Here is a 56,221-nt window from a genome sequence, read left to right on the forward strand (position 1 = left end):
CCGCCGCGATCGTCGTGCTGCTGCTCGGTACCGTCCGCAGCATCGGACGGCGTCTCCTCGACGGCATCGAGCCGGAGCTGACCGACAGGCTGGAGCACGCGCTCGAGGAGACGCCGGGCGTGGCCGAGGTGGCCCGCATCCAGTTGCGGTGGATCGGCCACCGCCTGCACGGCAGCGCTCATCTCGTCGTGGACGCGACCAGCCTCAGCGACGCCCAGCGGATCGCCGCCGCGGCGAGATCACAGGCGCGCGAGCACCTGCCGAATCTCGACGAGCTGCAGGTGGAGCTGGTCCGTCCGGCGGGTCGGTAGCGGTTTCCGCGCGCGGAGTACTCTTGCCTCCTCAGGAAGGGGGTGGCGAGGGATGCGCCTGGCCTCACGCAGACGGTCGAGCGTCGCGCGCCGCGCCGGGATCGTGGCCATCTGCGCGGTGATCGCAGCCGTGGCCGTCGTCGTCGCCCCGTCGCGCGGGTCGGCGTCCACTGTGCGGGTGCTCAACACCCTCGCCCACCTCGAGGGCGCAGCTCTGGACGCCTTCCTCACCGCGCATCCCGACAAGCTGCTCGAACTCACGAACTCCGACCCCAAGCACTTCCGCAGCGGCTGGTATGCACTGCCCGCCTCACAAAGGCGCGGACTCGAGCGGGTGATCCCGGCGTTCGTCGGAAATGCGGACGGGCTGCCGTATTCGTTGCGGGACAAGGCCAACCGTCGGCAACTCGCCACCGAGCTCGCGTCGGCCGAGCACGACGTGCGCACACATCCGCGGGATCGGGGAGCGGCCGTTCGCGCCAGCTCATACGTGGCCATCCGCAACGCGTTGCGGGCGAGCGGGGGCGCCCACCGCTACCTCGTCGAGTTCGTCCCTGACGTTCAGCCGACCGCGGCGATCGCGGTCGGCAACCCGGACACCGCCGATGTGGTCACCTGGGCTGTGCCAGGGATGGGAACGTACACGACGGACATGCAGCTCTGGACGCTGGCGGCGCAGAACATCTGGAACGCACAGGGGGAGGCCGGCGCATCCGACCACAGGTCGGTGATCGCGTGGATGGGGTACGCCGCGCCTCCCGTGGGAATCGACGCCGCGCTCGGGGACTACGCAGCGAACGGAGCGCCGCTGCTGATCGAAGCGATCAGGGGTCTGAGCGCCGCGCGGTTCGGGCACGTTCCGACGCTCAACGTCGTCGCGCACTCGTACGGGACGACGATGGCCGCCGACGCCCTCGCAGACGCCGACCTGGGCGTCACCGCCTTCGTGATGCTCGGGTCTGCCGGGATCGAGGAGCGCATCCCGACCGCGGGCGACCTCCACGCCCGCGCCGTCTACGCGGCGGAGGCGGCCTCGGACATGGAGGCGCGACTGGGCCGCGCGAGCAGGTTCGACCCCCGGGCGCCCGGCTTCGGCGCCCGGGTGCTGCCTGCCGATGGCAACGCCAAGACGGGCCTGCTGCCGGTGACCGGCCACGCGCCCATCCTGCACTCCTCCTGGAACGACGACATCACCTCCACCGCGTGGAGCAGGATCGTGCCGGAGCGGGTGCGGGCCGAGCTCTACCGCGATCACATGGCCCAGCACGGCTACCTGGATGCGGGAACGCAGTCTCTCGCCGAGGTGGCGGTCGCGACGACCGTGCCTCCCTTGTCCGTGCTCTACACGATGGCGTCCCGCTGATCGGTCGAGGGGGTCTTGACGTGCCACTTGTTTTTTGCAAGTGTTAGCACTGTTCCGACACCACACCGACGCAAGGAGACCACCATGACCGGGATGTTCGTCAACCTGCCCGTGACCGACCTGGAGCGCGCGAAGGCGTTCTACGAGGCCATCGGGTTCCGCATCAACCCGCTGTTCACCGACCACAACGCCGCGTGCGTCGTCGTCGAAGAGGACCACAGCTACTTCATGATCCTGGTGCGCGACTACTTCCAGACCTTCACCGACCTGCCGATCGGCAACCCGGCCGAGGCCCCGTCGGTCTCGACCGCGATCTTCCTCGACAGCCGCGCCGAGGTCGACAAGGCGGTCGAAGACGGGCTCGCCGCCGGAGGCTCAGAGGGCCGCCCCGCTGCCGACTACGGCTTCATGTACCAGCGCCAGCTCTCCGACCCGGACGGCAACCTCCTCGAGTTCGGCTGGATGGATCCCGTCGCCGCCAGCCAGGGCCCAGAGGCGTTCGCGAACCAGCAGCAGGCCTGAGGTCCGATGGCCGCGCGCGACTACGGACAGTACTGCAGCGTCACCCGCGCCCTGGAGCTTATCGGCGAGCGCTGGGCTCTGCTGATCGTCCGCGACCTGCTGGTCGGGCCGCGGCGCTACGGCGAACTGGCCGCCGGTCTTCCGCGCATCCCGAGCAACGTGCTCGCCGCGCGGCTCAAGGAGCTGCAGGAGGCCGGGATCATCCGCCGGGCGCCGCGGTCGCGCATCATCGTCTACGAGCTGACGCCGTACGGCCGCGAGCTCGAACCGGTGGTGCTCGCCCTCAGCGCCTGGGGGTTCAAGGCGATGGGCGACCCGCGCGAGGAGCAGATCGTGACGCCGGACTCGATGACCATCACGCTCCGCACGGCGTTCCGCCCCTCGGTGGCGGAGAGCCTGCCGGCGACGGGATACGCGGCCAGGTTCGGTCAGGCCGAACTGCTCATCCGCGTGGACGGATCCGCCCTCGACGTGCGGCGCGGGGACGGACCTGCCGACCTCGCGTTCGCGGCCGGTCCCGACATCCACCGCCTGATCTCGGGCGAGCTGCGCCCCGAGCTGGCCATCGCCACGGGCGTCGTCGAGGTGCTGCGCGGGCCGGGCGACCTCCTCGACCGCTTCGCGGACACGTTCCATCTGGCGGCCTGACCGAGGTCGTGGTCATCCCGAGCCGCGGCGACTACACCCGCACCGTGGGCGGCAACGCGCTGCTGGTCACGGCGGAGACGCGCGCCGACAGCGCCGGGTATCGGAGGGCGCTGGGCGCGTTCGGCTGACTGGGATGCGGTGCAAGCGCGACGCTGCCGCTCACGTCAACCCCGGTAGGCTTTCGGGAAGCTTGCAACTGGGGAGGCCGGATGGTGGATCGCACAGGGACGAACCTGCCCGCCGTCGGCGAGTACAACCAGACCGTCGTGCTCGACGCCATCCGCCGGCGGCCGGAGGGCATCACGCGTTCCGAGCTGGCGTCGCTCACCGGCCTCAGCGGCATGACCGTCACCAAGGTGTGCCGACGGCTGCTGGATGCGGGACTCGTCGATGAGCACGGCACCCGGATGAGCGGGCCAGGCAAACCGGCCGCCGTCGTCAAGCTGAACCCGGGAGGCGGGTTCGCGGTCGGCGTGCACATCGACCCGGCCGCCGTCACGTACGTGCTCGTGGACCTGTCGGGCGCCATCCGCGACCACTCGCGCACCGGCACCCCGACCGCCGGCGACGCGAGTGCTGTGATCAGCGAGATGGCGGAGGCGATCGAGGCGCTCATCGCCGGGTCTGCGGTCGACCGTTCGCGCATCCTCGGCATCGGGATCGCGTCGCCGGGGCCGATCAACGTCGAGGACGGCGTGGTCCTGAACCCGCCCATGATGCCCAACTGGCATCGCGTCGCCCTGCGGCGCTCGCTCTCGGAGGCGACGGGACTGCCGGTGCTGCTCGAAAAGGACGCCACAGCGGCCGTCGTCGCCGAGCTGTGGTTCGCCGAGCCGGGCAGCAGCAGGGACTTCGCGTTCATGTACTACGGAACCGGTCTCGGCACAGGTCTGTCGGTGTCCGGCGAGGTCGTGCGCGGCATCAGCTCGAATGCGGGAGACGCCGGGCACATTACGGTCGACCCTGACGGCCCGATCTGCACCTGCGGGCGGCGCGGTTGCGTCGGCTACATCACCGTGCCGCGCGCCCTAGTGGAACGCGCGGTGCTGGACGGCGTCCTCTCGGCCGACGAAGCGGGCGATCCGGACGACATGGACGACGTGGATGCGGCGTTCACCCGCCTGGCCACCCTCGCCTCCACGGGGAACGACGACGCGGAGGCGATCCTGACCGACGCAGCCCGTTCGCTGGCGCGCGCCGTCGTGGTGATCGTGAACCTGCTCGACATCGACGAGATCATCTTCGGCGGCCCGTTCTGGGCTCGCATCTCGCCGACCATCCTGGCTGCGCTCCCGGATGCGGTGCGCTCCGATCCTGCGCTGATTCCCCCGCATCCTCTGCGGTTCGCGCAATCGGCGATCCCTGTGGACGTGGCGGCGGTGGGAGCGGCGACTCTGGTGCTCGACAACACGTTCTCTCCTCGTCCTTCCGCGCTGCTGCTGGCAGCCGACTGAGTCCAGGATGTTTGTCCTCACATAGTGTTGCGGGCAATTAGAAAATATGATTTGCTAATTCCTGCCGCGGCGATCGGCTCTCGATCCACCCGCCGGTGATACCCGTCCATTCCAACCCGAAGGCACTCTCCGAACCCCCGTGCCCGAGGGGTCAATGTCGACCCGTCCAGCGGTGCCGCTGGACGTTTTCTGGAAGGAAAACATGAGCAACACAGTCAGGCGCATCCGCTTCGCGGGTGCCGTCGTCGCGGCGGCGGCCAGCATCGCCGTCCTCGCCGCGTGCTCGTCCCCCGCACCGTCCGGTGACGCCTCCGCCGCCTCCTGCGAACCGGCGAAGGGCAAGGTCACCATCCAGTACTGGAACACGGTTCCCGGCATGGACCAGGTGGTCGCCCTCTGGAACAAGAAGAACCCGGACATCCAGGTCCAGACCAAGAACATCTCCAACGACCAGTACGGCACCCTCGGCAACGCGCTCAAGGCCGGCAAGGCGCCAGAGCTCGCGCAGGTCGGCTACGACGAACTGCCGGACCTGCGCACGCAGGACGCCTTCGTCGACGTCTCGTCGTGCAAGGCGGCTGTGGATGCGAAGGACAAGTTCGTGCCGTGGACCTGGTCGCAGGCGAGCTTCGGCGGCACCGGCGTCTTCGCCTTCCCGCAGGACACCGGCCCGATGGCGCTCTACGTGCGCAGCGACATCTTCAGCCAGCACGGCCTTGAGATCCCGAAGACCTGGGACGAGTACGCGGCCGACGCGCAGAAGCTGCACGCAGCAGACCCGAACCTCAGCATCACGTTCTTCGACCCGAACAACGCCGAGTGGTTCAACGGCCTGCTCTGGCAGAACAGTGCCGACATGTACAAGTACTCCGGCGACAAATGGCACGTGACGGTCGAGTCGGACAAGAGCAAGCAGGTCGCCGACTACTGGCAGAAGCTCATCGACGCCAAACTCGTCCGCACTGACCTCGCCAACGGCTCCACGCCGATGTACGCCGCGTACCAGCAGAATCAGGTCGCCAGCTACGTCGGCGCTGCCTGGGGCTACAGCATGTTCCGCGACAACCTGCCCGACCAGGCGGGCAAGTGGTCGATCGTGCCGATGCCGACCTGGGGCTCGAGCCCCGCATCCGGTGACTGGGGCGGCTCGACCGTCGCGTTCATGAAGGGCAACACGCACCTCTACGAGTCGGTCAAATTCAACGAATGGCTGAACTCCGACCCCGAGGCGCTCGCCCTCGAGAACAAGCTCGGCGGCCTCTACCCCGCGGCCGTCGCCGGCTCGAAGCTCCCGGCCCTGTCCGAAGGCGTCCCGTACTACAACAACGAGAAGATCTTCGACGTGTTCGCCGACTCCTCGAAGAACATCGACACCAGCTTCACCTGGGGACCGACCCAGAAGACCGTGAACCTGGCACTGCAGGATGCGATGGCCAAGGCCGCCGCGGGCAGCGGCACGCTGAACGACGCGCTCGCCTCCGCCCAGTCCGCAGCACTCAAGTCCATGAAGGACCAGGCGATCCCGGCTGTGGCGGGCAACTGAACATCGCATGACTGACATCGCAACCCGCGCGACCCGCGTGGTGGCAGCATCCGGGAGCCGTCGCCGTCCCAACGGCGGCGGCCCCCGGGTGGGCACCATCGTCGCGTTCCTCGTCCCGTTCTTCCTGCCGTTCGTGCTGTTCTACCTCGTGCCGATCTGTTACGCGATCTGGCAGAGCTTCCTCGTCGTCCGCCGCACCGGCGGCCAGTACGGCACGTCGTACACCACCTTCGGCGGCTTCGAGCAGTACATCCAGGTCTTCCAGAACACCGAGTTCTGGGCGAGCATCGGGCGCATCGCGCTGTTCGGCATCGTGCAGGTGCCCGTGATGCTGTTCGTGGCGCTCATCATGGCGCTGCTGCTCGACACCCCGCTCCTCAAACTGAAGTCGTTCTTCCGCATTTCGGCGTTCATGCCGTACGCGGTGCCCGGCGTCATCGCGGCGATCATGTGGTCGTTCCTGTACTCGCCGCAGCTCAGCCCTATCGTGGACATGCTCAAGGCGATCGGTCTCCAGCCCGACTTCCTCGGCCCCGGCGCCGTGCTCTGGTCGGCGGCGAACGTCTCCACCTGGCTGTGGACCGGATACAACATGCTCATCATGTTCTCCGCCCTGCAGTCCATCCCGCAGGAGCTCTACGAGGCCGCGAAGCTCGACGGCGCTTCCAACTGGGCCATCGCCTGGCAGATCAAGGTGCCGATCATCGCGCCCTCGATCATCCTGACCACCGTGTTCTCGATCATCGGAACGCTCCAGTTGTATGCAGAGCCCGCCGTGCTGCGGCAGATCTCCTCCAACATCTCCAGCACCTTCACCCCGAACATGCTCGCCTACGCGGTCGCCTCAGGGAACAACTATCAGCAGGCTGCGGCGATCTCCGTCGTGATCGCCCTCATCACCTTCGTCTTGAGCTTCGGCTTCATGCGACTGACCTCGAAGAAGGCGGGACTGTGAGCACACCGACCTCGATCCGCGAAAGCCGCGTCAGCCGCACGGCGGCGATGGCGCTGATGTTCCTCCTCGCCATCTACTTCCTGCTGCCGATCTACTTCCTGATCGTCGCAGCGACCAAACCCCAGGGCGACCTCGCCTCCACCTTCGGCCTATGGTTCTCCCACTTCGACCTCTTCACGAACCTCGGGACCCTGTTCGGGCGCAGCAACGGGATCTTCGGGCAGTGGGCGATCAACAGCGTCATCTACGCGGTGCTCGGCGCAGCGGTCGGCACGCTGATCTCGGCGCTCTGCGGGTATGCGCTCGCCAAGTTCCGGTTCCGCGGTCGCGAGTTCCTGTTCTCGGTGATCCTCGGCGGCGTGCTCGTGCCGACGACCGCGCTTGCGCTCCCCCTGTTCCTGCTGTTCTCCGCCACCGGAATCGTGAACACATACCTGGCGGTGTTCCTGCCGAGCATCGTCAGCCCGTTCGGCGTCTACCTGGCCAGGATCTTCACGGCAGCCGCCGTGCCGGAGGAGATCATCGAGTCTGCGCGTCTCGACGGCGCCGGCGAGTTCCGCACCTTCTTCTCCGTTGCGTTCAAGCTGATGACGCCGTCACTCGTGACCATCTTCCTGTTCCAGTTCGTCGGAATCTGGAACAACTTCTTCCTGCCGATGGTCATGCTGCAGAAGGAGTCGCTCTTCCCGATCACCCTCGGCCTCTACGAGTGGAACGGGCAGACCGCCCGCGTCTCGCTCCTCCAGGAGTCCGTCATCACAGGATCGCTCGTGTCGATCATCCCCGTGATCATCGTATTCATCCTGCTCCAGCGGTTCTGGCGCACCGGCCTCGCCTCCGGCTCCCTCAAGTAGCGCAGAACCTCCCGCTCGTCCCCCGTCTCCTCTCGCACCAGAAGGTCCCCCATCGCTATGCAGAACTCCGCCGTCTTCGTTCCCCATTTCCACTGGGACCGGGAGTGGTACGAGCCGTTCCAGGTGTTCCGTCACCGGCTCGTCGCCGCGCTCGACACGGTGCTGGAGACAGCAGAGGCGGATGCGGGCTTCCGCTTCACGGTCGACGGCCAGATGGCGGCCATCGAGGACTACCTGGAGATGCGCCCGGAGAACCGCGGGCGCGTCACCGCCCTCGTCGCTAACGGTCAGCTCGCGATCGGGCCCTGGCTCATCCTGCTCGACGAATTCCTCTGCTCCGGCGAGACCATCGTGCGCAACCTGCAGATGGGATGGGCGGCAGCGAGCGACCTCGGCGGCTCTATGCCCATCGGCTATCTGCCCGACATGTTCGGGCACGTTGCCCAGATGCCGCAGATCCTCGCGCGCGCCGGCATCGAGCACGCTGCCCTGTGGCGCGGCGTCCCCGGGTCGGTCGACGGGCACGCCTTCCGCTGGAGGGCGCCGGACGGGTCGGAGGTGCGGACCGAGTTCCTGTTCGACGGCTACGACAACGGGCTCGACGTGCTGCTCGTCCCCGACCAGATCGGACGGGCGCTCGGCGACTATGCGGAGATGACCGTCGAGCGCTGGGGCAACGACCCTGTGCTCGCGATGGCGGGCACGGACCACAACGCACCGGACCCGCAGCTCGCCGCGTGGCTTCGCCGCGCATCCAGCCAGGAGCGGGCGATCACCGTCGCGACGCTGGACGAGTACATCCGCAGCCACGTACGCGACGAGGTCTCGGCCGTCGTTGACGGCGAACTGCGCAGCCACGTTCGCGGGAACATCCTGCCCGGCGTGCTCTCGGTGCGGCTCGCGCTCAAGCAGCGGATGGCCGTGGCGGAGCGCACGATCGACCACGCGGAGCGCATCAACGCGCTGTGGTCGGAGCGCGACGACGCCCCGTTCCTGTCGCTCGCCTGGCACAAGATCATCGAGTCGACCGCGCACGACTCCGTCGTCGGCTCCGGCACCGACGAGACGTCTGACCAGGTCGAGGCCAGGCTCTCCGAGGCGACGCACGCGGCACGCGCCGTCCGGGATGCGGCCATCGCGCGGCCTGCAGCGGCCGTCCCGAGCGACGGCTATCTCGTCGCGAACACGCTGCCGACGCCGCGCAGCGCGCTGGTCGAGGTCGACGTGATCGCACCGGCGGACGGGTCGGTGCTCACCGCGACCGCGGCCGACGGGTCCGTTCATCCGGTGCAGGTGACGTCGGAGGCGCCGACGGTGCTCAGCGACGAGTTCATGGATGCGAGCCAGCTCGAGCGCGTGCTCCGCCGCATCCACCGCCGCGAGCTGTTCGGCCGGCTGATTGACCACTACGACCTCAGCGCGGGCTCGCTCGTCTTCCACCTCGCCGAGGTGCCGGCCACCGCCGAGTTCGATCTGCTGGTGCTTCGCAAAGAGGTCGCTGCGGCGGCCGCAGCGCACCCAGGCGAGTGGCGCGTGCTGACCCTGGAGGAGGCGCGGGCCACCGCGCTGGTGCCGGTCAGCGTTCCGGCGTCAGGGCTGGCCTCCTTCCGCATCGTCCAGAGCGCGGAGGACGCCGCTCCTGCTCCGACCAGACCCGCGACCGCCACCGGAGCGACGCTCTCGAACGGCATCGTCTCGGTGACCGTCGCCATCGACGGCACTCTGGAGGTCGTCGGAATCGACGGCACCGTGCTGCGCGGTGTCGGTCGCCTGGTCGACGGCGGCGACCGCGGGGACAGCTACAACTACGCCCCGCCCGCGCACGATCTCCTGGTCGACACCCCCTCCGAGCTCTCCGTCGAGCGGATCGAGGACGGCCCCCTGCGCTCCCGGATGCTCGTGACCCGCGTGTACCACTGGCCAACTGCGCTCTCGTCCGACCGCGACCACCGTGACGAATCGGCGGAGCCGACCACGGTCGAGACCCTGGTCGAGGTGCGCGCGGGCGAGCCGTTCGTGCGTGTCTCCACCTCGTTCCTGAACCGGTCGGCCGACCACCGGCTGCGTTTCCACGTCCCGCTGCCGGAGACCGTGGCATCGTCATCGTCAGCCGGGCAGTTCTCGGTCACCGAGCGCGGTCTCACGGCGGAGGGCGGCTGGGGCGAGTTCCCGATTCCCACCTTCCCGGCGAGCGAGTTCGTGTCGGCGGGCTCCGCCACCGTGCTGCTAGATCACGCCTCGGAGTACGAGGTCGTCGGCGGCGGAACGGAGCTCGCGATCACCCTGCTGCGCGCCGTCGGCTCGATCAGCGTCAACATCCATCCACTGCGCGACGAACCGGCCGCCACCGAGATCGCGGCCCCCGGCGCGCAGGACCTCGGCGTGCGCATCCAGAACCGTTTCGCGATCGCGCCGTCCGCATCCGGCTGGAACGGCGTGGATGCGGTCGCGCTGGCCGATGCGTTCCGCAACGACGTGCTCGTGACGCGGGGCACGGCTCCTGCGGGGTCGGAGCTTCCCACGGTCGCCTCGGGCATCGCGGTCGACGGCGCCGGTGTGCAGGTGTCGAGCATCCGCCGGGTGGATGGCGGCACGGAGGTTCGGCTCGTCGCGATGTCGAACGCGGGCGCGACGGCCGTGGTGTCCGGGACGTTCTCCGACGTCACGACGGTCGACCTGCTCGGTCGGGTCCTCTCCACCACGACGGTCTCCGGCACGGTCGAGCTCGCGCTCGGTCCGTGGGAGCTGCGCACCATCGTCGTCCGCTGACCAGCGAAAGCAGCATCACCGTGACCACTCCCCTGTATCTGTCCGACACCGCGCCGGGTCGTGGTGCGCGTTCCGCACCCCGGTCGTGGCTGCACACCGACGCGCCGATGCTCTCGCTCGACGGCGACTGGGCGTTCCGGCTCTCCCCCACCGCCGCCGTCTCCGAGGACGTCGCCGCTCCCGGCTACGACGACACCGGCTGGGACACCCTGCCGGTGCCGTCGCACTGGGTGCTGCACGGCGACGGCGCGTACGGGCGGCCGATCTACACGAACGTGCAGTACCCGTTCCCGATCGACCCGCCGCACGTCCCGGACGAGAACCCGACCGGGGACCACCGCCGCCGGTTCACCCTGCCCGACACGTTCGCCGCAGCCGACCGGGTGCTGCTGCGCTTCGACGGGGTCGAGTCGATGTACAAGGTGTGGGTCAACGGCGCCGAGGCCGGCGTGGGCGCCGGGTCGCGCCCGGCGCAGGAGTTCGACGTCACCGGCCTCGTGCATCCCGGCGAGAACCTGATCGTGGTGCGCGTGCACCAGTGGTCGGCCGCCTCCTACCTGGAAGACCAGGACCAGTGGTGGCTGCCCGGCATCTTCCGCAGCGTCACCCTGCTCGCCCGTCCCGCCGGCGGCATCGACGACGTCTGGCTGCGCACCGGGTGGAACGGTGGCCTCGGCACCATCCGCCCGGAACTGACCGCGGACGCCTCCGCGTATCCGGTGACCCTGCGCATCCCCGAGCTGGGGGTGGAGACCGTCTGGGCGACTCCCGACGACCTGGTGGAGTCGGTGGTGGATGCGGCGGAGCCCTGGTCGGCCGAGCTGCCACGCCTCTACGACGCGACGGTGTCCAACGCCGCGGAGAAGATCAGCCTCCGCCTCGGGTTCCGCACGGTGGAGATCGTCGGGGACCGGTTCCTGGTCAACGGCCGACGCGTCGTGTTCCACGGCATGAACCGGCACGAGACCCACCCCGTCCGCGGCCGCGTCTTCGACGAGGAGCACGCCCGCGCCGACCTCGCCAGGATGAAGCGGTTCAACGTCAACGCCATCCGCACCAGCCACTACCCACCGCACCCCCGCCTCCTCGACCTCGCCGACGAACTCGGCTTCTGGGTCATCGACGAGTGCGACCTCGAGACCCACGGCTTCGACAAGCTCGGCTGGGCGGGCAATCCGAGCGACGATCCGCGCTGGCGCGACGCATACCTCGACCGCATCCAGCGCACCGTCGAGCGCGACAAGAACCACCCCAGCATCGTGATCTGGTCGCTCGGCAACGAAGCGGGCACCGGCAGCAACCTCGCCGCGATGGCCGCCTGGGTGCACGATCGCGACCCCGGCCGCCCGGTGCACTACGAGGGCGACCATGCCGGGGAGTACACCGACGTGTATTCCCGCATGTACTCGTCGATCGCCGAGACCACCGCGATCGGCACCGACGGGTCGCACGCGCCGCTCCTGAACTGCACGCCAGGCGAAGGCGCGCGCCAGCGGACCAAGCCGTTCCTGCTCTGCGAGTACGCGCACGCGATGGGCAACGGCCCTGGCGCCCTCGACCAGTACGAAGCGCTCACCCGCGACTTCCCGCGCCTGCACGGCGGTTTCGTCTGGGAGTGGCGGGACCACGGCATCCTCACCACCACCGACGACGGCACGCCGTACTACGGATACGGCGGCGACTTCGGCGAGGTCATCCACGACGGCAACTTCGTCATGGACGGCATGATCCTCAGCGACGACACCCCGATGCCGAGCCTGCACGAGTTCGCCGCTGTGGTGCAGCCGATCCGCTTCGAGTTCGACGGCGACACGCTCGCCATCGAGAACGCGCGGCACTCGGCCGACACGTCCGACCTGCGCTTCCTCTGGCGAGCGGAGCACGACGGCCGGGTCATCGCATCCGGTGTTCTCCCTGTCGATCCCATCGCCGCGGGCGAGACGACCGTGCTGCCGCTACCCACCATTCAGGCCGCCGCGAACGCGGAGACCTGGGTGACGGTGGAGGCCGCGCTCTCCTCCGCGACCAGGTGGGCGCCGGAAGGACACACGGTGGCCTTCGCGCAGGTGGACAGATCGCGCCCCCGCCGGCGTCCACTCGCCGTCCCGCCGACGCGCCGAGCAGCGCAGTGGCGGCCGAGCGCCGGGACGCTGAGCCTCGGCCAAGCAGACTTCGAGAACGGCGCCCTGGTCCGCCTGGCGGGACGCGCGCTCTCCGGCCCTGCGCTCGAACTGTTCCGCGCTCCGACCGACAACGACGAAGGCGGCTCCGACGACGTCGACGGCAGTGACGCGAGCATCCCCGGCGTCTCGAACGCCGAGCTGTGGCGCCGCCAGGGACTCGACCGCCTGACCACGCGCATCCAGGCGGTGGAGGCGGCGGACGGTGCGCTGCGCACCATCTCCCGCGTCGCGCCGGCGGACTCCGCCCGCTGGGTGACGGTGGAAACCACCTGGACCATCGCCGACGACGGCGTCGACCTCCGCGTCGAGATCGAGCCGTCACGGGGCTGGGACACGGTGTGGCCGCGCATCGGGGTGGGCTTCGACCTGCCGGATGCCGCCGCGCCGATCGACGGCGCCGACTGGTTCGGCCTCGGCCCGCTGGAGTCCTACCCGGATAGCTTGGCCGCCGGCAGGGTCGGCCGCTTCTCCGCGACCGTCGACGAGCTGAACGTCGCATACGCCCGACCGCAGGAGACCGGCCACCGCTCCGCGTTCCGACGGCTGACCCTGACGGTGGCGGGCAACCCCCTCCTGAACCTGACGGCGATCCCGGATGCCGCCGGCCGCCTCCCCGGCTTCACTCTGAGCAGGCACACGCCGCAGCAGCTCGCCACAGCACGGCACCCCCACGAGCTGCCGGTGACGACGAGTGCGCGGCTGATCGTGGACGCTGCACAGCACGGGCTGGGCTCGCGCGCGTGCGGGCCGGACGTGTGGCCCGCGCACGCGCTGCGCCCCGAGGCGCGGACGATCAGGCTGCGGCTGCGGGATGCGCGGTGGCTCCGAGCATCCATCTAGGCTGATCCCCATGCCACACCGCGACTCCGGACACCTCCGCCTCGTCGGGGCCGACCTCTACTACGAGATCGACGGGGATGGCGACGGAGCACCCGTGCTCTTCCTGCACGGCGGCTTCTGCTCGCTCGAGTCGCTGCGCGCCCCGTCCGACGCGCTGGCGGCCGACCACCTGGTGCACGCGTTCGAGCGTCCCGGCCACGGTCGCTCGGCCGACATCGACGAGGAGTACAGCTATGAGCGCGGCGTCGCCGAAGCGGTCGCCTACCTCGACGCGCACGGCCTTTCCGCGGTGGATGTGGTCGGCTACAGCGACGGCGCGATCATCGGGCTCATGCTCGCGATGGCGCATCCGGAGCGCGTGCGTTCGCTCGTGGCCATCAGCGCCAACCTGGACCCGACCGGTTTCGCCACGGCGCCGGAGAGCGAAGGCATCCCGGTGCTGTCGGCGCTCGAGACCGATGCCGGGCCGGACGTGGAACGCGAGCATTACGACCGCCTGTCGCCGGACGGCCCTGAGCACGCGGACGCGGTGCTGGCCAAGCTCTTCCGGCTCTGGACCAGCGAGCCGCATCTGCGCCCGGCCGACCTGGCGGGCATCAGGGCGCGCGTGCTGGTCGTGGCGGGCGACCGCGACTCCATCCGGCCGGACCACAGCGTGCTGATCGCGTCGTCGATCCCCGGCGCCCAGCTCTGCATCGTGCCAGGCGCGAGCCACGGGCTCATCGCCGAGAAGCCGGCGTTCGTCAGCGCGGTCGTGCGCGACTTCCTCGGCTGAGGAACCAGGAGCGGCGCTGCCTCACACCCGGGATCGCCGCAGCAGCCACACGAAGTACGGCGCACCGACCAGCGCGATCATGAGGCCGGCCGGAAGCTGCGACGGCGCGATCAGCGTGCGCCCCAGCGTGTCAGCGACGCACACCAGCAGCCCGCCGATCACCATCGAGACCGGGATGCTCCTGCCGTGCCTCGCCCCGACCAGCGAGCGCGCGAGGTGGGGCGCGATCAGGCCGACGAACCCCACGACGCCGACCGCGACGACGCTGACGGCGGCGAGCACGGCGGCGATGGCGAGCACGAACAGCCTGGTGCGTTCCAGCCGGACGCCCAGGATGCGCGGGGTGTCGTCGTCCACGGCCAGCAGGTCGAGCCTGTGCCGGAACGCGAAGAGCACGGGGACAGCCAGCACGAGCACGACGGCGACGGGCAGGACGTCCGGCAGGGTGCGCCCGTACGTCGTCCCGGAGAGCCAGGTGAGGATGCGCGGCGTCTCCCAGGGGTCGGAGCGCAGCAGCAGGAAGGTGGTGATCGCGCTCAGCCCGTAGCCGCAGCCGATACCGACCAGCACGAACCGATCCGGCAGGAGGCCGCCGCGCCAGGCCAGGCCGGCGACCAGCGCGAACGTCCCCAGCCCCAGCGCGACCGCCATCGCGATCAGCAGCGGTCGGCCGCCGGAGATGCCCGAGGTCACCACGATCACCGCGCCCAGCCCCGCTCCCGCAGTGATGCCCAGGATGCCCGGCTCTGCCAGCGGGTTGCGGACGGTGCCCTGCACCACGCATCCGGCCAGGGCGAGCGCCGCCCCGGCGAGCACGGCGGAGAGCACGCGCGGAATGCGCTCGTCGAACGCCCGGCCGATGAGGTCGGGGGCGACCCCCTGCATCCACTGGATCACGTCGCCCGTGCGCAGCCACAGGCTGCCTGCGAGCAGACCGACCACGGCGGCCACGACGACCAGCACCGCGCCGATGGTCAGCACGAGGACGAAGCGGCGGCGGGTGCGCATCGCGACGTGCGCGTGCTGCGGCTGGCGCACCGAGCCGGAGTCGCGAAGCCGCAGGGCGAGCACGACGATCAGCACGGCGCCGAGCACCGCGGTCGGCACACCCGTGGGGATGGCCGCGGCGCCCTCCGCACCCAGCAGCGCGCGCAGCCCGGCGTCGGCGAGCAGGATGAGGAGTGCGCCGACCAGCCCGGAGACCGGCAGGAGCAGGGCGTGACGATTCACGGCGCGCACCCGTCCGGCGATCAGCCGCGCGAGCACTGGAGCCCCGAGACCGACGAACGCGATAGGACCGGCGAGGGTCACGGACACACTCGTCAGCACGACGGCGAACAGGACGGCGCCGATCCTCGTCGAACGGACGGGGACGCCGAGGGAGGCGGCGGTGTCGTCGCCGAGACGGAGTGCATCCAGTCGGCGGGAGAGCAGCAGGGCGGCGGCCAGGACCACCACGATCAGCGGCGCAGCGCGCACGGACGCGTCCAGGTTCAACTGCGCGAGCGAGCCGCTGCCCCAGGCGAACAGGCCGGTGGTGTTCTCCTTGAAGAGGATGAGCAGCATGGCGGTCGCCGCATCCAGGGCCATCGCGATCGCGGAGCCCGCCAGGATGAGCCGCGTTGTCGACGTTCCGGATGCGCGCCCGGCGAGCCCGAGGACCACCGCAGCAGCGACCAGCCCTCCCACGAACGCGACTCCGCCGGACGCCCACAGCGGTACGGCGAGCCCGAACGCCGCCACGAGCGACAGTGCGAAGTACGAACCGGCCGTGACGGCGAGCGTGTCCGGCGAGGCGAGCACGTTGCGGGTGACGGACTGCAGCAGCGCGCCCGCCACGCCCAGCGCGAAGCCGACGGCCACCCCCGCGAACAGCCTGGGCAGTCGCGATCCGGTCAGGACGTCACCGACCGCGACGCCGCCGACCGTCTCTCGGGCTCCGGCGGCGTAGCGGAGCAGGTCCCCGACGCCGACGCCGGACGTCCCCTGGGTGAGGTGCCACATCCCCACGAGCACGACGACGAGCAGCAGGACGACGAGCACGACCGCGCCGGAGACGCCGCCCAGGACGCCGCCGCCGCGGACGCCGCGGCCGGGGAGGTGTCGCTCCCCGGCCGCATCCCGTGCCGCGCCGCTCTGTGCCGCGCCGCGCTGTGCCGCGTCGGCCTGTGCCGCCTCGCTCACCCCGCGATGGCGTCGACGTACGCGTCGATGGCCTGCTCGTTCGAGAGCGGTCCTCCTGCGCCCCAGACGCCGGACGGGAACGCGTGCGCCCTGCCCTCCTTCACCGCAGGGAGCGAGGTCCAAATGGCGCTCTTGTCGAGTTCCTTCACGTAGCTGTCCGCGGTGTCGTCGTTCGAGTAGAACAGGTTGGCGTCTCCCACAGCGGTCAGTCCCTCGATGTCGGTCTGAGCCAGGCCGTACGCCGGGTCGACGCCGCCATTGCCGTACGTCTTGTCGATCTCGTCCGTCCAGGCGGCGGTCATCCCCAACTGCTCGCCGAGCGCTGTGAAGAGGGCGCCCTTCCCGTACGGCCGGATGGCGACGTTTCCGCCTTCGATCCAGCCGTCGAAGAACAGGAATTTCTTCGTCGACAGGTCGGCGCCCGCCACCTTCTTCTTGGCCTCCGCCAGGTGCTCGTCGAACTGCTTCAGCACCGCGTCCGCGCGCTCGGTGCGGCCGGTGGCCTCCGCGATCATCGAGAACACGCTCTTCATGTTCCCGATCGGGTCGGCGGCGTTCGCGCCGAGGGTGGCCAGCACGGGAACGTCGCGCTTCTCGAGCTGGGCGATGAGGTCGTCGGCGGCGCTGAACGCCTCGACGATGATCAGGTCGGGCTTCGCCGCGTACAGAGTGTCGAGGTCCGGTTCTCCCCGCTCGCCGATGTCGGTGACGCCCTTCGGGAGCTTCTCGGCGCTGACGTACGTGCTGTATCCCGCGCTGTCGGAGACCGCAACGGGAGCCACGCACAGCGTGAGCGCATCCTCGATCTGCTGCCATTCGAGCACGGCGACGCGCGAGGCCGGCTTGTCGAGCGTGACCGTCCTGCCGACGCCGTCCGTCAGCGACACCGGGCCTGTCGCCGTCTTCGTGGTGTCGGCGGCGCAGCTCTGCGAACTCGCGGCGGGTGCCGTGCCCTCCGCCTCCGGGATGCTCGTGGTGCCGCAGGCGGTGAGCGTGAGCGCTGCGACGGCGAGCGTCGCGGCGACGGTCGCGATGCGTTGGGCGCGGATCATGGGTGGTCCTCTCTGATGGTGGATGCGGGAGCTGACGTGGATGCGGCGCCCCCAGTGGATGCGGTCAGCCGCCTCCCCGAGTGCCGCCCGAGCGGATCGATGCGCAGGCGGCCGGTGCGCTCGTCGACGTGCACGTCCACCGGAAGGTCGTACACCTCTCCGATGTTCTCCGAGGTCAGCACGGAGACGGCGTCTCCCGCCGAGTGGATGCGGCCGGCTGCCAGGAGCAGCACGGTGTCGGCGATGCGGGCGGCGTGGTCGAGGTCGTGCAGGACGATGCCGACTGTGACGCCGTGGTCGTCTGCGAGGTCGCGCACGAGGTCGAGGATCTCGGTCTGGTAGCGCAGGTCGAGATGGTTCGTCGGTTCGTCCAGGAGCACGACCCCGGTGTCCTGGGCGAGGCAGGCGGCGAGCCAGACGCGCTGCATCTCACCCCCGGAGAGCTCCCCCGCCGCACGGTCGGCCATCGTCCGGACGCCCGTCAACTCCATCGCGTGGGCGATCGCGCGGCGGTCCTCCGCGGAGTGACCGGAGAAGCGGCGGCGGTACGGGTGCCGCCCGAAAGCGACGACCTCCTGCACGCTCATCCCCTGCGGCGCCGGCCGCGACTGGCTGAACAGCGTAACCTCCTGCGCGAACTCGCGCGAGCTGAGCAGCGAGGCCGCCCGTTGACGCTCAGGGCCGCCGATGGTCACGTGGCCGTCGCCGATCGGATGCAGCCGGGCGAGGGAGCGCAGCAGGGTGGACTTGCCGCTGCCGTTCGGTCCCACCAGCGCGGTGACGCGGCCGGGCTCGAGTGTCAGCGTCATGCCGTGGACGACGGTCGTCGTGCCGAAGCGCAGGGTGAGGTCCTCCCCGCGCATGGCGGTCGCGGCGCGGGCGGAAGAAGGCGTGGGCATAGAGGGGGTTCCGAGTTAGGTAAGGGTTACCTAACTCAGACTAGGTGGGTCGGCGCCTGTCTGCAATCCGGCGCGGAAGACACCCGATACGGTTTTCCGGACACGCGGAGGCCGATGCGGTGCCGGGTGCGCTGTCAGGATGCGGTGCGCGGGTACGCGCCCGGCGTCGTGCCCATCACGCGCCGGAAGGCCTCGATGAACGTGCTCGACTGCGCATACCCGAGCAGTTCGGAGGTGGTCTGCACATCGTGCCCCTCCGCCAGCAGCGACAGCGCCAGGTGCACCCGGAGCGACTGCTTCCACTGCACGAAGGACAGCCCGGTGGTGCTCCGGAACGCGCGCGTGATCGTGCGCTCGCTGACCCCGAGCGCCGTCGCCCACTCCTTCAGGCCGCGTGCGTCCGCGGGGTCGGCGAGCAGCGCCTCGGCTATCGGGTCGATCCGCGGATCGCCAGGAACCCGCAGCACCAGCGCACGCTCCGACGTCTCGAGCACATCGAAGACGACGGCTTCGCCGCGAGCGCGGGCACCCGCATCCAGGTCGGTGCGCTGCAGGTACTCCAGCAGGGATGCGAGCACCGGGCTCAGGACGATCGCGGTCGGCTCCTCGAACCGCACAGGCGTGCGCTCCGGCTCGAAGAACGCGTCGAAGAACTCGGAACCGGCCGTGAGCCTTCCGGAGTGCACCTGCCCGGCCGGCAGCCACAGCGCCGCCCCCTCGGAGACCGTGAAGACGCGGTCGCCGACGCGCGTGGTCAACGTCCCGCCCCGAATCCAGACCAGCTCGTGATAATCGTGCGCGTGCGGCTCCCACTCCAGCGGAGCCGTCACCCCCTCCGACTCTGCGAGCACGACCGGAGACCCGTCCCTGACCTCCGGCATTCTGCCCGTCCTGCGCACCACAGTGCTCGGCTCGCGCCGCCAGGAGCCAGAGCCGCCCGAGCCGCCGGAGCCGCCCGAGCCGCCCGAGCCGCCGGCCCCGCCAGCGGCGGGCGGCGGCGACGGACGGCGGGGCATGAGAGGAGCATACGGGCTACGAATCGACGCGGGACCGTCTGCGCAGCGCGACAGCGCGAACCAGGATCGGCACGACGGAGACCACCACGATCCCGATCAGGATCACGTCCAGGTAGGTCGACACGAAGTCGGCGACGCCGGGGATGTGCCCGAGGCCGTAGCCGAGCAGGATGACGGCGGCCGCCCAGATCGCAGCGCCGACGACGTTGAACAGCGTGAACAGACCCCACCGCATCCGGCCGACACCGGCAGCGACGGGCGCGAACGTGCGGACGACCGGCACGAAGCGGGCGACCGTCACCGCCGCGCCTCCGAACCGGTCGAAGAACCGTTGCGTCCGCTCCACGCTCGCCCTGCTGAAGAAACCGGACTCCTTGCGCTCGAACACACGCGGGCCGCCCCTCCGCCCGATCGCGTAGCCGAGCTGGTCGCCCAGGAACGCGGCGACGATCACCGCGACGATGACCAGCCAGAGCGGCTCACCGATGTGACCGGTGAGGGTCAGCACGCCCGTGAAGAACAGCAGCGTGTCTCCCGGCAGAAAGAACCCGACGAGAAGCCCCGTCTCGGCGAACACGATCGCGCAGACCCCGAGAAGTGCCCACGGCCCTGCGGCGTCGATGATCCCCTGCGGGTCGAGGAGGCCGGAATGCGCGATCATGAAGTCCCATCTGGTGCGGCGCCGTCTCGTCTGGACGGCGATCGTGTCCAGTCAACCCGGCGCCTCCCCAGAAAGGTCCAAGAGTGGCCGACGCGCGAGCGCCCGATCAGGCCCCGCCCGCCAGCAGCCCCAGGTCGCGCAGGCTCTCCGCGGTCTGAACGATCGTCTCGACGGCGGGGCGCGGGCGCCAGCCCAGCTCGCGCTTCGCCCGCTCGTTGTGGATGGTGAGCGGCGTCGGCTCGTCGCCCGGAAGCTCCGCGGTGGGCACGCGGGAGGCGAGCGCGCCGAGTTCGGAGCGGAGCGTGGTCGCGACGTCGAGGAACGTCATGGTGGGGCCGTCCGCGAGCACGAGATAGCGCTTGCCTGCGGCGGCCGGGGTCGTCATCGCCGCGATGTGGGCCGCCGCGACATCGCGCACGTCCGCGATCCCGAAGCGCTGTCTGGGCACAGCCGGGATGGTGCCGTCGAGCATCCCCGTGAAGAACTGCAGCGACGACCGGGCGGATGCGGTCAGAGTGGGACCTGCGATCCAGGTCGGGTTGATCACGACGAGCTCCAGCCCGTCGCCCTCCCGCTCCACGAAGTCCCACGCTGCGCGTTCGGCGACCGCCTTCGACAGCGGGTATGCGGGGAGCCCGGGGGTCGCAGGGTCGGTCCAGTCGGTCTCGTCGTACTCGCGCACCGGCTTCGGCGTGTACCCGACGGCCGCGAACGACGACGTGAGCACGACGCGGCGAGCGCCGGCGTCCCTGGCGGCCCTGAGCACGCGCAGCGATCCGTCGCGGGCGGGCACGACGACCTCGTCCGGCTCGGTCGACTGGATCATGGGCGATGCGACGTGGTAGACGTCCGCGATCCCGTCCAGCGCCTCCGGCCAGCCGCCGTCGTCGGTGAGGGTGGCGACGACGAACGACAGTCCCGCGTCGTCCGCTCCCGCCCTGCGGACGGCCTCGCGCACCTCGTCGGCGCGATCGAGCGTGCGGACCGTGGTGCGCACGGCCACACCGGAGGCGAGCAGGTCGGCGATGAGGCGCGTTGCGAGGTATCCGGTCCCTCCGGTCACCAGGGTGGCGGCCGAGGAGGGGACGGGCGAGGAGGGGACGGACGGGGTGGATGCGGTGGGTTCGGTGGTCATCGGAAGGTCTCCTCGAGTCGGGGAAGGATGGATTCGAGCTCGACCCTGGCGTCCGCTTCCGCGGCGGTGTCGCCGCGGTCGCGAGCATCCCAGAGGGCGGCTTTCACCCTCAGGTAGTCGAGGTGGACGCGCAGGGTCGCGATCTGCTCGTCGACGCGCGCGGCGTGCCTGAGCAGGATGTCGCGCTGCTCGCCTGCCGCCGCGTGGCCGAGCAGCCTGTTCGCCTGGTAGGTGCGCATGTCTTCGATGCCGACGCCCATCGCGCGCAGGCAGGCGAGCACCTGGGCGGCGTCGAGGTCACCGTCGCGGTAACGGCGGTGGCCGCTGCTCTGGTCTCTGGCGATCGGGCCGAGGAGGCCGACGTCCTCGTAGTAGCGCAGGGTCGGCTCGCTGAGCCCGCTCTGCCTGGACACCTCCTGGATGGTCATCGTGGTCATGCAGACCATGAGAACAGACTTCAAGCGCTTGAAGTCAAGAACAGAGAAAACTTTCGTCATTGATTAATAACTCTCTGAGTTTTATATTTACAGCACCCGCCTTCGCGGCGGGATCGTGGTCGCACAGATGAGACAGCACGTGGCGGCCTGACCGAGCCGTCGACCTGGGCGGCACAGCACACGACAAGGGGTTTCAATGAAGAAACATGTACTGAGGGCCGGGCTCGCCGTGACGGCGGCCGCCGCTCTGATCGCACTCGCAGGCTGCTCCGGCGGCGGCACCGAGGGGGCATCTGCCACCGCGGACCCGAAGGCTAAAGTCACCATCACGGTCGGCGACGAGCCGACGGCGGACAAGAAGGCCGACAGGGAGAACTTCCTGAAGAAGGTCGACGACTTCCAGAAGCTCTACCCGAACATCACCGTGAAGCCCTCCACCGAGTACTGGCAGGCGCAGACCTTCCAGGCCAAGCTCGCCGGAGGCACCCTCCCCACCACGATGAACGTCTCGCTGACGTACAGCAAGCAGCTCATCGCCAACAAGCAGCTCCCGAACATGACGCCGTACCTCAAGCAGATCGGCCTGCTCGACAAGCTCAACCCGCTCGCCCTCGCCAACGTGAAGGACGACAAGGGCGACGTCTACACCGTTCCGTACAACCTGTTCTCCGTCGGCATCGCATACAACCGCGCGATCTTCCAGCAGGCCGGCCTCGACCCGGACAAGCCGCCGACCACCTGGGACGAGGTGCAGCAGTACGCCAAGACCATCGCCCAGAAGGTGCCGAATGTCGCCGGATATTCGCAGCTCACCACCAACAACACCGGCGGCTGGATGCTCACCACCATGACGTACAGCATGGGCGGCACCGTCACAGACACCTCGGGCAAGAAGACCACCATGGGCGCGCCCACCGAGAAGGCCCTGCAGCTCCTGCACGACATGCGTTGGAAGGACAACTCCATGGGGAGCCAGTTCCTCTACAACCAGGACGACATCCGCAAGGCCTTCGCCGCCGGCAAGATCGGCATGGTGCTGCAGGCTCCGGATGCGTTCGACCAGGCCATCCACAACTACGGGATGAAGCCGGCCGACTACGGCCAGGGCGCACTCCCGCAAGCGGACGGAGAGCACGGCACCCTCACCGGTGGCACGATCGCCATGTTCAACGCGAAGGCGTCGCCGAACGAGTTGCTCGCCGCATCCCGCTGGGTCGAGTTCATGAACTTCCAGAAGTACTTCGACCAGGACTTCGCCGTCGCCTCGGCGAAGGCGGACGCCGCATCCAACACCGCGGTGGGCACACCGGGTCTTCCGCCCGTCAGCCAGTCCGTCTACGACACGTACCTCGGCTGGATCAAGGACGAGATCAACGTGCCGCGCGACCAGTTCACGGGATACATCGACTCGAAGCTGAAGCTCATCCCAGAGCCGGCGGACGCCCAGAACACCTACGCGACGCTCGACCCGCTGGTGCAGAAGGTCCTCACCGACCAGAACGCCGACATCAAGCAGCTCGTGACGCAGGCGTCGACCGCAATCGACAGGAACCTGGCCCAGCAGCGCTGAGCCAGGACGGCGGCGGGGCGGACGAACACTCCGCCCCGCCGCCCCAACGAAAGCGAGCGACACCATGACACAGACTCTCGAACGACCGACGACGGGCACCTCCCGTCCAGGGCGCCCTCCACGGCGCAAGCGCCGACTCACCTTCACCGGCTGGTTCCGCTCCGGCGGTTTCGTGGCCGTGCTCTTCGCCGTCCCGATCGTGCTGACGTTCCTGTACTTCAGTTGGGGACCGGTCGTCAGCGGCCTGGTGATGAGCTTCCAGCGCACGAACCTCGTGGCAGCGCCCGTCTGGGTCGGCCTGAACAACTTCGCGTTCGTGCTCACCGACCCCGAGCTCCCGCAGGCCGCGCTCAACACCGTGTACTACGCGGCGCTCGGCCTGATTCTCGGCTTCCCCGTGCCGATCATCCTGGCGGTGTTCATCAACGAGCTCCGCAGGGGGAGCTGGGCGTACAACCTGCTCGCCTACCTCCCGGCCGTCGTGCCGCCCGTCGCGGGCATCCTGCTCTGGAAGTTCTTCTACGACCCGTCCAGCGACGGCATCTTCAACTCCATCCTGAGCTGGGTCGGCCTCGGCCCCTTCCCGTGGCTCAACTCGGAGGCGATGGCGATGCCGTCGCTCGTGCTCTACACGACCTGGGCGGGCGCCGGGGCAACGGCCATCATCTATCTGGCGGCCATCGGCGGCATCAACACTGAGCTCTACGAGGCGGCGGAGATCGACGGCGCAGGGATCTGGTCCCGGCTCTGGCACGTCACGCTGCCCCAGTTGCGCAACATCATCTTCATCATGATGCTGTTGCAGCTCATCGGCACGTTCCAGCTCTTCACGGAGCCGTTCCTGTTCACAGGGGGCGGCCCGAACAACGCGACACAGACGGTGATGCTGAAGATCTACAAGTACGCCTTCGTGAACGGCGACTACGGATCGGCCACGGCACTGAGCGTGATCCTCGCGCTCTTCCTCTGCCTGCTCTCCGTCGTCTACTACTACGTCACCAGGAGGTGGAGCCCATCATGAGCGTCATCGGAACAGGGGTCATCGTCGACCCCATCGACGATCAGCAGCCGGAAGGGCAGCCGCGTCGCCGGGGCCGTGCCAAACTGCGCGAGGAACGCGAGCGCGGTGCGATCTCGGCGACCGACCGCAAGCGCCCCGTCGTCCGGGCCTGGATGTGGGTGCTCCAGATCGTCATGCTGGTCGGCCTGCTCTTCGCCGGGCTCGGGCCGCTCGCCTGGTCGGCGCGCGCATCCGTCTCCACCAGTCAGGACATCCTCCGCGACCCGATGAACATCTGGCTGAAGCCCTTCCAGTGGGGCAACATCGGCCAGGCGTGGGACGGCGCCCAGATCGGCTCGTCCCTCGGCAACACGGTCATCGTCGCCCTGGGCAGCACCGTTGCGACGTTGTTCGTCAGCACGACGGGCGCATACCTGCTGAGCGCCCTTCGACCGAAGTGGGGGCCGATCCTCTCCGGCGCCGTCCTCGCCACGCTGTTCCTCCCCGGCGTGATCTCGCTCGTCCCGCTGTATCTGACCATCCTCAAGATGCCGGTCATCGGGGTGAACCTGCAGAACACTTTCTGGGGCGTCTGGCTCCCTGCCGGCGCGAGCGCCTTCAACGTGATCGTGCTCAAACGCTTCTTCGACTCAATCCCGCGGGAGCTGATCGAAGCCGCCCGGATCGACGGAGCCGGTGCCGTGCGCGTGTTCACGACCCTGATCCTTCCGCTGTCCCGCCCGATCATCGGCGTCGTCGCGCTGCTGACGATCGTGGCGTCGTGGAAGGACTACTTGTGGCCGATGCTCGTGCTGTCGTCTCCCAACCTGCAACCGGTGTCGGTGACGCTCGCGAACATGCCCAACGGCGCGATGCCGTTCTCCGTGCAGATGGCGGCCGTGTTCCTGACCATCATCATCCCCGTCATCCTGTTCGTGATCTTCCAGAAGCAGTTCCTGCGCGGGGTCAGCTCCGCCTCCGGGCTCAAGGGATGAGCGCGCTGGACGGGCGCCGCATCCTGATCACGGGTGCGGCGGGCAGGATCGGCCGGGTCGCCACGGCGCACCTGGCCGGCCTCGGCGCCGCGGTGACGGCGATGTCGCTCGACGGCGACGCGGTGGACGGCGCATCCCGTGTCGTCGCCGGAGACGCCCGCTCGCCGGAGGACGTCGCGGTCGCCCTCGACGGAGTGGATGCGGTGGTCCACCTGGCCGCGCTGGCGCACAGGGACATCGCCCCCGCATACGACGTGTACAGCACCAACGTCGTCTCGACCTTCGCCGTGCTCACCCAGGCGGCGGAGCGCGGAGTCCGCAGGGCCGTGGTCGCCGGCAGCATCAACCGGTACGGCCTGCCGCAGGGCATCGACAGCACCGCACTCCCCGCCTACCTCCCGCTGGACACCGACATTCCCGCCGATGTCTCCGACTGGTACTCGCTTTCGAAGCTGAACGATGAGAACACCTCCCGGATGGTGTGGCGCCGCTGGGGGATGGATGTGGTCACGCTGCGCCTTCCCCACACCAACACCGTGGACGTGCTGAAGAAGCTGTCCGCGGAGCTGACTGCAGACCCGCGGCCCACTCTCACCGAGGGCTGGTCGTACCTGGATGTACGGGACGCCGCCGTCGCGATCGAGCTCGGACTGACAGCGAGGGTCAGCGGAGCGCACGCCTTCTACCTGGCCGCGCCGACCACCATCGTGCCGTACCGCACGGACGAACTGCTCGACCGCTACGCCCCTGGGGTGCTGCGCACGCGCGCGTTCGCCGGGCGCGAGGTCCCGATCGACCTCACGACGGCGGAGCGCACGATCGGCTTCCGCGCTGCGCACGAGCTCGACCTGCCCACCACCGATCTGCCACCTCTCGACCCGGCCTGACCGCCGACCCGACCCGACCGCCACCACGACCCCTGGAGCCACTGTGACCGACACTTTCGCCAACCCCTGGACACCGCGCGAGGACATCCGTATCACCTCCGTCCGCGCCATCACGACCGCCCCGGAGGGCACGGCGCTGGTCGTCGTGAAGGTGGAGACCAACGTGCCAGGACTCTACGGTCTCGGCTGCGCGACGTTCACCCAGCGCTGGAAAGCGGTGGAGACGTTCGTCAACGAGCACGTCGCGCACCTGCTGATCGGCCGCTACCCCGGCGACATCGGCGACCTCACCCGGCTGATCGCGTTCACCGGGTACTGGCGCGGAGGCCCCGTCACCAACAACGCGATCTCCGGCATCGACCAGGCGCTCTGGGACATCGCGGGCAAGCGGGCGGGGATGCCCGTCTACGAGCTGCTCGGCGGCAAGGTGCGCGCCGCGGCCGACACCTACCTGCACGCGTCCGGCCGCACGATCGAGGAGACCCTCGACCACGCCGAGCGCCTGATCGAAGAGGGGCAGCGATTCGTGCGGCTGCAGCAGTCGACGCCGGGCGGCGGCGGCTACGGCGCGCCCCGCGTGCCCACCGAGTACCCGGATGCGCCGTACCGCGACGGCTGGAGCGCCCGCGACTACCTGCGCCGAACGCCGGAGCTGTTCGAGGCGGCTCGCGACCGGCTTCCCGCCAACATCGAGCTGCTGCACGACGTCCACTCGCGGTTGACCCCGAAGGACGCGATCTGGCTGGCACGCGCCCTCGAGCCGTACCGCCTGTTCTTCCTCGAGGATGTGCTCCCTCCCGAGCACTGGGACCGCCTGCCGGAGGTACGGGCCGCGTCCCCGCTTCCCATCGCAGTGGGCGAGCTGACGACCTCGTTCACCGATGCGGCCCGGCTCATCAGCGGAGGAGGGGTGGACCTCATCCGGAGCCACGTCTCCGACATCGGCGGTCTCACCCCGGCGAAGAAGCTCGCGGACCTGGCCGAGGTGTTCGGCGTGCGGACGGCCTGGCACGGCCCGGGCGACACCTCCCCCATCGGCGCTGCGGCCAACGTGACGCTCGACGTCGTCTCCCCCGCCTTCGGCATCCAGGAAGGCCACGTCTACAACGAGGCCACGCACGACGTGTTCCCGGGTACGCTTCGAATCGTGGACGGATGGCTCACTCCCAACGACGCTCCTGGCTGGGGCATCGACCTCGACGAGGTCGCAGCGGCGCGCTACCCGGCAGAGCTGTCCGGCCACGACGCGTGGGCCGCGGGCGTCCGCCGTCCTGACGGTGCACTGGAGGCCCCGTGACCGACCTCCTCGACAGTCAGGCGGCCGCCGCGCGACCGCCGCAACGCACCCGCATCCAGCACGCGGGATCCGGTCCACGGCCCGGCGCCAACCAGTACGACCTCGGCACCTTCAACGAGGCCACGATCATCGAGACCATCCGCCAGGCAGGCTCGATCAGCCGCACGGAGATCTCCGAGCGCACCGGGCTGACCCAGCAGTCGGTGTCCCGCATCCTGCGCACCCTCATCGAGCGCGGCCTGCTGGCCGAGGGCGAACAGTTGCGCAGCGAGAAGGTCGGAAAGCCGCGCACCCCGGTGCGGCTGCGCCCGGAGGCCGCGCACGCCGCCGGGGTGCTGGTCGACCCCGAGCGTCTGACCTGCGTGCTCGCCGAGCTCGACGGAACCGTGGTCGAACGGCGCTCCGAGGACTTCGACGGCCAGGTGGCGCCCGAGGCGCTGGTCGAGATCATCGGAGGGCACGTCGAAGACATGCTCACCGCATCCGGGATCGACAAGAGCACGTTCCTCGGGCTCGGCGTCGCCACCCCCGGCCCGATCACCAACGGCGGCGACCTGCTCGAACTGCCGCTCTCCCGTGCCTGGCGCAATGTGCCGCTGCGCCGGATGCTGGCCGAGCGGCTGCACTGCGGCGTGATCGTGCAGAAGGACGGCGAGGCGGCGGCCATCGGCGAGCGCTGGATCGGCCAGAACAGCCGCGCCGGCGACTTCGTGTACCTCTACTTCGGCACCGGCATCGGCTCCGGCCTCGTGCTGAACGGCGACGTCTATCGCGGCACCAGTTCGAACGCGGGCGAGTTCGGCCAGCTCGCCGCGATCCAGATCGGCCAGCTCGACGACCTCGGTCGGCCGACGCTGGTGCGCGAGTGCAACCCCACCACTGCGCTCCCCGAGATCGCGCTGGAGCTCGGATACTCCGGCCAGGCCAGATCGTACGCGGAGATGTGCCGCGAGGTCGGCCGCGGCGTTCCCGAGGCGGTGGCCGCCGCGCACCGCGTCGCCGACGTGATCGCCCGCGGCGCTGTCGGCCTGATCGACCTCCTCGACCTTCCGATGATGGTCGTCGGCGGCCCGGCGTTCGAGCCGGAGCTTCGCGAGATCGTGCTGACGACTCTGGATGCGGCGGTCAACAGCATCCCGACCGCGCGCAGCGCCCGCCACGTCGCCGTCGAGCTGTCCGTGCTCGAAGAGGTGGCTGGGGCGATCGGTGCGGCGTCGTCGATCTTCCACGGCTCCTTCGCCCCGTCCGTGCGCTCGATGACCGGGCCACGGCCGTGGTGACCGGCGAGACGTTCCGGACCAGACCGGCCGCGCCGCGTTCGCGCGCGGTCGCACGCGACCGCCTGACGCTGCGCTCCTCCAGCACACGCGCCGAGGTGGGCGTGGCCGGAGCGGCGGTGCTCTCCCTGACCGACGTGGCGACCGAGACCGAGTACCTGCTGCGCACGCCGTGGGCGGACGAGGACTGGTCTGACGATCATCCGTCGCCGTCCACGTCCGAGACCTGGCATCGCCGCTATCCGGGAGGCTGGCACACCCTCCTCCCGCACGCGGGAGAGGACAGAGAGCTCGGTGGCGTCACGCATCCGTTCCACGGCGAGGCCGCCTGGCGGCGCTGGCGAGTGGAGTCGGCCGACGAGAGTTCGTGCACGCTCGGCGTCCTGCTGCGCACGGTCCCACTCGCGGTGACGCGCACGGTCGAGCTCGTCGACGGCACGCTGACGGTGCGGCAGACGGTGACCAACGTCTCGCGTGGGCCGGTGGGCATCACCTGGACAGAGCATCCGGTGCTCGGCGAGGTCTTCGTCTCCCCCTCGACCACCGTCGACCTCGACGGCCGCCGCCTCGACCTCGTATTCCCGGAGGGCGGGTCGACGGGAGGCGGCTTCCGCACAGAGCCGTCCGGCTCCCGCGGCTCCGCCGTGGTCCGCAACCCCGCGACCGGCGCGTTCGCCCTCCTCGACTGGGACCAGGACCTCTTCCCGTTCGCGCACGTCTGGCAGGAGCACGGCACGGAGGACTACCCCTGGTGGGGCGCTGTGTCCGGCTTCGCCATCGAACCGGCGACCCGCGAGTACTGGCCGGACGGGGATGCGCTCGGCCCGCTGATCGTGGAGGCCGACGCGGACGTGACCACGCGGTTCACGCTGCAGGTCGGGCTGGACGGCCGCTAGCGCGCTCCCTGCTCCTCGGACGACGCCGCCTCGCGCAGCGCCGTGGTGTCGGCGATGTACGCCTCCATCGCGCCCCGCAGGTCGCCGAGCAGCGTCTCGAACTTCTCCAGCAGCTCGGGCGGATGCCGGGCCATGACCTCCGCGATCCTGTCCCCGAGGGGGTGGAAGTACGCATCCGCGATCGTCTGGATGTTCGGCGTCGAGTGCAGCGTGACGATGCGGCGGTCGGCGTGCTCCCTGCTGCGGACGATGTGGCCCGCGAGTTCGAGCCGATTGAGCAGCGTGGAGGTGGCACCGGCGGTGAGCCCGATCCTGTCGCTCAGGCGGGCGGGAGAGAGCGGCGTCCCGCGTTCCTCGGCGGCCAGGATCTCGATGAGCGCCACGGCATCGGTCGAGTGCAGGCCCTCGCTGGCGGCGAACTCTCTGGCCAGTTCCGCGTAGCTCGCTCCGTACGCACGGAGCGCCTCGTTGAGCCGCTCCCGCCTGGCGAACTCGTCGTCCGTCGCTGCATCCATCTGGCCTCCTCCGCCGCCGCTCGCAGGCTCACTTTATCAATCCACAAAGTAATTCCATGGTAAAGTCATTTCCTCATGTAAGTACTAGGAGGATGCAATGGGAGTTTCCACTGGCGCTCGTCGCTGGATCGGACTGATCGCGGTCGCGCTCGGCGTGGCCCTGATCGTGGTCGACACCACGATCGTGAACGTGATCACCCCATCCGTGATCGACGACCTGAAGATCGACTCGAGTCAGGCGCAGTGGATCCAGGAGTCGTACGCGATCGTGTTCGCCGCGCTTCTGCTGCTCGTCGGCCGCATCGCCGACCTGCGCGGCGCGAAGACCGTGTTCATCTGGGGCGTGATCATCTTCGGTGTGACGAGCCTGCTGGCCGGGCTTGCCCCGAACGGCGAGATCCTCATCCTGGCCCGCTTCCTGCAGGGAATCGGTGCCGCCGCGATCCTGCCCACCTCCCTCGCCCTGCTGAACCACATGTTCACCGGCCCGGCCCGCGGCCAAGCCTTCGCCGTGTGGGGTTCGACCATCGGCGCGGCGACGGTCCTCGGCCCGGTTCTCGGCGGATGGCTGTCTGAGCACGCGTCGTGGCGCTGGGCGTTCGGCATCAACATCCCGCTCACCGTCGTCATCCTGGTCATCGCCGTCGTGTTCCTGACCCAGCCCCAGCGTTCGCGCGGACGCGTGGACGGGTTCAGCGCCGTCCTGTCGATCCTCGGTCTCGGCCTGCTCTCGTTCGGCCTGGTGGAGGGACGCGTGTACGGCTGGGTGACCAGCGAGAAGGCGTTCACCCTGTTCGGTGCGACCTGGGACTCCGGTCTCTCCCCCGCGCTCGTCGCCCTGGTCGTCTCCGTCGTCCTCCTGGCGGCATTCGTCTGGCGTCAGATCGTGACCAGCCGCGACACGAGCACGCACCAGCCGCTAATGGATGTCCGGCTGTTCTCGATCTCGTCGTTCCGCAACGGCAACTTCGCCACCCTGATCATTGGTCTCGGCGAGTTCGGCATCATCGCCGTCCTCCCGCTCTGGCTCCAGTTCACGCTGGACTACTCGCCGCTGGAGGCCGGAGCCACCCTCGTCCCGATCGCCATCGGCAGCTTCGTCGCCAGCGGCATCAGCTTCCCGCTGTCCGAGAAGGTGTCTCCGCTTGCGCTGGTCAGGATCGGCCTGATCCTCGAGGTCGTCGGCCTCGCCGGGCTCGGTCTGGTCGCGGCGTTCACCGACGCGAACTGGTGGTTCATCGCCCTCGTGCTGTTCTTCTACGGCATCGGCGTCGGCTTCGCGACCTCGCAGGTGACCAATGTGGTGCTGGCCGACGTACCCGAGGGCGAGGGCGGACAGTCCTCTGGCATCCAGAGCACCTTCCGCCAGCTCGGTTCCGCACTCGGCATCGCCGCGCTGACGACCGTGTTCTTCTCCTCCCTCGGAACCAGCCTCCACGGAAAGCTGACGGACGCCGGCCTGTCCGCCGCCGACGCCACGAAGCTCAGCGACGCCGTCACCGACAGCGCGGGAGCCGTCATCGCGCCGCTCGCCTCCCACCCGGAGACCGCGTTCGCGGCCGACGCAGCACGCGAGGCGATGACGCAGGCGGTCGCGCTCGGCTCCTCCCTCGCCGCAGCGTTCCTCGTCGTGGGCGTGGTGGCCACCCTGCTCATCCCGTCGTCGTCGCGCGGTGCGCAGCGCGACGACGACGCGTAGGCCGATGCAGTGGATGCGGGGCTCGCCAGCGAATGAACGGGGACCCCGGTGTGGCACGATGAGCCCCATGACTCAGCCGCACGACGCGACCGCGTACGACACCATCGCCGAGGGCTACGCGGCGCTCAATGAGACCAGCCTCCTGAACGAGTACTACAACCGGCCAGCGCTGGTCGAGCTCGCTGGTGACGTCGCTGGCAGGAGGGTCCTCGACGCCGGCTGCGGTTCCGGCCCGATCCTGTCGGACCTTCGCGACAGGGGCGCCGTGGTCACGGGCTTCGACTCCAGCGCGGGGATGGTGGCGCAGGCCAGGCGACGACTCGGCGCCGACGCCGATCTGCTGGTGGCCGATCTGGCGCATCCACTGCCCTTCGCCGACCAGACGTTCGACGATGTCGTCGTCTCCCAGGCGCTGCACTACCTGGAGGACTGGGCGCCGACGCTGGCCGAGTTCCGCCGTGTGCTGAAGCCGGGTGGGCGGCTCCTGGTGTCGGAGGAGCATCCGTCCGCCGTCTTCCTCAGCGATCGTCTCTCGGGTGGCACGTCGGAGTACTTCGGCGTCCGGGCGCGCACGGAGGAGTGGACGATGGGCGGTGGGACAGCGCAGCTCACGTTCTGGGATCGCCCGCTTCACGCGATGATCGACGCGTTCACCTCGGCCGGGTTCCGCATCGAGAAGATCAGCGAACCGGCGCCGTCCGCCACCGCGTACGAGCGCTTCCCCGAGGAGTTCGAGAATCGGCCGAGCGGACGGTTCCTGGCTTTCCTGTTCTTCGTGCTCACCGCACCCTGACGGCCTGCGTGCAGCCAAGGGCTAGCGGCGCCGGGATTTCAGGCGGAGACTCCGCCCCATGGCAGACCACGAATTCCGTCCACGCACCGCGATCGTCACCGGCTCCGACTCGGGGATCGGGCGCGCAACAGCGGTCGCCCTCGCCGACGCCGGTCTCGACGTCGGCATCACCTGGCACTCCGACGAGGACGGAGCGGAGGAGACCGCCCGCCTCGTCAGGGAGCGCGGCCGCCGCGCGGTCGTCACCCGGCTCGACACCACGGATGCGCCCGCCTGCGGGGATGTGGTCGACCGCCTGGCCGACGACCTCGGCGGCTGCGACGTGTTCGTGAACAACGCGGGCGTCAACGGCGGGCCGGCCTTCTTCGACACCGACTGGGACACCTGGCGCACGACGGTCGCGGCCGATCTGGACGGCCCGTTCGTGTGCATCCAGCGGGTGGCACGTCGCATGGTCGACGCGCGCAGGGGCGGCCGGATCATCGCCGTCACCAGCGTGCACGAGCACCAGCCACGGGTCGGCTCCGCCGCATACGACGCGGCCAAGCACGGCCTCGGCGGCCTTATCAAGACGCTCGCCCTGGAGCTCGGCGAGTACGGCATCACCTGCAACGCGGTGGCTCCGGGCGAGATCTCCACCCCGATGAACGACGCGACCGACGAAGATCCGCACGACGTGCACCGCCCTGGCATCCCCCTCGGCCGCCCCGGCGACGCGCGCGAGGTGGCGGCGGTGATCGCGTTCCTCGCTTCGGCGAGCGCCGCGTACGTCACGGGCGCGTCCTGGACGGTCGACGGCGGGATGCTCCAGATGGGCCCGCAGGCCGGGTCGCACCTCACGAGCGACGACTGGCGGAGGGCGTGACCGGCTGACACGCCGCGTCCGGGCCGCGTGGAACCTTTCGCGTGCATCCGGACACTATGAGGTATGACGTCTTCGGTTTTCGGCGAGGCTGAGCCAGACGAGTGGGCCGCGGTCCGCTCCGGCGACCCGGCCGCGTTCGGTGCGCTCTTCGAGCTGCACCGCAATCGCGTGCTGTGGCAGGCGATGCGGTCGGTGCAGTCGTTCCACGACGCGGAGGACATCGCCGCTCTGGTCTTCCTGGAGGCGTGGCGAAAGCGCGACTCGGTGCGCGTCGTGAACGGTTCCGTGCTCGCCTGGCTGCTGGTGACGACGAACTATGTCGCAAAGAATGTCACCAGAGCGCATCGCCGCCACCGTCGTGCAATGGAGAGCCTTCCTGCCGCTCGCCACGAGGACGATTTCGCTCCGGCGGTGAACGACCGCATCGACCGCGCGCCGCGACGCGCCGCCGTCCGGGAGGCGTTCGCCCGTCTGTCCGTGAAGGAACAGGACGTCGTCTCGCTGTGCCTCATTCAGGAGATGACCTTGGCGGACGCGGCCAGCGCGCTGGGCGTCCCGCTGGGGACGGTGAAGTCCCGGCTCTCACGCGCCAAGAAGAAGCTGGCGGAGTCGACCATCGACTTCGCAGACTCGACAGCCACCGCGGGAGGTGCACGATGAACGACTACGGCAACGCCCAGACCCCGCACAGCGGTGACGACCTGGACCCGTTCGACCGCGACCGCCTCGACGCCATCACGGCGATGCTCGTCGACGAGGCAGGGAACGACACGAAGCGCCGGCCGAATCGCCGGGTCGCTGTCGTCGTCTCGCTCGTCGTCGCGGCCGTGCTCGTCTCGACGGGGGGTGCCGCGCTCGCGCTCTCGGGTGCGATCCCGTTCGGCGCTCCGCCCGCCACCACGGCGCCGCCCGTGACACCGAGCGAGACACCGAATCCACCGGCCACCTCCACGCCGACGCGGACGCCGGTCGCCCCCACCCCTGTCGACACGACCGACCCCGCCGACCCGTCGACCTGGACGATCGACTTCGCGGGGATCGGGCCGATCACCCTCGGATCGACGTTCGAGGAGCAGAAGGCAGCCCTCACGGCGTTCACCGACACGACGGACCCCCTCTGCACCGAGGGGCAGTTGAACCTGGAACAGCCCGGCGCGCCATACGTGATCGTGGCCGGCAGGCCGGACGCTCTGCACACGGTCGGCGCGGTGACCATCGCGCGCTTCGGCCCCGATCAGACGAGCGCTGCGGACCACTCACCGAGGACGGCGGCCGGCATCGGAGTCGGCTCCACGCTCGCTGAACTGCAGGCCGCGTACCCCGACCTTCAGGCGACGGGCGCGTACGGCGACGGTTCCATCAGCACCTACTACGGGATCACCGACGGAAACGGCACCTGGATCGCCTTCGACATCATCGACAGCACTGTGCAGGGCATCCAGGTCGGCCCGCAGTCGGGCTTCCCCGGCGAGTACTGCCCCGCCTGAGCAGTCTCCGCCTACGTCGGCGCCCCCGCCTGCTCGCCGCCCGCATCCTGGATGAAGACGAGCCCGTTGCCGAACGGGTCGTCGAAGAAGAACATCGGGGTGCCGCCGCCCAAGGTGATCGGGGCGTCGTTGTGAAGGGTCACGCCCTCCTGCTTGACGCGCTCGAACGCCGCCGCGGCGTCGGCCGTCCCGAGGCGCAGGGCGACGGGGATCTCGCTGTCGGCCGGGAGGAGCACGATGCCCACCGAGGAGCCGGGCGGCACCACCTCGATCATCCGCGCGCCGGGCCACGGCTCGCCGTCGTATCGCACCTCGCAGCCGAGCACATCCCGGTAGAACGCCAAAGCCTGGTCCTGGTCGGGAACCGGAACTGTCACGCTGAGCACCCGCGTCGTCGTCGCCATACGGACAGACTCCCACCAACGGCCGTCGAACACACCCCCTCCCTGGCGACTCCGGCCGCTCGCGCAGCCGGACCTGGCCGGGCAGGGCAGGTTCCGTCAGGAGAGGTAGCGGCCCAGCGCATCCAGCAGACCGCGCGTGCCGGTCTCGCGACCGACTCCATCCGCCCAGAACTGGTCGAAGAACACGCCGTGCTCGACATGCGTGAAGCGGGTGCCGTCGGGCAGCGGCTCGAACTCCAGCGACGCCACCGACGTCGACATGTGGATGCCGTCGAGCCACATGTCGTACGTCGTGACGATGCGCACATGCTCGACGATGTCGGTGTACGTGGCCTCGTACCGCGACAACGGCCCATTGTGGAATTGACCTTCGGCGACGTCGCGCCCGCCGACGCGGAAGTCGAACGCCCATTCGCGGGCTTCGATGCTGTCTCCTGCGCCCCACCAGCTCAGTTTCTGCTGCTCGTCGGCGAAGGAGTCCCAGACGCGGTCGATGGATGCCGGGTAGTCGCGGGTCAGGGTGAACTCGGCTCTGGCGAGGCGGCGTTCGATCGTCATGTCTGTTCCTATCGGGTGAAGCGGACGTGGATGGTGCCGCTCTCGGCGACCTCGCTCGTCACGGTGTGGGTGCGGTCGAGGTCGGGCAGGTCGTCCCAGAAACGGGTACCGCGGCCGAGGACGATCGGCGCGACCAGCAGGTGCAGGTCGTCGACCAGCCCAGCGCGCAGGAATTCGCGCGCCGTGCCGATTCCCCCTCCGACCCGCACATCCCGTCCATCGGCTGCGGTGGTCGCCTCGGCGAGAACGTCCGCAATGCCGCCCTCGCGGAAATGGAACGTCGTGCCGCCCTCCATCGGGATCGGCGGTCGGGGCGCTGTGTGGGTGAGGACGTAGACGGGGGTGCCGAACGGCGGCCGATCCCCCCACCAGCCCTTCCAGTCCGGGTCTCCGGGGAACGTGTGCAGGCCGAACATCCCCGCCCCCATGATCTCGGCGCCGATCCCGTCGAAGAACGCGGATGCGTATCGGTCGTCCACGCCGTTCGTCCCCGCCCCGGTGTCGTCGCCGAACACGTTCGCGCGGAAGGTGCGCGTCGCCGTGTACGCCGCGGTCAGGCGGCCCCAGTCCGGACCCATCGGAGCATCGGGTGTCGGGTCTGCCGTCGTGTAGCCGTCCAGCGAGACGAACAGGTCCATGCGAACGCGTGTCATTTTCAGTTCTCCTTCGAGGTGGTGCGGGCCAGATGGATGCCGAGCCGGTCGGCCTGGCGCTCTGCCGGGGTGCGCTGCTCGCCGAGCCACACGTGCAGCACGTCGAGTGCGCCGGGTCGCAGGCTCACGGTCCGCACGCGTCCGTGCTTCGCCGAGCTGATCAGGCCCGCGCTCTCCAGCACCCCCAGGTGCTGCATGAACGAGGGCAGCGCCATCGGAAACGGCGCCGCCAGTTCCGACACGACGGCGGGCGACGTCACCAGCCGTTCCACGATGGCCCGGCGCGTGGGATCCGCAAGGGCGCGGAGCACGGCGTCGAGCTCATCGTGATACTTAGGCATATGCCTAATTATTGGGCCCGGTGACGGCGCTGTCAACAGCGGGAGCGCAGCGTTGCGAGGTCACGAGTCGCCGCACCACTGGTGGCGCGCGCAAGCGAAAGCCCCCGCATCCCTTGCGATTGCTGGGATGGCGGGGGCTTGCACGTGGCGGTACCGGTGGGATTTGAACCCACGGTGGGCTTTCACCCACACAACTTTTCGAGAGTTGCACCTTCGGCCGCTCGGACACGGTACCGCGGACTATCGTACGCGAAACCCCCCGCCGACCGCCAATCGGCAGGAAGCCAGCAGCTCACCACCGGCCGGCAACCAGCCCGCAGGGGATGCGCGCGAGTATTGTGCTGGGAATGGGGACGAAGAGTCGTGTCGCTGTCGGTGCCGGGATCTCCACGGTCGCGGTCGGTCTGCTCGCGTGGGCACGGGTTCGCAAGGCGCAGAGCGCACTCGAGGCGAACCGCATCCGGCTGAACGAGACGCTGCCCGTGCATTCCAAATGGTGGCGGGATGCGGCCAAGACCGAGGGCGAACTGCTCTACGTGGCCATCGGCGACAGCGCCGCGCAGGGCATCGGCGCGTCCGCCCCGCGGAACAGCTACGTCGGCGTGATCGCCGACCACATCACGGCGGCGACGGGGCGGTCGGTCCGGATGGTGAACTTGAGCGTGTCCGGCGCGACGGTCGCGCTCGCGGTCGCCGACCAGTTGCCACGGTTCGCCGATCTGGAGCCGGACATCGTCACCGTCGCGATCGGCGCCAACGACATCGCCGCGTTCGACCCCGCGCTCTTCGAGGAGGGCATCCGCACGGTCTTCGCCGCCATCCCGGACGACGCCATCGTCGCCGACCTCCCCTGCTTCTATCTGCCGTGGAATGAGAAGAAGGTGGCCGTGGGCAACGCCATCCTCCGCCGGGTCGCCGCCGAGCGTGGACTCACCGTCGTTCCCCTGCACGACACCATGAAGCGGCAGGGGCTGCGCGGCATCGTCACCCAGTTCGCCGAGGACCTGTTCCATCCCAACGACCGCGGTTACCGGGTGTGGGCGTCCGCGTTCCTCCCCGCGGTCACCGCGCACGTGGTGCGGAGGTTCCCGCGCCGCCCCGTCGCCGTCCCCGCCGCGACGGAGCAGCGTCCCGACGCGAAGGCGAGCTGATGAGCGACAGAGGACGCACCCGCGTGATCGAGCGCGCCGGCCCGTGGAGCTTCGTGTTCCTCGTCGCATACGTCGGCGCCGCGATCTACTTCGTCTCCGCATCTGACGGCTCGTTCTGGGGCGTCGTCCTCGGCCTGCTGCAGGCCATCGTCTGGCCCGCATACGTCGTCTACCACGTCCTCGTCCTGCTCAACGCCTGACACGGGATGTGCGGCCCCGCGCTCCCGCACGCCTCGCCCGGGCGCACGAGTCGTGCAAAACGTGCGGTGCGCGGGTGGTGCACCGCACCTTTCGCACGAGCCCTCCCGCCGCCGCACGGACGCACCAGTCGTGCGCAACGTGCGCTGCGCAGGTGCCACACCGCACCTCTCGCACGAGCCCTCCCGCCGCGCACGGACGCACCAGTCGTGCGCAACGTGCGCTGTGCGGGTGGTGCACCGCACCTTTCGCACGAGCCCTCCCGCCGCCGCACGGACGCACCAGTCGTGCGCAACGAGCGCTGCGCAGGTGCCACACCGCACCTTTCGCACGAGCCCTCGCGCCGCCACACGGACGCACCAGTCGTGCGCAACGAGCGCTGCGCAGGTGCCACACCGCACCTTTCGCACGAGCCGTCGCACCGCCCGGGCGCACAAGTCGTGCAAGACGTGCGCTGCGCGGGTGCCGCACCGCACCTTTCGCACGAGCCCTCGCGCTGCCGCACGGACGCACGAGTCGTGCGCAACGTGCAAGCACGAGTCGGGCGTCACGCGGCACGAGCCGCGCCGCGCGCGTCAGCGCCGCGTCGTGCCTGGCGCCAGGTGCGACAGCACCCTGTCCCACGCGGGGATCACCGCGAGGTGGCCGACGCCGGGCATCATCTCGACTCGCGCATCCGGGATCGCCTTCTGGTACCAGGTCGCGTGCGCGTTTCCGGCGAGCGCGTCAGCTTGCCCGTTGACGATGAGCGTCTTCGCGGCGACATCGGCAGGGTCGAAGCCCCACGGACGCGCCGTGTAGCTGAGGATGTCCGCCGCCACGCCGGCAGGCCCCTGCCGGAAGGCGTCCTTCAGCATCCGGCCGAGCCTGTCGCGCGCCCCTGGCATCGCGAGCACCGCGTCGTCGACCGCCGACGCCCCGAGCAGGTCGAGCGGCACGTCTGCCACGTCGTCCGCGCTGTTCACCGCGTCGGCCTGCGGCTGGAGCATCTCGCTGAGCTGGGCGAGCGCCGCATCCGGTGCCAGGGTGGCCAGGTGGTCGGACATCGCCTGCAACTGCGGGTCGATCCACGGAACGGACTCGTTCGGTGCCGGCGTCCCGACGATCGCGACCCTGTCGGCGAGATCGGGGTGGCGGGCGGCGAACGCGAGCGCGATGCGTCCCCCAGCCGACCAGCCTGCGATGCCGATCGAGTCCGGCCGGTTGATCCCCGCGCTCGACTCGTCGCGGTTCATCGCCTGCAGGTACTCGGCGATGTCGTCGGCGGCCTGCGTGATGCTCGGCCAGGTGCCCGCCGGGAGTGGGTCGCTCGAGCCGTATCCTGGCCGGTCGAAGGCCAGGATGTGCACGTTCCTGTTGCTGGATGCGTCCGGATCGGGGTCGAAGACCGATGAGCCGGGAGCCGCGTGACAGAACACCACGACCCTCTCCGCCGCCGAGTCGCCGAAGCCGGTCACTCCGAGCTTGCGGCCGGACGCGAGTGTGAAGGTCAAATTCGCCATACCGCCCATTGAACTCCTCACCACCGACACGGGCCAGGAGTTGTCCACAGTCCGCGCGATCCTCCCGCGGATGACGGTGGTCCCCCGTAGTGTGAAACCGGATCGAGGAGGTTGCGTGGCGAAGGCACAGCTCAACTACCGCTGCACGGAGTGCGGCTGGACGACGGCTAAGTGGGCCGGTCGCTGCGGCGAGTGCCAGGAGTGGGGCACGGTCACGGAGGCGGCCGCGCCGACGGGCGTGCTCCGCGCGCTGAAACCGGTGACCATCGGGTCCGATCGCGCAGCCAGGTCCATCACCGACATCGAGACCGCCTCCGTCAGCCACTGGCCGAGCGGCATCGCGGAGTTCGACCGCGTGCTGGGCGGTGGCATCGTGCCTGGCGCGGCAATACTGCTGAGCGGCGAGCCCGGTGTCGGCAAGTCCACCCTCCTGCTGGAGGTGGCATCGCGGGCGGCACGCGCCAAGTCGCGGGTGCTCTATGTGAGCGCGGAGGAGTCCGTCAGCCAGGTCAGGATGCGCGCCGAACGCACCGGAGCAATGCACGACCACCTCTTCCTCGCCTCGGAGACCGACCTCGCAACCATCGTCGGCCAGATCGACGCGGTCGACCCGCAGCTCGTCATCGTCGACTCCGTACAGACCGTGTCCAGCAGCAACGGCGAGGGCCTGGCCGGCGGCCCGAGCCAGGTGCGCGAGGTGGCGAGCACCCTCATCCGCGTGGCCAAAGACCGCAACCTGCCGGTGCTGCTCGTCGGCCACGTCACCAAAGACGGCTCGATCGCCGGCCCCCGCCTCCTCGAACACCTGGTGGATGTGGTCTGCCAGTTCGAGGGCGATCGACAGACCGCGCTCCGCTTCGTCCGGGCGCTCAAGAACCGCTTCGGCCCGACGGACGAGGTCGGCTGCTTCGAGATGTCCGGCGACGGCATCGTGGAGGTCGCCGACCCGAGCGGGCTGTTCCTCAGCCGCACCCCCACGCCCGTCTCCGGCACCTGCGTCACGGTCGCGATGGAGGGCCGCCGCCCGCTCCCCGTCGAGGTGCAGGCTCTCGTCGTCGCCTCCACGGCGCCGAACCCGCGCAGGGTGACCAACGGCGTCGACTCGTCCAGGGTCGCGATGCTGCTCGCCGTGCTCGAACGCCGCGCGGGCATCCGGCTGGGCGACAAAGACGTCTACGTCTCCACGGTCGGCGGGGTGCGCCTCACCGAACCCGGAGCCGACCTCGCCATCGCCCTGGCCATCGCGTCCGCCGCCAACGAGAAGGCCATCCCGCACACGCTCGCGGCCTTCGGCGAGATCAGCCTCGCTGGCGAGATCCGCCCGGTCGCCAGCGGCAAGCAGCGCGTGGCGGAAGCCACCCGCCTGGGCTTCGTCACCCGGGTGGATGCGCGGAGCGAGAGCATCCGTGAGGCCCTCCGCGTCGCGTTCACGGCCGCGGTCTCCGACCGCGAGCGGGAGCTCGACGCCGCGTTCTGACCCCCGCGGCACGGTGCCCCGCCACCGCTGGCCGGGAGTCTCTTCAGCGAGCCTCCCACCGTCGCGGCCCACCATGCCACCGCGAGCCACCGCCTCCCATCGCACGACGCCATCCACAGCCCCGCTCGCGCGGGCGCGACATGCCAGTAACTGTCGCGAAACGCCCGGAATGCGCCACAGTTACCGGCGTCTCGACGGAGACCGGCCCGGTCACGCTCCGCGCCGCCGCCTCCCATCGCGCAGCATCATCCACAGCCCCACCCCGCGCGGGCGCGACATGCCAGTAACTGTCGCGAAACGCCCGGGATGCGCCACACTTACCGGCGTCTCGACGGAGACCGGCCCGGTCACGCTCCGCGCCACCGCCTCCCATCGCGCAGCATCATCCACAGCCCCACCCCGCGCGGGCACGAGATGCCAGTAACTGTCAAGAAACGCCCGGGATGCGCCACAGTTACTGGCATCTCGCGCCCCGGGCGCCGCCGCGGCGCGCGCACCGGTCAGTTGAGGATGAACTGCTTCGTCTCAGCCGACTTGATGCCGGACACCGACGTGGTCAGGTGGTACGACGCTCCCCCGGCGGGAACCTGCTCGCGCGTCTGCTGGCAGGTGGCGGGGTCGGAGCGGGTGCGATCCCACTCGATCGGCGTCTGCGACGACACCGTCTTGCCCGGTTGCAGGAGCACTTCCGCATCCACTTTGTCCGACTGGCAGTCCGTGGACTTCCAGTACGTCTCCGACCCGCTGGTGATCGTGAACACCTGCTGCGCCGTTCCGGCGTCGATCTTGCAGGCGACCGTCCCGGTGTTCGTGATCGAGACCGTCAGCTTCGGCAACTGACCGGCGGCGTACGTGTCCGCGTCCGTGTTCGCCGCCACCTTCACGTTCGCCGGTTTGCAGGCCTGGCCGCTGGCTGTCGTGTTCTCCGTCGGGATGCTCGTCGCGCCATTGCCGGACGTGGAAGGCTTCGACGTGGTCGCCGCTGGTGCCGGCGCACCCTCCGAGGAGCCCGGCCGCACGACGATCAGTACGATGACCACGATCACGGCGATCACGCCGAGGGCGAGGAGGAGCCGGCGTCGCCAATAGACGGTGCTCGGCTGGGGGCCGACAGGGTGCTTGAACGTCGACATGCCTGCAGAATAGCGGCGGCTGCGGCGAATGCCGCGGCAACGCGCTAGAGCTGCTTCAACATACGAGTATTTCCTAAGGTGTTGGGCTTCACCCGCGCCAGATCGAGGAACTCCGCGACACCTTCGTCGTGCGAGCGGACCAGTTCCGCGTACACCTCAGGGTCGACCGTCTCGGTGCCCATGTCCTGGAAACCGTTGCGCTCGAAGAAGCCCACCTCGAACGTCAGGCAGAACAACCGGCTCAGCCCCAGCTCTCGTGCGTCGTCCTCCAGCCGCCCAAGCAGCGCGCGGCCGATGCCCTTTCCGAGCCACGCGTCCGACACGGCGAGCGTGCGCACCTCGGCCAGGTCCCGCCACATCACGTGCAGCGCCCCGCAGCCGATCAGTTCGCCGTCCGGCGTCTCCGCCACCCGGAACTCCTGCAGCGACTCGTAGAACACCACCGCGTCCTTGCCGAGCAGGATTCGTCGCTGCACCAGCGGCTCCACGAGCTCCTGGATGCGCACCACATCGCTGGTGCGCGCCCGGCGGATGACGAACCCGGCGCTGTCTGAACCACTCACCCGCCCAAGCCTAGCGATCATCGACCACGTGGATGCGCATCCCCCGGCTCCCCCGCACGGCACGCAGCCGCGCACGCAGAAGCGGGGCCGCCGCAGTGGCGACCCCGCTTCCGGGATACTCAGTCCCCCTCAGGAGACGACGACCTCTACTCGGACGACGCGGCCAGGTCCGGCGTCGCCGGTCCGGTGCCGATCGCGGCCGCGGCGTTGACGCCCGCCCCGATCGGCTCCTTGCGGGACTCCGTGGTGAACACGAACTCGCCGTCCTTGAAGTCGACGTGCACGTGGTCGCCCGCGTTCAGCTCGCCGTGCAGGATGCGCTCGCTGAGTCGGTCCTCGATCTCGTGCTGCACTGCGCGGCGCAGCGGACGGGCTCCGAGGGTGGGGTCGAAGCCGACCTCGATCAGGCGCTCCTTGGCCGCCTGCTCCAGCGCGATCGTCATGTCGCGGTCGAGCAGCCTGTCGGAGAGGCGCTTGATGAACAGGTCGACGATCTGCAGCAGTTCCGCCTTGTTGAGCTGCGGGAACACGATGATCTCGTCGACGCGGTTCAGGAACTCTGGCTTGAAGTTCTTCTTCAGCTCCTCGTAGACCTTGCCGCGCATCCGGTCGTAGCCGGTGGTCGGGTCGCCCTCGATCTGGAAGCCGACGGGGCCGCCGGAGATGTCCTTCGTGCCGAGGTTGGTCGTCATGATGATGACCGTGTTCTTGAAGTCGACCACGCGGCCCTGGCCGTCTGTCAGACGTCCCTCCTCCAGGATCTGGAGCAGCGAGTTGAAGATGTCCGGGTGCGCCTTCTCGATCTCGTCGAACAGCACGACGCTGAACGGCTTGCGGCGAACCTTCTCGGTGAGCTGGCCGCCCTCTTCGAAGCCGACGAATCCGGGAGGGGCACCGAACAGCCTGGAGACCGTGTGCTTCTCGCCGTACTCCGACATGTCGAGGGAGATCATGGCCGACTCGTCGTCGAACAGGAACTCGGCGAGCGCCTTGGCCAGCTCGGTCTTGCCGACGCCGGTGGGGCCGGCGAAGATGAACGAGCCGGACGGACGCTTCGGGTCCTTGAGGCCTGCGCGGGTGCGTCGGATGGTCTTGGAGAGCGCCGCGATGGCCTCCTCCTGACCGATGACGCGCTGGTGGAGCGCCTTCTCCATGAAGACGAGGCGAGCCGACTCCTCCTCGGTGAGCTTGAACACCGGGATGCCCGTGGCCTGGGCCAGCACCTCGGCGATGAGTCCCTCATCCACCTCGGCCGTGGTCTTCACGTCGCCGGAACGCCACTGCTTCTCGAGACGCAGACGCTCGCCGAGGAGGTTCTTCTCCTCGTCGCGGAGCGATGCGGCCTTCTCGAAGTCCTGGTCTTCGATGGCGGCTTCCTTCTGGGAGCGGACGGCGGCGATCTTGTCGTCGAACTCGCGCAGCTCCGGCGGGGCGGACAGGATCGACAGGCGCAGGCGTGCACCGGCCTCGTCGATCAGGTCGATCGCCTTGTCAGGGAGGAAGCGGTCCTGGATGTAGCGGTCGGCGAGGTTCGCGGCGGACACGATCGCGCCGTCCGTGATCGACACCTTGTGGTGCGCCTCGTAGCGGTCGCGCAGCCCCTTGAGGATGTTGATCGTGTGCGGCAGCGACGGCTCGTTCACCTGGATGGGCTGGAAGCGGCGCTCGAGGGCGGCATCCTTCTCGAAGTGCTTGCGGTACTCGTCGAGCGTGGTGGCGCCGATGGTCTGCAGCTCGCCGCGGGCGAGCAGCGGCTTCAGGATCGACGCGGCGTCGATGGCGCCCTCTGCGGCTCCGGCACCCACCAGGGTGTGGATCTCGTCGATGAAGGTGATGATGTCGCCGCGGGTGCGGATCTCCTTGGTGACCTTCTTGAGGCGCTCCTCGAAGTCACCGCGGTAGCGGGAGCCTGCGATGAGCGAGCCGAGGTCGAGCGTGTAGAGCTGCTTGTCCTTCAGCGTCTCCGGGACGTCGCCGCGGACGATCGCCTGGGCGAGGCCCTCGACGACGGCGGTCTTTCCGACGCCGGGCTCACCGATCAGCACAGGGTTGTTCTTGGAGCGGCGCGACAGGATCTGCATGACGCGCTCGATCTCCTTCTCGCGTCCGATCACCGGGTCGAGCTTGTTGTCGCGCGCCGCCTGGGTGAGGTTGCGGCCGAACTGATCGAGGATCTGGCTTCCGGCCTGCGCGGTCGCCTGATCGTTGCCCCCGACCTGGACCTGCTCCTTGCCCTGGTAGCCGCTGAGCAACTGGATGACCTGCTGGCGCACGCGGTTGAGGTCGGCGCCGAGCTTGACCAGCACCTGGGCTGCGACACCCTCGCCCTCGCGGATGAGGCCGAGCAGGATGTGCTCGGTGCCGATGTAGTTGTGGCCGAGCTGCAGCGCCTCGCGCAGGGACAGCTCGAGCACCTTCTTGGCGCGCGGCGTGAACGGGATGTGTCCCGTCGGCTGCTGCTGGCCCTGGCCGATGATGTCCTGGACCTGCTCGCGAACGGCATCGAGCGAGATGCCGAGCGACTCGAGCGCCTTGGCGGCGACACCCTCACCCTCGTGGATCAGGCCGAGCAGGATGTGCTCCGTCCCGATGTAGTTGTGGTTGAGCATCTTGGCCTCTTCTTGGGCCAAGACGACGACGCGGCGGGCTCTGTCGGTAAATCTCTCGAACATGTCTACTCCTCAGACGCCGTTGCAGGGTTGGCGTCGATACAAAGAGAGTAACCACCGGGAGCGCCCCGCATAGCCCCTGTTCGCCGTGGGCGTGACGGCGATTCCGCCGACTGTTCCGGATGCGCGGTGTCAGCCGCGCAGACCGGGCAGCGTGAGCGTCGTGTCCGGCAGGGTGACGGTCACGTCGGAGGTCGTCGTCACTCCGGACGGCGTGTCGAAGATCGTGGTGTGCGGCACGTAGTCGCGGGTGCAGATGCCGCCGGGGGCCGGCGCCAGGGTGGCCTTGAGCTGGTTGCTCGCCGTGACGGAGACCGATGCGACCTTGGGCGGGCAGCTCGAGCTGCCATAGAGCACGATCGCGAACTGGTCGCCGCTCTTCATCCACGCCGCCCACGCCGCGCCGCCCGCGCTGCTCGCCGGCGCTTCGACGCCTTTGGGCTCCCCGGCGTAGTCGTCCACCGGTTTCGAGGACGCCGACGTGCATCCGGTCAGCGCGAGACCGGCCAGGAGGACGCCGACAGCAGCCACGGATGCGCGGGTCGCCGCGTGAGTTCGATGCACGCACTCATTCTAGGAAGTCCGGGGTCGTTCCTCGCTGAGCGCGTTCTAGGATGCACGTGTGAGCAACCTGGAACGCGACCCGGCCGAGGTGCTGGTCGGCGACGACCCGGTGGTGCCGGGCGCCCCGGTCGAGATCCTGGAGCCGCGGGAGGTGCCGCTCGGCGGCCCGCGCGCGATGAACGTGCGCCGCACGCTGCCGCAGCGCCGCCGTTCGCTGATCGGCGGCTGGTGCTTCATCGACCACTACGGTCCTGACGACGTGTCGGCGACCGGCGGGATGCGCGTCCCGCCGCATCCACACACCGGGCTGCAGACGGTGAGCTGGCTGTTCGAGGGCGAGATCGAGCACAGGGACAGCGTCGGCAGCCACGCGATGGTGCGGCCGGGCGAGCTCAATCTGATGACGGCGGGGCGTGGCATCAGCCACTCCGAGGTCTCGACGCCGGAGACCACACGACTGCACGGCGTGCAGCTCTGGGTGGCGCTGCCGGACGCGTCGCGCGCGACAGAGCCGTTCTTCGAGCACCACGTTCCCGTGCCCGGCAGGCTCGGCTCCGCCGAGGTGCGCACGTTCGTCGGGCGACTCGCGGGCAGCGGAACGGACGCAACGGTGTTCAGCCCGCTGGTCGGGGCCGAGCTGCTGCTGCGCGGGCCAGGCGAGATCGTCGTGCCCCTCGACACGACGTTCGAGCACGGGATCCTGGTGGATGCGGGCGACGTGACGGTCGCGGGCGTCGCCGTCCCGCGCTCCCACCTGGCGTACCTTCAGCCCGGGGGTGACTCGGTGACGGTCACCGCCGGCGACGGCGGCGCACGACTCGTGCTGCTCGGCGGCGAACCGCTCGGCGAGCAGATCGTGATGTGGTGGAACTTCATCGGCCGCAGCCACGAGGATGTGGTGCAGTACCGCTCCGAGTGGATGCGCGACGTGATCGAAGACGAGGACGAGCACGGCCGGTTCGGCGTCGTCGCCGGGTACGACGGACGCGCGCTGCCCGCTCCGGAGCTGCCGACCGTGCGGCTCAAGCCCCGCGGCTAGCTACTGCAGCGCCGAGGTCAGCCGCGCGAGGTTGTCGAGCACTGTGGAGCGCAGCGGCTGCTTCATCCACTCGTCGAGGGTGAGTTCGCGACTGTCTTTGCGGTAGCCGTCCTCCACCGCCCGCATCTCGTCCACGAACGAGCGGCCGCGCACCATCAGCGACACCTCCATGTTGAGCTGGAAGGAGCGCATGTCCATGTTGCTCGACCCGATCACCGCCACGTCGTCGTCGATCGTGAAGTGCTTGGCGTGCAGGATGTACGGCTTCTTGTACATCCAGATGCGCACCCCGGCCCGCAGCAGCGCCTCGTAGTACGATCGCTGGGCGTGGTAGACGAGCGCCTGGTCGCCGATCTCGGAGACGAACAGGTCGACCGCGATGCCGCGCTGCGTCGCCGTGGTGATGGCCATGAGCATCGACTCGTCCGGCACGAAATACGGCGACGTGATGACGATGCGCTCCTGCGCGTAGTACAGCAGCGCCAGGAACAGTCGCAGGTTGTTCTCGCCGGGGAAACCGGGACCGGACGGCACCACCTGGGCGTCGAGCGCGTTCGTGGTGAGGTCGTCGGTGATCGGCTCGGTCTCGCGCCGCAGCAGCTCGTCGGTCTCCGAGTACCAGTCGGTGATGAAGATGGCGTTGAGACCGGCGACGATCGGCCCCTCCAGCCGCACGATCAGCTCTTTCCACTTCAGGCCGCGCTTGATGTTCGACTTCTTGTTGTAGCTGCGGTCGATCACATTCTGAGAACCCATGAAGCCGACCTTGCCGTCGACGATGAGCAGCTTGCGGTGGTTGCGGAGATCGGGCCGCTGGTATTTGCCCTTGAACGGCTGGACCGGGAGCATGAGGTGCCAGGACGCGCCCATAGCGGTGAGGCGTTTGGTGGTCGCCTTGTAGTCCCTGGTGCGGAACGACGCCACGTGGTCGAGCAGGACGCGCACCGAGACGCCGCGCTTCACCGCATCCTCCAGCGCGTCGAAGAACGGCTTGGTCGTCTGGTCGCAGCTCAGGATGTAGAACTCGACGTGCACATACTTGCGCGCCTTCGCGATCTCCGCGGTCATCGCATCCAGTGACGCCTGATAGTCGCCGTTCAGAGTCGCCGTGTTGCCGCCGACCAGGGGCATCGCGCCGAGATTGCGGTTGAGCGCGACGACCGACTCGAGCCACGGCGGCCACGGGTGCTCGCGGCTCACGCGCTCCATGCCGTCGGTGGACTCGATGATGAAGCGGTTGATCTCCGCCTGCTTGTCGCGGCGGCGCTTCGGCAGCTTGTACGACCCGATCAGCAGGAAGAACAGCACGCCGATGTACGGGATGAAGAAGATCGCGAGCAGCCAGGCGGTCGCCGACGACGGCTTGCGGTTGCGCGGGACGACGATGATCGCGATGACGCGGATGACGAAATCGATCAGGAGCAGCAGCACCACGATGGCGGTCGTGAGGAACCCTGCGTCCATCGGCGCGCATCCCCTTCACCGCTTGTGTGGGCGCGCTGACGTGCGGGCCCTATCGCATACCGTATCGAAGCGGCGGGCTGGAAGGTACCCACGACGCGGCCGGAGTGTGCGGCTAGGCCTTCGGCGCGATGCCGCGGCGGGCGCGCTCCTCTGCTTCCATGCGCGAGTAGACCTTACGCTCCGTGCGGTCGGCACGGATGATGAGGCGCATGATCAGCCAGAAGAGCAGACCGACGAGGACGGTCGGTGCGAGCGACCAGACAATCCCAGCTACGACGTCATTCATAACCTGATAATGGTAGCCCCTGGACCTGAGAACGGAATCCATCACGCCTCCCTTCACCGTCTTCCTCACCACCTGGCACTTCGACCCCGTCGCCGCCGTCGCGCTCGTCGCCGCGGCCGGGCTCTATCTCGCGGGCATCCTGGCGCTGCGCCGCAGGGGCCACCGCTGGCCGACGGCGCCGACCGTGTGGTTCTTCGCGCTCGGCCTCGGCTCGTACGCGTGGGTGTCGTTCGGCTTCCTCGGCGCATACAGTTCGGAGCTGCGGTGGGCGTTCACCACGAGGATCGCGCTGCTGCTGTTCGCCGTGCCCGCGCTGATCAGCCTGGGCAGACCGGTCGCCCTGGCCCGCGTGGCGCTGGAGGGACGCCGGGCGAGCAGGCTGGAGGCGACGCTGCGGTCCCGCGCGATCCGGCTGTTCGGCAATGCGATGTTCGCGCCGCTGTTCGCGTGCGCGGTGTTCCTGGTGTTCCTGACGCCGGTCGCCGCCGTGCTGCGCGACAACGCCTGGTCGGAGTGGACGATCACCATCGTCACGCCACTGGCCGGGATGCTCATGGTGCTCCCGATCGCCGCCCACTCGATCATCCGCACCAGCTTCTTCGTGACGGTGGAGTTCCTGCTCGCGTTCGTGGAGATGCTGCTGGATGCGGTCCCCGGCCTGCTCCTGCGGCTGAACGACGGCATCCTGGATCACGCGCCCGCCGTGCTCGGCCACCTGCCGTTCTGGTTCCCGAACGCGCTCCACGACCAGCATCTGTCCGGCGACTTCCTGTGGTTCATCGCAGAAATCGCGGACGTGCCCGTGCTCATCATCCTGTTCATCAGGTGGATGCGCCTCGACCGTCGCGAGGCCACCCGCTTCGACGACCTCTCCGACGCCGAGCTCGACGCCCTGACGCAGGCCCACCTCCGCCAGCGCCCCTAGGGCCCGTGCGCACGCCCCGTGCAAAACGCGCGGTGCACGACGCGGCGACCGCACGCTTCGCACGAGGCGCCAACCGCCCGCCGCACACGCACACGCACGAGTCGTGCGAAACGTGCGGTGCAAGGCGCGGCGACCGCACTTTTCGCACGAGCCGCCAACGGCCCGCCGCACGTGCAGGCGCACGGCTCGTGCGAAACGCGCGGTACAAGGCGCGGCGACCGCACCTTTCGCACGAGCCGCCAACCGCCTCGCGCAGGCGCAGGCGCACGAGTCGTGCGAAACGTGCGGTGCACGACGCGGCGACCGCGCTTTTTGCACGAGGCGCGCGGCGGGCGCGACGCGGCGCGCGCTACTTGACGAGCGGGAAGAGGATCGTCTCGCGGATGCCGAGGCCGGTGAGCGCCATCAGGAGGCGGTCGATACCCATGCCCATCCCGCCGGACGGCGGCATACCGAACTCGAGCGCACGAAGGAACTCCTCGTCCAGGCGCATCGCCTCGACGTCGCCGTCCGCCGCCAGCTTGGCCTGCTCCACGAAACGCTCGCGCTGCACGACCGGGTCGACCAGCTCGGAGTACCCGGTGGCGAGCTCGAAGCCGCGCACGTAGAGGTCCCACTTCTCCACCACGCCGTCGCGCGACCGGTGCGCACGGACAAGCGGGCTGGTGTCGACGGGGAAGTCCATCACGAACGTCGGGCGCACCAGGGTGTCCTTGACGAAGTGCTCCCACAGCTCTTCGACGTACTTTCCCGGCAGGGGATGCTCGATCTCGATCCCCTCCACAGCCGCGATCTCGCGCAGCCTCTCCACAGGTGTCGCCGGGGTGATCTCTTCGCCGACCGCCTCCGACAGGCTGTCGTACATGCGAATTCGATCCCACTCCCCGCCGAGGTCGTACTCGGTGCCATCGGCCCAGGTCACGACGTGCGAATCGGAGATCGCCTGCGCGGCGTTCTGGATGAGGGTCTGAGTGAGGTCGGCGATGGAGTTGTAGTCCCCGTACGCCTCGTACGCCTCCAGCATGGCGAACTCGGGCGAGTGTGTGGAGTCCGCGCCCTCGTTGCGGAAGTTGCGATTGATCTCGAACACGTGGTCGATGCCGCCGACGACGGCGCGCTTGAGGTACAGCTCCGGCGCGATGCGCAGGTAGAGGTCGGTGTCGAACGCGTTCGAGTGGGTGACGAACGGACGGGCGGATGCTCCGCCGTGCATCACCTGCAGCATCGGGGTCTCCACCTCGATGAAGTTCCGCTCCGAGAACGTCTTCCGCAGGCTGGCGACGGTCTTGGCACGGTCGATCACGTTCCTGCGCGCCTGCTCGCGAGCGATCAGGTCGAGGTAGCGGCTGCGGACGCGCGTCTCCTCGTTGAGCTCGTTGTGCAGGTTCGGCAGGGGAAGCAGCGCCTTAGATGCGATGGTCCAGCTCTCGACCATGATCGACAGCTCGCCGCGGCGGCTCGAGATCACTTCGCCGGAGACGAAGAGGTGGTCGCCGAGGTCGACGAGGTCCTTCCACTCTGCCAGCGACTCCTCGCCGACGGCAGCGAGCGACACCATCACCTGGATGCGCGTCCCGTCGCCGGACTGCAGCACGGCGAAGCAGAGCTTGCCTGTGTTCCTGAGGTGCACGACACGACCGGCGACGCCGACCGTCTCCCCGGATACCTCGTCGGCCTGCAGGTGACCCCACTTCTCACGCACGGCGGGGATGGTGGTGGTGATCGGCACGGACACCGGGTATGCGCCGCCCGCGGCGTCCTTCGCCTCGGCGATCAGGCGCTCGCGCTTGCCGAGGCGGACGGCCTTCTGCTCGCTGATCTCGTCAGCGGAGAGTTCAGGCTCGGTGGTCTGCGCGTCGGTCATGAGTGTCTTTCGTTCGAGCGGGATGCGGCTGGTGGAGCTGTTCTGGTCGGCTAGTGGTGCTGTGCTGGTCGGCGGGTGGAGCTGTGCGGGCCGGCGGATGCCCGTCCGCGCCAGCCGATCAGTGGATGCTGATGCGCTCGTTGTCGATGAGCCTGGTCGTTCCGACGCGGGCGGCCACGAGCACCACGGCTGGACCGTGGTGGTCTTCGGCGACGGCGAGGAACGAGTCCGGGTCGACGACCACGAGATAGTCAAGCTTAACGGCTGGCTCGCTGTCGATTCGTTCGCGGGCGGCGGCGAGCACCGCATCCACTCCTCCTGGCGTGCCGGACGCAGCGCGTGAGGCTGCCGCGAGTGCCTGGGAGAGCACGACGGCGGCGGCGCGGCCGGCGGGGTCGAGGTAGGCGTTGCGGCTGGAGAGCGCGAGGCCGTCTTGCTCGCGCACCGTGTCGACCACGGCGATCGAGGTGGGGATGTTCAGCTCGTCGACCATGCGTCCGACGAGGTGCACCTGCTGGGCGTCCTTCTGGCCGAACACCGCGACGTCGGGAGCGACGATGTTGAACAGTTTGGCCACGACGGTGAGCATCCCGTCGAAGTGGCCCGGACGGGAGGCACCCTCGTAGAGCGAACCGACGGCGCCGGCGCTGACCCTGGTCTCCGTCGGGCCGTTCGGGTACATCTCGGCGGGGGTCGGGGCGAACACCACGTCGGCGAGGCCGGTCAGTCTGGACACGTCGGCGTCGAGCGTGCGCGGGTAGCGGTCGAGGTCCTCTCCCGGGCCGAACTGCAGCGGGTTCACGAAGATCGACACCACCACGATGCCGCCGAGATCCCTGGCGTGCGAGACGAGCTGGAGGTGTCCGTCGTGGAGCGCGCCCATCGTCGGCACGAGCACGACGCGACCGTCCGGCGCGTCTGCGCTGCCCCCGAGCGCTGCGTCCCTGCGCGCGGCGGCGATCCGTGCGCGGAGTTCCGGGATGGTGGTCACGACGTCAGGCATCTGCTCCCCTAGCGGCCGGTGCACCTGGTGGGCGCGGAGAAGAACGGCCAGTCATCCAGGCTACTCGCCGCGGAGGAACCAGCCGCGGTCGCCGCTCTGCGGATCGTCGAACACCTCGGACAGGTCGATGGCTGCCGGTGCGGACGCCGTAGTGATCGCGTTGTCGACGGCGGAGCGCAGCAGCGAGCTGAGGAACGGGCCGGGGTTCTCCACGCCGATGTCGCGCAGGATTCCGGTGGACTGCTCCACGATCGCGCGCGAGAACGCCGTCGCGGTCGCGACCGCCTCTGCGTACGCTTCCCGGTCCTGCTCGGCGATGACCACGGGCTCTCCGCCCATCTCCACCACCAGCGCCTGCGCGATCGGCAGCACCGTCGTCGGCGCCGTCACGGCGAAGTAGCTCTCGGCGAGCCTGGCGAGGTCGAGGCTGGTCCCTGTGAACTCGACGGCGGGATGCACGGCGATCGGGATCGCACCGGCGGCCGCCGCCGGCTGCAGCACGGACACGCCGAACCCCGGCGCGGTGTGCATCACGATCTGGCCGGGCTGCCAGCTTCCTGTGGCGGCGAGCCCGGCCACCAGGGCGGGCAGCTCAGCGTCCGGCACGGCGATGACCACGAGTTCGCTTCGCTCGACGAGCGTCGGCACGTCGAGGATGGGCGCGTTCGGCAGCATCGCGCCCGCCCGCTCTCTGCTCGCCTCCGACACGGCGGAGACTCCGACGATGGCGTGCCCTGCCCCCGCGAGCGCTGCGCCGATCACCGGACCGACGCGCCCCGCCCCGATGATTCCGAGGCCGAGACGTCCAGAGCGCTGCATCAGTGATTCTCCTCGGGGATGGTGGGGACGGCGGGGGTTTCGGAGACGGCGGGAGTTTCGGAGATGGCGGGGGTTTCGGAGACGGCGGGAGTTTCGGAGACGGCGGGGGTTTCGGCCGCGACAGGAGCATCCGGAGCAGCGAGCGGAGCAGCATCCGGAGCAGCATCCTGCGCGGCGAGCGGAGCCGCCTGCTGGAACGGCAGCTCCGCCCAGCGGTGGCTGCGGTCGGACTGCGCGGAGACGATCGCGCCGGACGCGACGTCGTCGAAGAGGGTGACGCTCTGTGGGGCGTCCAGCGCGGCCAGCCGCGGACGCACAGGGCCGGACACCGTGTGGAGGCGGGCACCGGCGAGGCCGAGCAGCCTGGCGATCGGGCCTTGTTCGATCTCGACGCTCTGCAGGCGCGCAAGCGGGACCATTGCCAGGCTGCGCCACACGATGCCGCGGCGCAGCATGATCACGCCGTCGACGATCCGGTAGCCGTTGCGCTGCCACGAGAACGGGCGCACCCAGGCGGCGCGGCGCGGGCTGCCGGTGAAGGCGTCCCTGCCCTTCGACGTCATTCCCGCAGCGATCAGCTCGCGGTGCTCGTCCGTGGCGAAGTTCGGGAGCACCAGGCCGAGCACACGGGAGACGTCCGCGGCGTCACCGACCGGCAGCATCGTCGTGTTCGGCTGGCCGGCAGCGCCCTTCTCCTTCGAGTGCCCTGCGGTGTCGATGCGGATCTGCCACCAGCCGAACGGACGCCAGAGCAGCGGCTGCAACACCTCGACCGCGTGGATGCGCCCTGGCGGCAGTGTCTCGTTGCTCAGGGTCAGCAGGCCGAAGCCCACCCGCACCCCGTCCGGCGTGCCGGCGATCGAGTAGCGCAGCGACTTGGTGAAGCGGTTGATGTAGAAGCTCGCCGACCCGAGCAGGCCGGGCAGCACGATGAGCAGCAGCCACACCCGGCCCGTGGATGCGCCGATCACCAGAAGGGCGACGACCACCAGCAGGAAGATGGTGAAGCCGCTGAGCACCAGCGACCCCATCAGGCGAAGCGGCGGGATCTTCACGACCGACTCGGGCGGAGCGGCGTTCGGGTCGAGCTCGGGGGCGATGAACTCGTTGACGCGGCGGGACACCAGGTCGGAGACAGCACCGACACGCCCGTCCGGCGCACCAGGCGCCACGGCACCGTCCGCCACGGCACCGTCCGCCACCGGGCCCGCTGCCACTTGGCCAGCCGCAACCGTGCCAGCCGCAACCGTGCCAGGGGCTACCGAGCCGGCGACCGCCTCGCTCGCCCGCACCCCCGACGCCATCCGCAGCACGTCGCCGCGCAGCCCGTCCGCCAGCGACGAGCCCAGGTACGCGAGCTGCACATTCGCGTCGTGCCCTGCCACGCTGATGTCGAGCTTGGCAGCCCCGAAGATCCTGGCGAGCACAGGGCGCACCACATTGATGCCCTGGATGCGGTCCAGCCGTGCCTTCCGCTGCGTGCGGAACAGGATGCCGCTGCGCACCTCGACCGCGTCGTCCGTGATCCGGAAGCTGTGCATCCGCCAGGACAGGTAGAACGCGCCGAGGCAGAGCAGCAGCACCGCCGCGATGGCGAGCAGCGCCCAGCCCTCCCAGCCGTGGTCGTAGATCTGGTCGATCGGGTCGCCGCCGAAGTCCGGCGTTCCGACGAAGAAGCCCACGATGCGCTCGCGCAGGTTCGACAGCACGAAGCCGAGGATCGCCACGAAGACGATGCCACCGCGCAGCAGCGGTGTCGCGGGGTGCAGGCGGTGCCACTCGCCGTCCGTGTACCGCTCTGCGGCGCGCTCCGCTGCGCTGAGCGGCGCGCTCACAGCCCCGCCCGCCTGCTCTCCGCCAGCTCGACGAGGCGGTCCCGCAGTTCGGCGGCGACCGGCTCGGGGAGGCCGGGGATGACCACGCTGGTCGACGCCGCCGCCGTGACGAACTTGAGGTCGGCGAGGCCCAGGATGCGGCCGACCGGCCCCCTGTTGATGTCGATGAGCTGCATCCGGCCGTACGGCACGGACACGAAGCGCTGGTACATGATGCCGCGGCGGAACAGCAGGTCGTCGTCGCGCATCCGGTAGCCGATCGAGCGGGCACGGCGCGGCGCGATGATGAGGCCGACGATCGTGCCGACCACCACGACGGCCAGCAGCAGCCAGCCCCAGCTCCACTGCGCGACCAGCCACAGGAACGTCGCGGCGGCTGCGAGCACGACGCCGCTGACGATCGCGCCGACGATGACCACGACCACGTATTTCGGGGAGACGCGCTGCCACTCCCCGACGCTCAGATCAAGACGATTCGACATGGACATTCTCCGGATCGCCGTTCTTGTCGTCTGGTGGGATGGTGCAGAGGAATTCGGCGACGAGCCCGGCGATCAGCAGCACGGCGGCGCCGATCGTCGCTGCGACGGTCAGCCAGACAGCGCTGCCCGTCGGGATCACCGCGCGGCTCAGGAGGTAGGCCAGGAAGCCGGCGCCGAGACCGGTGAGCAGCGCGCCGGACAGGCTGCACGCCTTCGCCAGCACCACGATGCGCATCGCCTGGAACGGATCGATGGCGCGCGAGCTGCGGCCGCGCGTCGCACGCCGGATCGGCACCGCGAACGCGACGACGATGATCGAGACGGCCACGAGCGTGATCGGCAGCGTCAGCGGAGGGATGAACACCGCGAGCCCTGCGCCGGACAGCGCCAGCTCGACCAGGAAGCCCGC

At 69.5% G+C, this 56,221-nt stretch carries 53 protein-coding genes and 1 tRNA gene (2 of these 54 running past the window's edge); 28 read left to right on the top strand and 26 right to left on the bottom strand.

Annotated elements, in window-relative coordinates; translation table 11 throughout:
* From ACYVGI_RS02135 to ACYVGI_RS02185, 11 genes are all read left to right on the top strand, one after another.
* Positions 1-311, top strand: partial view of a cation diffusion facilitator family transporter gene (locus ACYVGI_RS02135; RefSeq protein WP_460631473.1) — the final stretch only. The gene continues 670 nt to the left of window position 1, outside the view; only the last 311 of its 981 coding nucleotides appear in the window; its start codon lies off the left edge, out of view; its stop codon occupies positions 309-311.
* Positions 312-363: 52 nt separating this feature from the next.
* Positions 364-1,674 carry an alpha/beta hydrolase gene (locus tag ACYVGI_RS02140; protein ID WP_460631010.1) on the top strand — a complete coding sequence of 437 codons (1,311 nt, stop codon included), beginning with the start codon at positions 364-366 and terminating at the stop codon, positions 1,672-1,674.
* Between the two features lie 84 nt (positions 1,675-1,758).
* Positions 1,759-2,196: a VOC family protein gene (locus ACYVGI_RS02145; RefSeq protein WP_460631011.1), complete on the top strand. Its 438-nt coding sequence runs from the start codon at positions 1,759-1,761 to the stop codon at positions 2,194-2,196.
* A 6-nt stretch (positions 2,197-2,202) separates the two neighbouring features.
* Entirely contained in the window at positions 2,203-2,844 is a 642-nt protein-coding gene (locus ACYVGI_RS02150) for a winged helix-turn-helix transcriptional regulator (protein ID WP_460631012.1), read from the top strand.
* A 209-nt stretch (positions 2,845-3,053) separates the two neighbouring features.
* Entirely contained in the window at positions 3,054-4,298 is a 1,245-nt protein-coding gene (locus tag ACYVGI_RS02155; protein WP_460631013.1) for an ROK family transcriptional regulator, read from the top strand.
* Positions 4,299-4,500: 202 nt separating this feature from the next.
* Positions 4,501-5,841: an ABC transporter substrate-binding protein gene (locus tag ACYVGI_RS02160; RefSeq protein WP_460631014.1), complete on the top strand. Its 1,341-nt coding sequence runs from the start codon at positions 4,501-4,503 to the stop codon at positions 5,839-5,841.
* Between the two features lie 7 nt (positions 5,842-5,848).
* Entirely contained in the window at positions 5,849-6,796 is a 948-nt protein-coding gene (locus ACYVGI_RS02165) for a carbohydrate ABC transporter permease (protein ID WP_460631015.1), read from the top strand.
* The gene (locus ACYVGI_RS02170) at positions 6,793-7,650 is read left to right on the top strand and encodes a carbohydrate ABC transporter permease (protein ID WP_460631016.1); all 858 of its coding nucleotides are present in this window, start codon (positions 6,793-6,795) and stop codon (positions 7,648-7,650) included. The genes ACYVGI_RS02165 and ACYVGI_RS02170 overlap by 4 nt, the downstream gene beginning before the upstream one ends.
* A 57-nt stretch (positions 7,651-7,707) precedes the next feature.
* A complete protein-coding gene (locus tag ACYVGI_RS02175) occupies positions 7,708-10,419 on the top strand; it encodes a glycoside hydrolase family 38 N-terminal domain-containing protein (RefSeq protein ID WP_460631017.1) in 2,712 nt (903 codons plus the stop codon).
* Positions 10,420-10,439: 20 nt separating this feature from the next.
* Positions 10,440-13,442: a glycoside hydrolase family 2 TIM barrel-domain containing protein gene (locus ACYVGI_RS02180; protein ID WP_460631018.1), complete on the top strand. Its 3,003-nt coding sequence runs from the start codon at positions 10,440-10,442 to the stop codon at positions 13,440-13,442.
* Between the two features lie 10 nt (positions 13,443-13,452).
* Complete coding sequence (locus ACYVGI_RS02185; RefSeq protein ID WP_460631019.1) at positions 13,453-14,217, top strand: alpha/beta fold hydrolase; 765 nt, start codon at positions 13,453-13,455, stop codon at positions 14,215-14,217.
* 21 nt (positions 14,218-14,238) lie between these two features.
* Here ACYVGI_RS02185 and ACYVGI_RS02190 read toward each other — a convergent pair whose 3' ends face one another.
* The 7 genes from ACYVGI_RS02190 to ACYVGI_RS02220 form a co-directional block, all read right to left on the bottom strand.
* Positions 14,239-16,401, bottom strand: coding sequence for an iron ABC transporter permease (locus ACYVGI_RS02190; protein WP_460631020.1), 2,163 nt, complete (start codon positions 16,399-16,401; stop codon positions 14,239-14,241).
* Positions 16,398-17,453: an iron-siderophore ABC transporter substrate-binding protein gene (locus tag ACYVGI_RS02195; RefSeq protein WP_460631021.1), complete on the bottom strand. Its 1,056-nt coding sequence runs from the start codon at positions 17,451-17,453 to the stop codon at positions 16,398-16,400. The genes ACYVGI_RS02190 and ACYVGI_RS02195 overlap by 4 nt, the downstream gene beginning before the upstream one ends.
* Complete coding sequence (locus ACYVGI_RS02200; protein WP_460631022.1) at positions 17,450-18,352, bottom strand: ABC transporter ATP-binding protein; 903 nt, start codon at positions 18,350-18,352, stop codon at positions 17,450-17,452. Before ACYVGI_RS02200 ends, ACYVGI_RS02195 begins: the two co-directional genes overlap by 4 nt.
* Positions 18,353-18,486: 134 nt before the next feature.
* Positions 18,487-19,368 carry a helix-turn-helix domain-containing protein gene (locus ACYVGI_RS02205; RefSeq protein ID WP_460631023.1) on the bottom strand — a complete coding sequence of 294 codons (882 nt, stop codon included), beginning with the start codon at positions 19,366-19,368 and terminating at the stop codon, positions 18,487-18,489.
* A gap of 16 nt (positions 19,369-19,384) precedes the next feature.
* On the bottom strand, positions 19,385-20,029 hold the full coding sequence (locus ACYVGI_RS02210) for a DedA family protein (protein WP_460631024.1): 645 nt from the start codon (positions 20,027-20,029) through the stop codon (positions 19,385-19,387).
* Between the two features lie 106 nt (positions 20,030-20,135).
* Positions 20,136-21,164, bottom strand: coding sequence for an NAD-dependent epimerase/dehydratase family protein (locus tag ACYVGI_RS02215; RefSeq protein ID WP_460631025.1), 1,029 nt, complete (start codon positions 21,162-21,164; stop codon positions 20,136-20,138).
* Positions 21,161-21,601: a MerR family transcriptional regulator gene (locus tag ACYVGI_RS02220; protein ID WP_460631026.1), complete on the bottom strand. Its 441-nt coding sequence runs from the start codon at positions 21,599-21,601 to the stop codon at positions 21,161-21,163. Before ACYVGI_RS02220 ends, ACYVGI_RS02215 begins: the two co-directional genes overlap by 4 nt.
* Positions 21,602-21,797: 196 nt before the next feature.
* Between ACYVGI_RS02220 and ACYVGI_RS02225 the strand changes: the two genes are divergently transcribed.
* From ACYVGI_RS02225 to ACYVGI_RS02255, 7 genes are all read left to right on the top strand, one after another.
* Positions 21,798-23,171, top strand: a complete 1,374-nt coding sequence (locus tag ACYVGI_RS02225; protein WP_460631027.1) for an extracellular solute-binding protein — start codon at positions 21,798-21,800, stop codon at positions 23,169-23,171.
* A 64-nt stretch (positions 23,172-23,235) separates the two neighbouring features.
* Positions 23,236-24,192 (top strand): carbohydrate ABC transporter permease, encoded by a 957-nt coding sequence (locus ACYVGI_RS02230; protein WP_460631028.1) that lies wholly within the window; start codon positions 23,236-23,238, stop codon positions 24,190-24,192.
* The gene (locus ACYVGI_RS02235) at positions 24,189-25,166 is read left to right on the top strand and encodes a carbohydrate ABC transporter permease (RefSeq protein ID WP_460631029.1); all 978 of its coding nucleotides are present in this window, start codon (positions 24,189-24,191) and stop codon (positions 25,164-25,166) included. Before ACYVGI_RS02230 ends, ACYVGI_RS02235 begins: the two co-directional genes overlap by 4 nt.
* The gene (locus ACYVGI_RS02240) at positions 25,163-26,053 is read left to right on the top strand and encodes an NAD-dependent epimerase/dehydratase family protein (RefSeq protein ID WP_460631030.1); all 891 of its coding nucleotides are present in this window, start codon (positions 25,163-25,165) and stop codon (positions 26,051-26,053) included. The genes ACYVGI_RS02235 and ACYVGI_RS02240 overlap by 4 nt, the downstream gene beginning before the upstream one ends.
* Positions 26,054-26,096: 43 nt before the next feature.
* Positions 26,097-27,350 (top strand): enolase C-terminal domain-like protein, encoded by a 1,254-nt coding sequence (locus ACYVGI_RS02245; protein ID WP_460631031.1) that lies wholly within the window; start codon positions 26,097-26,099, stop codon positions 27,348-27,350.
* On the top strand, positions 27,347-28,630 hold the full coding sequence (locus tag ACYVGI_RS02250) for an ROK family transcriptional regulator (RefSeq protein ID WP_460631032.1): 1,284 nt from the start codon (positions 27,347-27,349) through the stop codon (positions 28,628-28,630). The genes ACYVGI_RS02245 and ACYVGI_RS02250 overlap by 4 nt, the downstream gene beginning before the upstream one ends.
* The gene (locus tag ACYVGI_RS02255) at positions 28,627-29,523 is read left to right on the top strand and encodes a hypothetical protein (RefSeq protein ID WP_460631033.1); all 897 of its coding nucleotides are present in this window, start codon (positions 28,627-28,629) and stop codon (positions 29,521-29,523) included. The genes ACYVGI_RS02250 and ACYVGI_RS02255 overlap by 4 nt, the downstream gene beginning before the upstream one ends.
* Here ACYVGI_RS02255 and ACYVGI_RS02260 read toward each other — a convergent pair.
* The gene (locus ACYVGI_RS02260) at positions 29,520-30,038 is read right to left on the bottom strand and encodes a MarR family winged helix-turn-helix transcriptional regulator (RefSeq protein ID WP_460631034.1); all 519 of its coding nucleotides are present in this window, start codon (positions 30,036-30,038) and stop codon (positions 29,520-29,522) included. The two genes, ACYVGI_RS02255 and ACYVGI_RS02260, sit on opposite strands and share 4 nt — an antisense overlap.
* Positions 30,039-30,135: 97 nt before the next feature.
* Between ACYVGI_RS02260 and ACYVGI_RS02265 the strand changes: the two genes are divergently transcribed.
* The 5 genes from ACYVGI_RS02265 to ACYVGI_RS02285 all read left to right on the top strand — a co-directional run bounded on the left by ACYVGI_RS02265 (position 30,136) and on the right by ACYVGI_RS02285 (position 34,882).
* On the top strand, positions 30,136-31,737 hold the full coding sequence (locus ACYVGI_RS02265; protein WP_460631035.1) for an MFS transporter: 1,602 nt from the start codon (positions 30,136-30,138) through the stop codon (positions 31,735-31,737).
* A 67-nt stretch (positions 31,738-31,804) separates the two neighbouring features.
* The gene (locus tag ACYVGI_RS02270) at positions 31,805-32,530 is read left to right on the top strand and encodes a class I SAM-dependent methyltransferase (RefSeq protein WP_460631036.1); all 726 of its coding nucleotides are present in this window, start codon (positions 31,805-31,807) and stop codon (positions 32,528-32,530) included.
* A gap of 58 nt (positions 32,531-32,588) precedes the next feature.
* A complete protein-coding gene (locus ACYVGI_RS02275; RefSeq protein WP_460631037.1) occupies positions 32,589-33,395 on the top strand; it encodes an SDR family oxidoreductase in 807 nt (268 codons plus the stop codon).
* 63 nt (positions 33,396-33,458) lie between these two features.
* On the top strand, positions 33,459-34,055 hold the full coding sequence (locus tag ACYVGI_RS02280) for an RNA polymerase sigma factor (RefSeq protein ID WP_460631038.1): 597 nt from the start codon (positions 33,459-33,461) through the stop codon (positions 34,053-34,055).
* Complete coding sequence (locus ACYVGI_RS02285; RefSeq protein WP_460631039.1) at positions 34,052-34,882, top strand: hypothetical protein; 831 nt, start codon at positions 34,052-34,054, stop codon at positions 34,880-34,882. The genes ACYVGI_RS02280 and ACYVGI_RS02285 overlap by 4 nt, the downstream gene beginning before the upstream one ends.
* 11 nt (positions 34,883-34,893) lie before the next feature.
* Here ACYVGI_RS02285 and ACYVGI_RS02290 read toward each other — a convergent pair whose 3' ends face one another.
* The 5 genes from ACYVGI_RS02290 to ACYVGI_RS02310 form a co-directional block, all read right to left on the bottom strand.
* Positions 34,894-35,286 carry a VOC family protein gene (locus ACYVGI_RS02290; protein ID WP_460631040.1) on the bottom strand — a complete coding sequence of 131 codons (393 nt, stop codon included), beginning with the start codon at positions 35,284-35,286 and terminating at the stop codon, positions 34,894-34,896.
* Positions 35,287-35,382: 96 nt separating this feature from the next.
* The gene (locus tag ACYVGI_RS02295) at positions 35,383-35,844 is read right to left on the bottom strand and encodes an SRPBCC domain-containing protein (protein ID WP_460631041.1); all 462 of its coding nucleotides are present in this window, start codon (positions 35,842-35,844) and stop codon (positions 35,383-35,385) included.
* Positions 35,845-35,852: 8 nt separating this feature from the next.
* Positions 35,853-36,497: a dihydrofolate reductase family protein gene (locus tag ACYVGI_RS02300; RefSeq protein WP_460631042.1), complete on the bottom strand. Its 645-nt coding sequence runs from the start codon at positions 36,495-36,497 to the stop codon at positions 35,853-35,855.
* Positions 36,498-36,499: 2 nt separating this feature from the next.
* Positions 36,500-36,838, bottom strand: a complete 339-nt coding sequence (locus ACYVGI_RS02305; protein ID WP_460631043.1) for an ArsR/SmtB family transcription factor — start codon at positions 36,836-36,838, stop codon at positions 36,500-36,502.
* 145 nt (positions 36,839-36,983) lie between these two features.
* Positions 36,984-37,073: transfer RNA gene (locus tag ACYVGI_RS02310), tRNA-Ser, on the bottom strand.
* A gap of 112 nt (positions 37,074-37,185) precedes the next feature.
* Between ACYVGI_RS02310 and ACYVGI_RS02315 the strand changes: the two genes are divergently transcribed.
* Together ACYVGI_RS02315 and ACYVGI_RS02320 are read left to right on the top strand one after the other, a co-directional pair.
* Positions 37,186-37,989, top strand: coding sequence for an SGNH/GDSL hydrolase family protein (locus ACYVGI_RS02315; protein WP_460631044.1), 804 nt, complete (start codon positions 37,186-37,188; stop codon positions 37,987-37,989).
* Complete coding sequence (locus ACYVGI_RS02320) at positions 37,989-38,189, top strand: hypothetical protein (protein ID WP_460631045.1); 201 nt, start codon at positions 37,989-37,991, stop codon at positions 38,187-38,189. The genes ACYVGI_RS02315 and ACYVGI_RS02320 overlap by 1 nt, the downstream gene beginning before the upstream one ends.
* Before the next feature lie 573 nt (positions 38,190-38,762).
* Here the strand turns inward: ACYVGI_RS02320 and ACYVGI_RS02325 are convergent.
* Positions 38,763-39,689, bottom strand: a complete 927-nt coding sequence (locus ACYVGI_RS02325) for an alpha/beta fold hydrolase (protein WP_460631046.1) — start codon at positions 39,687-39,689, stop codon at positions 38,763-38,765.
* 115 nt (positions 39,690-39,804) lie between these two features.
* On the opposite strand from ACYVGI_RS02325, the gene radA reads away from it, so the two are divergent.
* Positions 39,805-41,166, top strand: coding sequence for a DNA repair protein RadA (radA, locus tag ACYVGI_RS02330; RefSeq protein ID WP_460631047.1), 1,362 nt, complete (start codon positions 39,805-39,807; stop codon positions 41,164-41,166).
* Positions 41,167-41,666: 500 nt separating this feature from the next.
* Here the strand turns inward: radA and ACYVGI_RS02335 are convergent, their stop codons facing one another.
* The 4 genes from ACYVGI_RS02335 to ACYVGI_RS02350 form a co-directional block, all read right to left on the bottom strand.
* Positions 41,667-42,299: a hypothetical protein gene (locus ACYVGI_RS02335; protein ID WP_460631048.1), complete on the bottom strand. Its 633-nt coding sequence runs from the start codon at positions 42,297-42,299 to the stop codon at positions 41,667-41,669.
* A gap of 44 nt (positions 42,300-42,343) precedes the next feature.
* Positions 42,344-42,862 (bottom strand): amino-acid N-acetyltransferase, encoded by a 519-nt coding sequence (locus ACYVGI_RS02340; RefSeq protein WP_460631049.1) that lies wholly within the window; start codon positions 42,860-42,862, stop codon positions 42,344-42,346.
* 146 nt (positions 42,863-43,008) lie between these two features.
* Positions 43,009-45,534, bottom strand: coding sequence for an ATP-dependent Clp protease ATP-binding subunit (locus ACYVGI_RS02345; protein ID WP_460631050.1), 2,526 nt, complete (start codon positions 45,532-45,534; stop codon positions 43,009-43,011).
* A gap of 129 nt (positions 45,535-45,663) precedes the next feature.
* On the bottom strand, positions 45,664-46,095 hold the full coding sequence (locus ACYVGI_RS02350; protein WP_460631051.1) for a hypothetical protein: 432 nt from the start codon (positions 46,093-46,095) through the stop codon (positions 45,664-45,666).
* A gap of 58 nt (positions 46,096-46,153) precedes the next feature.
* Between ACYVGI_RS02350 and ACYVGI_RS02355 the strand changes: the two genes are divergently transcribed.
* Positions 46,154-47,134 carry a pirin family protein gene (locus tag ACYVGI_RS02355; RefSeq protein ID WP_460631052.1) on the top strand — a complete coding sequence of 327 codons (981 nt, stop codon included), beginning with the start codon at positions 46,154-46,156 and terminating at the stop codon, positions 47,132-47,134.
* Here the strand turns inward: ACYVGI_RS02355 and cls are convergent, their stop codons facing one another.
* Together cls and ACYVGI_RS02365 are read right to left on the bottom strand one after the other, a co-directional pair.
* Positions 47,135-48,598, bottom strand: a complete 1,464-nt coding sequence (gene cls, locus ACYVGI_RS02360) for a cardiolipin synthase (protein WP_460631053.1) — start codon at positions 48,596-48,598, stop codon at positions 47,135-47,137.
* A gap of 112 nt (positions 48,599-48,710) precedes the next feature.
* Entirely contained in the window at positions 48,711-48,884 is a 174-nt protein-coding gene (locus ACYVGI_RS02365; protein WP_460631054.1) for a hypothetical protein, read from the bottom strand.
* A gap of 40 nt (positions 48,885-48,924) precedes the next feature.
* Between ACYVGI_RS02365 and ACYVGI_RS02370 the strand changes: the two genes are divergently transcribed.
* Positions 48,925-49,809, top strand: coding sequence for a cytochrome c oxidase assembly protein (locus tag ACYVGI_RS02370; protein ID WP_460631474.1), 885 nt, complete (start codon positions 48,925-48,927; stop codon positions 49,807-49,809).
* A 349-nt stretch (positions 49,810-50,158) separates the two neighbouring features.
* On the opposite strand, the gene lysS is transcribed toward ACYVGI_RS02370, so the two are convergent.
* The 6 genes from lysS to ACYVGI_RS02400 form a co-directional block, all read right to left on the bottom strand.
* Positions 50,159-51,673: a lysine--tRNA ligase gene (lysS, locus tag ACYVGI_RS02375; RefSeq protein WP_460631055.1), complete on the bottom strand. Its 1,515-nt coding sequence runs from the start codon at positions 51,671-51,673 to the stop codon at positions 50,159-50,161.
* Between the two features lie 118 nt (positions 51,674-51,791).
* The gene (gene panC, locus ACYVGI_RS02380) at positions 51,792-52,676 is read right to left on the bottom strand and encodes a pantoate--beta-alanine ligase (protein ID WP_460631056.1); all 885 of its coding nucleotides are present in this window, start codon (positions 52,674-52,676) and stop codon (positions 51,792-51,794) included.
* A 60-nt stretch (positions 52,677-52,736) separates the two neighbouring features.
* On the bottom strand, positions 52,737-53,495 hold the full coding sequence (locus ACYVGI_RS02385; protein WP_460631057.1) for a DUF2520 domain-containing protein: 759 nt from the start codon (positions 53,493-53,495) through the stop codon (positions 52,737-52,739).
* On the bottom strand, positions 53,495-55,330 hold the full coding sequence (locus ACYVGI_RS02390) for a PH domain-containing protein (protein WP_460631058.1): 1,836 nt from the start codon (positions 55,328-55,330) through the stop codon (positions 53,495-53,497). The genes ACYVGI_RS02385 and ACYVGI_RS02390 overlap by 1 nt, the downstream gene beginning before the upstream one ends.
* Complete coding sequence (locus ACYVGI_RS02395; protein ID WP_460631059.1) at positions 55,327-55,812, bottom strand: PH domain-containing protein; 486 nt, start codon at positions 55,810-55,812, stop codon at positions 55,327-55,329. Before ACYVGI_RS02395 ends, ACYVGI_RS02390 begins: the two co-directional genes overlap by 4 nt.
* On the bottom strand, positions 55,796-56,221 hold the 3' portion of the coding sequence (locus ACYVGI_RS02400; protein WP_460631060.1) for a DUF3180 domain-containing protein. 54 nt of this gene lie beyond the right edge of the window; the window shows 426 of its 480 coding nt (coding positions 55-480); the start codon falls outside the window, past its right edge; the stop codon is at positions 55,796-55,798. Before ACYVGI_RS02400 ends, ACYVGI_RS02395 begins: the two co-directional genes overlap by 17 nt.

The sequence above is a fragment of the Leifsonia lichenia genome, assembly GCF_054780215.1.

Excerpts from the sequence above, each read along its gene's own strand:
- ACYVGI_RS02175 (WP_460631017.1), top strand. The coding sequence starts at position 7,708 with ATGCAGAACTCCGCCGTCTTCGTTCCCCATTTCCACTGGGACCGGGAG.
- ACYVGI_RS02395 (WP_460631059.1), bottom strand. The coding sequence starts at position 55,812 with ATGTCGAATCGTCTTGATCTGAGCGTCGGGGAGTGGCAGCGCGTCTCC.
- ACYVGI_RS02315 (WP_460631044.1), top strand. The coding sequence starts at position 37,186 with ATGGGGACGAAGAGTCGTGTCGCTGTCGGTGCCGGGATCTCCACGGTC.
- ACYVGI_RS02300 (WP_460631042.1), bottom strand. The coding sequence starts at position 36,497 with ATGACACGCGTTCGCATGGACCTGTTCGTCTCGCTGGACGGCTACACG.
- ACYVGI_RS02275 (WP_460631037.1), top strand. The coding sequence starts at position 32,589 with ATGGCAGACCACGAATTCCGTCCACGCACCGCGATCGTCACCGGCTCC.
- ACYVGI_RS02195 (WP_460631021.1), bottom strand. The coding sequence starts at position 17,453 with ATGATCCGCGCCCAACGCATCGCGACCGTCGCCGCGACGCTCGCCGTC.
- ACYVGI_RS02365 (WP_460631054.1), bottom strand. The coding sequence starts at position 48,884 with ATGAATGACGTCGTAGCTGGGATTGTCTGGTCGCTCGCACCGACCGTC.
- lysS (WP_460631055.1), bottom strand. The coding sequence starts at position 51,673 with ATGACCGACGCGCAGACCACCGAGCCTGAACTCTCCGCTGACGAGATC.
- ACYVGI_RS02235 (WP_460631029.1), top strand. The coding sequence starts at position 24,189 with ATGAGCGTCATCGGAACAGGGGTCATCGTCGACCCCATCGACGATCAG.
- ACYVGI_RS02200 (WP_460631022.1), bottom strand. The coding sequence starts at position 18,352 with ATGCCCACGCCTTCTTCCGCCCGCGCCGCGACCGCCATGCGCGGGGAG.
- ACYVGI_RS02270 (WP_460631036.1), top strand. The coding sequence starts at position 31,805 with ATGACTCAGCCGCACGACGCGACCGCGTACGACACCATCGCCGAGGGC.
- panC (WP_460631056.1), bottom strand. The coding sequence starts at position 52,676 with ATGCCTGACGTCGTGACCACCATCCCGGAACTCCGCGCACGGATCGCC.
- ACYVGI_RS02210 (WP_460631024.1), bottom strand. The coding sequence starts at position 20,029 with ATGATCGCGCATTCCGGCCTCCTCGACCCGCAGGGGATCATCGACGCC.
- ACYVGI_RS02345 (WP_460631050.1), bottom strand. The coding sequence starts at position 45,534 with ATGTTCGAGAGATTTACCGACAGAGCCCGCCGCGTCGTCGTCTTGGCC.
- ACYVGI_RS02230 (WP_460631028.1), top strand. The coding sequence starts at position 23,236 with ATGACACAGACTCTCGAACGACCGACGACGGGCACCTCCCGTCCAGGG.
- ACYVGI_RS02150 (WP_460631012.1), top strand. The coding sequence starts at position 2,203 with ATGGCCGCGCGCGACTACGGACAGTACTGCAGCGTCACCCGCGCCCTG.
- ACYVGI_RS02325 (WP_460631046.1), bottom strand. The coding sequence starts at position 39,689 with ATGGCGAATTTGACCTTCACACTCGCGTCCGGCCGCAAGCTCGGAGTG.
- ACYVGI_RS02205 (WP_460631023.1), bottom strand. The coding sequence starts at position 19,368 with ATGCCCCGCCGTCCGTCGCCGCCGCCCGCCGCTGGCGGGGCCGGCGGC.
- ACYVGI_RS02335 (WP_460631048.1), bottom strand. The coding sequence starts at position 42,299 with ATGTCGACGTTCAAGCACCCTGTCGGCCCCCAGCCGAGCACCGTCTAT.
- ACYVGI_RS02385 (WP_460631057.1), bottom strand. The coding sequence starts at position 53,495 with ATGCAGCGCTCTGGACGTCTCGGCCTCGGAATCATCGGGGCGGGGCGC.
- ACYVGI_RS02155 (WP_460631013.1), top strand. The coding sequence starts at position 3,054 with ATGGTGGATCGCACAGGGACGAACCTGCCCGCCGTCGGCGAGTACAAC.
- ACYVGI_RS02240 (WP_460631030.1), top strand. The coding sequence starts at position 25,163 with ATGAGCGCGCTGGACGGGCGCCGCATCCTGATCACGGGTGCGGCGGGC.
- ACYVGI_RS02320 (WP_460631045.1), top strand. The coding sequence starts at position 37,989 with ATGAGCGACAGAGGACGCACCCGCGTGATCGAGCGCGCCGGCCCGTGG.
- ACYVGI_RS02265 (WP_460631035.1), top strand. The coding sequence starts at position 30,136 with ATGGGAGTTTCCACTGGCGCTCGTCGCTGGATCGGACTGATCGCGGTC.
- ACYVGI_RS02305 (WP_460631043.1), bottom strand. The coding sequence starts at position 36,838 with ATGCCTAAGTATCACGATGAGCTCGACGCCGTGCTCCGCGCCCTTGCG.
- cls (WP_460631053.1), bottom strand. The coding sequence starts at position 48,598 with ATGGACGCAGGGTTCCTCACGACCGCCATCGTGGTGCTGCTGCTCCTG.
- ACYVGI_RS02160 (WP_460631014.1), top strand. The coding sequence starts at position 4,501 with ATGAGCAACACAGTCAGGCGCATCCGCTTCGCGGGTGCCGTCGTCGCG.
- ACYVGI_RS02140 (WP_460631010.1), top strand. The coding sequence starts at position 364 with ATGCGCCTGGCCTCACGCAGACGGTCGAGCGTCGCGCGCCGCGCCGGG.
- ACYVGI_RS02215 (WP_460631025.1), bottom strand. The coding sequence starts at position 21,164 with ATGACCACCGAACCCACCGCATCCACCCCGTCCGTCCCCTCCTCGCCC.
- ACYVGI_RS02285 (WP_460631039.1), top strand. The coding sequence starts at position 34,052 with ATGAACGACTACGGCAACGCCCAGACCCCGCACAGCGGTGACGACCTG.
- ACYVGI_RS02225 (WP_460631027.1), top strand. The coding sequence starts at position 21,798 with ATGAAGAAACATGTACTGAGGGCCGGGCTCGCCGTGACGGCGGCCGCC.
- ACYVGI_RS02185 (WP_460631019.1), top strand. The coding sequence starts at position 13,453 with ATGCCACACCGCGACTCCGGACACCTCCGCCTCGTCGGGGCCGACCTC.
- ACYVGI_RS02220 (WP_460631026.1), bottom strand. The coding sequence starts at position 21,601 with ATGACCACGATGACCATCCAGGAGGTGTCCAGGCAGAGCGGGCTCAGC.
- ACYVGI_RS02260 (WP_460631034.1), bottom strand. The coding sequence starts at position 30,038 with ATGGATGCAGCGACGGACGACGAGTTCGCCAGGCGGGAGCGGCTCAAC.
- ACYVGI_RS02145 (WP_460631011.1), top strand. The coding sequence starts at position 1,759 with ATGACCGGGATGTTCGTCAACCTGCCCGTGACCGACCTGGAGCGCGCG.
- ACYVGI_RS02290 (WP_460631040.1), bottom strand. The coding sequence starts at position 35,286 with ATGGCGACGACGACGCGGGTGCTCAGCGTGACAGTTCCGGTTCCCGAC.
- ACYVGI_RS02295 (WP_460631041.1), bottom strand. The coding sequence starts at position 35,844 with ATGACGATCGAACGCCGCCTCGCCAGAGCCGAGTTCACCCTGACCCGC.
- ACYVGI_RS02280 (WP_460631038.1), top strand. The coding sequence starts at position 33,459 with ATGACGTCTTCGGTTTTCGGCGAGGCTGAGCCAGACGAGTGGGCCGCG.
- ACYVGI_RS02165 (WP_460631015.1), top strand. The coding sequence starts at position 5,849 with ATGACTGACATCGCAACCCGCGCGACCCGCGTGGTGGCAGCATCCGGG.